At 72.2% G+C, this 57,073-nt stretch carries 50 protein-coding genes (2 of these 50 cut by a window edge); 30 read left to right on the top strand and 20 right to left on the bottom strand.

Going from position 1 to position 57,073, the window contains the following annotated elements; all coding sequences use genetic code 11:
- A protein-coding gene (locus tag ACLQ2N_RS21530; RefSeq protein ID WP_425815408.1) for an ArsR/SmtB family transcription factor crosses the window boundary here: on the top strand, window positions 1-262 show its final stretch. It extends 278 nt beyond the left edge of the window; 262 of the gene's 540 nt are visible here — the last part of the coding sequence; its start codon lies off the left edge, out of view; it ends in the stop codon at window positions 260-262.
- On the top strand, window positions 259-1,530 hold the full coding sequence (locus ACLQ2N_RS21525) for an MFS transporter (RefSeq protein ID WP_425815406.1): 1,272 nt from the start codon (window positions 259-261) through the stop codon (window positions 1,528-1,530). The genes ACLQ2N_RS21530 and ACLQ2N_RS21525 overlap by 4 nt, the downstream gene beginning before the upstream one ends.
- 53 nt (window positions 1,531-1,583) lie before the next feature.
- On the opposite strand, the gene ACLQ2N_RS21520 is transcribed toward ACLQ2N_RS21525, so the two are convergent.
- Entirely contained in the window at window positions 1,584-1,793 is a 210-nt protein-coding gene (locus ACLQ2N_RS21520) for a DUF4287 domain-containing protein (protein ID WP_425815404.1), read from the bottom strand.
- 44 nt (window positions 1,794-1,837) lie between these two features.
- Window positions 1,838-2,656 (bottom strand): alpha/beta fold hydrolase, encoded by an 819-nt coding sequence (locus ACLQ2N_RS21515; protein WP_425815402.1) that lies wholly within the window; start codon window positions 2,654-2,656, stop codon window positions 1,838-1,840.
- Window positions 2,657-2,741: 85 nt separating this feature from the next.
- On the opposite strand from ACLQ2N_RS21515, the gene ACLQ2N_RS21510 reads away from it, so the two are divergent.
- Window positions 2,742-3,416, top strand: a complete 675-nt coding sequence (locus tag ACLQ2N_RS21510) for a TetR/AcrR family transcriptional regulator (protein ID WP_425815400.1) — start codon at window positions 2,742-2,744, stop codon at window positions 3,414-3,416.
- Window positions 3,417-3,428: 12 nt separating this feature from the next.
- Here the strand turns inward: ACLQ2N_RS21510 and ACLQ2N_RS21505 are convergent, their stop codons facing one another.
- From ACLQ2N_RS21505 to ACLQ2N_RS21485, 5 genes are all read right to left on the bottom strand, one after another.
- On the bottom strand, window positions 3,429-4,223 hold the full coding sequence (locus ACLQ2N_RS21505; protein WP_425815398.1) for a DUF3152 domain-containing protein: 795 nt from the start codon (window positions 4,221-4,223) through the stop codon (window positions 3,429-3,431).
- The gene (locus ACLQ2N_RS21500) at window positions 4,220-4,906 is read right to left on the bottom strand and encodes a VanZ family protein (RefSeq protein ID WP_425815396.1); all 687 of its coding nucleotides are present in this window, start codon (window positions 4,904-4,906) and stop codon (window positions 4,220-4,222) included. Before ACLQ2N_RS21500 ends, ACLQ2N_RS21505 begins: the two co-directional genes overlap by 4 nt.
- 69 nt (window positions 4,907-4,975) lie before the next feature.
- On the bottom strand, window positions 4,976-6,052 hold the full coding sequence (locus tag ACLQ2N_RS21495; RefSeq protein WP_425815394.1) for a sensor histidine kinase: 1,077 nt from the start codon (window positions 6,050-6,052) through the stop codon (window positions 4,976-4,978).
- Window positions 6,045-6,740: a response regulator transcription factor gene (locus ACLQ2N_RS21490; RefSeq protein ID WP_425815392.1), complete on the bottom strand. Its 696-nt coding sequence runs from the start codon at window positions 6,738-6,740 to the stop codon at window positions 6,045-6,047. Before ACLQ2N_RS21490 ends, ACLQ2N_RS21495 begins: the two co-directional genes overlap by 8 nt.
- A 67-nt stretch (window positions 6,741-6,807) precedes the next feature.
- A complete protein-coding gene (locus tag ACLQ2N_RS21485) occupies window positions 6,808-7,032 on the bottom strand; it encodes a hypothetical protein (protein ID WP_425815390.1) in 225 nt (74 codons plus the stop codon).
- A gap of 150 nt (window positions 7,033-7,182) precedes the next feature.
- Here ACLQ2N_RS21485 and ACLQ2N_RS21480 point away from each other — a divergent pair, with 150 nt between their 5' ends.
- Both ACLQ2N_RS21480 and ACLQ2N_RS21475 read left to right on the top strand, forming a co-directional pair.
- A complete protein-coding gene (locus ACLQ2N_RS21480; protein ID WP_425815388.1) occupies window positions 7,183-7,881 on the top strand; it encodes a ThuA domain-containing protein in 699 nt (232 codons plus the stop codon).
- A gap of 69 nt (window positions 7,882-7,950) precedes the next feature.
- Window positions 7,951-8,361 carry a RidA family protein gene (locus tag ACLQ2N_RS21475; RefSeq protein ID WP_361026160.1) on the top strand — a complete coding sequence of 137 codons (411 nt, stop codon included), beginning with the start codon at window positions 7,951-7,953 and terminating at the stop codon, window positions 8,359-8,361.
- 18 nt (window positions 8,362-8,379) lie between these two features.
- Here ACLQ2N_RS21475 and ACLQ2N_RS21470 read toward each other — a convergent pair whose 3' ends face one another.
- Window positions 8,380-8,919: a GNAT family N-acetyltransferase gene (locus tag ACLQ2N_RS21470; RefSeq protein WP_425815386.1), complete on the bottom strand. Its 540-nt coding sequence runs from the start codon at window positions 8,917-8,919 to the stop codon at window positions 8,380-8,382.
- A gap of 119 nt (window positions 8,920-9,038) precedes the next feature.
- On the opposite strand from ACLQ2N_RS21470, the gene ACLQ2N_RS21465 reads away from it, so the two are divergent.
- The 11 genes from ACLQ2N_RS21465 (at window position 9,039) to ACLQ2N_RS21415 (ending at window position 32,231) form a co-directional block, all read left to right on the top strand.
- Window positions 9,039-9,638, top strand: coding sequence for an SUKH-4 family immunity protein (locus ACLQ2N_RS21465; protein ID WP_425815384.1), 600 nt, complete (start codon window positions 9,039-9,041; stop codon window positions 9,636-9,638).
- Window positions 9,639-9,757: 119 nt separating this feature from the next.
- Window positions 9,758-13,051 (top strand): S8 family peptidase, encoded by a 3,294-nt coding sequence (locus ACLQ2N_RS21460; protein WP_425815382.1) that lies wholly within the window; start codon window positions 9,758-9,760, stop codon window positions 13,049-13,051.
- Between the two features lie 211 nt (window positions 13,052-13,262).
- Window positions 13,263-14,120, top strand: a complete 858-nt coding sequence (locus tag ACLQ2N_RS21455) for a helix-turn-helix transcriptional regulator (RefSeq protein WP_425815380.1) — start codon at window positions 13,263-13,265, stop codon at window positions 14,118-14,120.
- A gap of 138 nt (window positions 14,121-14,258) precedes the next feature.
- On the top strand, window positions 14,259-17,999 hold the full coding sequence (locus tag ACLQ2N_RS21450; RefSeq protein ID WP_425815378.1) for a S8 family serine peptidase: 3,741 nt from the start codon (window positions 14,259-14,261) through the stop codon (window positions 17,997-17,999).
- Window positions 18,000-18,259: 260 nt separating this feature from the next.
- A complete protein-coding gene (locus ACLQ2N_RS21445) occupies window positions 18,260-19,636 on the top strand; it encodes a malectin domain-containing carbohydrate-binding protein (RefSeq protein WP_425815376.1) in 1,377 nt (458 codons plus the stop codon).
- Window positions 19,637-19,717: 81 nt separating this feature from the next.
- The gene (locus tag ACLQ2N_RS21440; protein ID WP_425815374.1) at window positions 19,718-23,308 is read left to right on the top strand and encodes a S8 family serine peptidase; all 3,591 of its coding nucleotides are present in this window, start codon (window positions 19,718-19,720) and stop codon (window positions 23,306-23,308) included.
- 19 nt (window positions 23,309-23,327) lie between these two features.
- Window positions 23,328-26,918, top strand: coding sequence for a S8 family serine peptidase (locus ACLQ2N_RS21435; RefSeq protein WP_425815372.1), 3,591 nt, complete (start codon window positions 23,328-23,330; stop codon window positions 26,916-26,918).
- A gap of 134 nt (window positions 26,919-27,052) precedes the next feature.
- Entirely contained in the window at window positions 27,053-27,502 is a 450-nt protein-coding gene (locus ACLQ2N_RS21430; protein WP_425815370.1) for a universal stress protein, read from the top strand.
- Window positions 27,499-28,506: an adenylate/guanylate cyclase domain-containing protein gene (locus tag ACLQ2N_RS21425; RefSeq protein ID WP_425815368.1), complete on the top strand. Its 1,008-nt coding sequence runs from the start codon at window positions 27,499-27,501 to the stop codon at window positions 28,504-28,506. Before ACLQ2N_RS21430 ends, ACLQ2N_RS21425 begins: the two co-directional genes overlap by 4 nt.
- 195 nt (window positions 28,507-28,701) lie before the next feature.
- Entirely contained in the window at window positions 28,702-31,302 is a 2,601-nt protein-coding gene (gene rph / locus ACLQ2N_RS21420; RefSeq protein WP_425815366.1) for a rifamycin-inactivating phosphotransferase, read from the top strand.
- A 41-nt stretch (window positions 31,303-31,343) separates the two neighbouring features.
- Complete coding sequence (locus tag ACLQ2N_RS21415) at window positions 31,344-32,231, top strand: NAD-dependent protein deacetylase (RefSeq protein ID WP_425815364.1); 888 nt, start codon at window positions 31,344-31,346, stop codon at window positions 32,229-32,231.
- Window positions 32,232-32,245: 14 nt separating this feature from the next.
- Here the strand turns inward: ACLQ2N_RS21415 and ACLQ2N_RS21410 are convergent, their stop codons facing one another.
- Genes ACLQ2N_RS21410 through ACLQ2N_RS21400 form a run of 3 tightly spaced genes read right to left on the bottom strand, consistent with a single transcriptional unit; the run spans window position 32,246 to window position 33,628 of the window.
- A complete protein-coding gene (locus tag ACLQ2N_RS21410) occupies window positions 32,246-32,677 on the bottom strand; it encodes a glutaredoxin domain-containing protein (RefSeq protein ID WP_425815362.1) in 432 nt (143 codons plus the stop codon).
- Between the two features lie 11 nt (window positions 32,678-32,688).
- On the bottom strand, window positions 32,689-33,045 hold the full coding sequence (locus tag ACLQ2N_RS21405) for a hypothetical protein (protein WP_425815360.1): 357 nt from the start codon (window positions 33,043-33,045) through the stop codon (window positions 32,689-32,691).
- A gap of 34 nt (window positions 33,046-33,079) precedes the next feature.
- Window positions 33,080-33,628: a hypothetical protein gene (locus ACLQ2N_RS21400; RefSeq protein ID WP_425815358.1), complete on the bottom strand. Its 549-nt coding sequence runs from the start codon at window positions 33,626-33,628 to the stop codon at window positions 33,080-33,082.
- A gap of 133 nt (window positions 33,629-33,761) precedes the next feature.
- Between ACLQ2N_RS21400 and ACLQ2N_RS21395 the strand changes: the two genes are divergently transcribed.
- The gene (locus ACLQ2N_RS21395) at window positions 33,762-34,664 is read left to right on the top strand and encodes a DUF3626 domain-containing protein (protein ID WP_425815356.1); all 903 of its coding nucleotides are present in this window, start codon (window positions 33,762-33,764) and stop codon (window positions 34,662-34,664) included.
- A gap of 237 nt (window positions 34,665-34,901) precedes the next feature.
- On the top strand, window positions 34,902-35,150 hold the full coding sequence (locus ACLQ2N_RS21390) for a DUF5133 domain-containing protein (protein ID WP_425815354.1): 249 nt from the start codon (window positions 34,902-34,904) through the stop codon (window positions 35,148-35,150).
- Window positions 35,151-35,242: 92 nt separating this feature from the next.
- On the opposite strand, the gene ACLQ2N_RS21385 is transcribed toward ACLQ2N_RS21390, so the two are convergent.
- Entirely contained in the window at window positions 35,243-35,617 is a 375-nt protein-coding gene (locus ACLQ2N_RS21385) for a VOC family protein (protein ID WP_425815352.1), read from the bottom strand.
- Window positions 35,618-35,757: 140 nt separating this feature from the next.
- Between ACLQ2N_RS21385 and ACLQ2N_RS21380 the strand changes: the two genes are divergently transcribed.
- On the top strand, window positions 35,758-37,008 hold the full coding sequence (locus tag ACLQ2N_RS21380) for a cation:proton antiporter (protein ID WP_425815350.1): 1,251 nt from the start codon (window positions 35,758-35,760) through the stop codon (window positions 37,006-37,008).
- A 323-nt stretch (window positions 37,009-37,331) separates the two neighbouring features.
- Here ACLQ2N_RS21380 and ACLQ2N_RS21375 read toward each other — a convergent pair whose 3' ends face one another.
- The 3 genes from ACLQ2N_RS21375 to ACLQ2N_RS21365 all read right to left on the bottom strand — a co-directional run bounded on the left by ACLQ2N_RS21375 (window position 37,332) and on the right by ACLQ2N_RS21365 (window position 40,304).
- Window positions 37,332-38,102, bottom strand: coding sequence for a restriction endonuclease (locus ACLQ2N_RS21375; protein ID WP_425815348.1), 771 nt, complete (start codon window positions 38,100-38,102; stop codon window positions 37,332-37,334).
- An 87-nt stretch (window positions 38,103-38,189) separates the two neighbouring features.
- A complete protein-coding gene (locus ACLQ2N_RS21370; protein ID WP_425815346.1) occupies window positions 38,190-39,056 on the bottom strand; it encodes a GNAT family N-acetyltransferase in 867 nt (288 codons plus the stop codon).
- Window positions 39,057-39,128: 72 nt separating this feature from the next.
- Entirely contained in the window at window positions 39,129-40,304 is a 1,176-nt protein-coding gene (locus tag ACLQ2N_RS21365; protein ID WP_425815344.1) for an FAD-dependent monooxygenase, read from the bottom strand.
- Between the two features lie 105 nt (window positions 40,305-40,409).
- Between ACLQ2N_RS21365 and ACLQ2N_RS21360 the strand changes: the two genes are divergently transcribed.
- On the top strand, window positions 40,410-41,042 hold the full coding sequence (locus ACLQ2N_RS21360; RefSeq protein WP_425815342.1) for a TetR/AcrR family transcriptional regulator: 633 nt from the start codon (window positions 40,410-40,412) through the stop codon (window positions 41,040-41,042).
- Between the two features lie 18 nt (window positions 41,043-41,060).
- Here ACLQ2N_RS21360 and ACLQ2N_RS21355 read toward each other — a convergent pair whose 3' ends face one another.
- Window positions 41,061-42,605 (bottom strand): MFS transporter, encoded by a 1,545-nt coding sequence (locus tag ACLQ2N_RS21355; protein WP_425815340.1) that lies wholly within the window; start codon window positions 42,603-42,605, stop codon window positions 41,061-41,063.
- A 203-nt stretch (window positions 42,606-42,808) separates the two neighbouring features.
- Here ACLQ2N_RS21355 and ACLQ2N_RS21350 point away from each other — a divergent pair, with 203 nt between their 5' ends.
- The 3 genes from ACLQ2N_RS21350 (at window position 42,809) to ACLQ2N_RS21340 (ending at window position 44,751) form a co-directional block, all read left to right on the top strand.
- Entirely contained in the window at window positions 42,809-43,699 is an 891-nt protein-coding gene (locus ACLQ2N_RS21350; protein WP_425815338.1) for an LLM class F420-dependent oxidoreductase, read from the top strand.
- Window positions 43,700-43,779: 80 nt separating this feature from the next.
- The gene (locus tag ACLQ2N_RS21345) at window positions 43,780-44,379 is read left to right on the top strand and encodes a TetR/AcrR family transcriptional regulator (protein ID WP_425815336.1); all 600 of its coding nucleotides are present in this window, start codon (window positions 43,780-43,782) and stop codon (window positions 44,377-44,379) included.
- A gap of 3 nt (window positions 44,380-44,382) precedes the next feature.
- Window positions 44,383-44,751 carry a DoxX family protein gene (locus ACLQ2N_RS21340; protein WP_425815334.1) on the top strand — a complete coding sequence of 123 codons (369 nt, stop codon included), beginning with the start codon at window positions 44,383-44,385 and terminating at the stop codon, window positions 44,749-44,751.
- Window positions 44,752-44,799: 48 nt separating this feature from the next.
- Here ACLQ2N_RS21340 and argJ read toward each other — a convergent pair whose 3' ends face one another.
- Complete coding sequence (gene argJ / locus ACLQ2N_RS21335) at window positions 44,800-45,993, bottom strand: bifunctional glutamate N-acetyltransferase/amino-acid acetyltransferase ArgJ (RefSeq protein WP_425815332.1); 1,194 nt, start codon at window positions 45,991-45,993, stop codon at window positions 44,800-44,802.
- Between the two features lie 431 nt (window positions 45,994-46,424).
- On the opposite strand from argJ, the gene ACLQ2N_RS21330 reads away from it, so the two are divergent.
- From ACLQ2N_RS21330 to ACLQ2N_RS21320, 3 genes are all read left to right on the top strand, one after another.
- Window positions 46,425-48,227: a cellulase family glycosylhydrolase gene (locus tag ACLQ2N_RS21330; protein ID WP_425815330.1), complete on the top strand. Its 1,803-nt coding sequence runs from the start codon at window positions 46,425-46,427 to the stop codon at window positions 48,225-48,227.
- A gap of 333 nt (window positions 48,228-48,560) precedes the next feature.
- A complete protein-coding gene (locus ACLQ2N_RS21325) occupies window positions 48,561-49,823 on the top strand; it encodes a DUF5933 domain-containing protein (protein ID WP_425815328.1) in 1,263 nt (420 codons plus the stop codon).
- Window positions 49,824-49,935: 112 nt separating this feature from the next.
- Window positions 49,936-50,424 carry a flavin reductase family protein gene (locus ACLQ2N_RS21320; RefSeq protein ID WP_425815326.1) on the top strand — a complete coding sequence of 163 codons (489 nt, stop codon included), beginning with the start codon at window positions 49,936-49,938 and terminating at the stop codon, window positions 50,422-50,424.
- Between the two features lie 11 nt (window positions 50,425-50,435).
- Here ACLQ2N_RS21320 and ACLQ2N_RS21315 read toward each other — a convergent pair whose 3' ends face one another.
- Both ACLQ2N_RS21315 and ACLQ2N_RS21310 read right to left on the bottom strand, forming a co-directional pair.
- Window positions 50,436-50,867: an SRPBCC family protein gene (locus tag ACLQ2N_RS21315; protein WP_425815325.1), complete on the bottom strand. Its 432-nt coding sequence runs from the start codon at window positions 50,865-50,867 to the stop codon at window positions 50,436-50,438.
- A gap of 48 nt (window positions 50,868-50,915) precedes the next feature.
- The gene (locus tag ACLQ2N_RS21310; RefSeq protein ID WP_425815323.1) at window positions 50,916-51,296 is read right to left on the bottom strand and encodes a VOC family protein; all 381 of its coding nucleotides are present in this window, start codon (window positions 51,294-51,296) and stop codon (window positions 50,916-50,918) included.
- A gap of 191 nt (window positions 51,297-51,487) precedes the next feature.
- On the opposite strand from ACLQ2N_RS21310, the gene ACLQ2N_RS21305 reads away from it, so the two are divergent.
- Genes ACLQ2N_RS21305 through ACLQ2N_RS21295 form a run of 3 tightly spaced genes read left to right on the top strand, consistent with a single transcriptional unit; the run spans window position 51,488 to window position 54,927 of the window.
- Window positions 51,488-53,203 carry a diacylglycerol kinase family protein gene (locus ACLQ2N_RS21305; RefSeq protein ID WP_425815321.1) on the top strand — a complete coding sequence of 572 codons (1,716 nt, stop codon included), beginning with the start codon at window positions 51,488-51,490 and terminating at the stop codon, window positions 53,201-53,203.
- A complete protein-coding gene (locus tag ACLQ2N_RS21300) occupies window positions 53,203-54,156 on the top strand; it encodes a YihY/virulence factor BrkB family protein (RefSeq protein WP_425815319.1) in 954 nt (317 codons plus the stop codon). Before ACLQ2N_RS21305 ends, ACLQ2N_RS21300 begins: the two co-directional genes overlap by 1 nt.
- On the top strand, window positions 54,157-54,927 hold the full coding sequence (locus ACLQ2N_RS21295) for a phosphatase PAP2 family protein (protein ID WP_425815317.1): 771 nt from the start codon (window positions 54,157-54,159) through the stop codon (window positions 54,925-54,927). It abuts the gene before it with no gap.
- A 10-nt stretch (window positions 54,928-54,937) separates the two neighbouring features.
- On the opposite strand, the gene ACLQ2N_RS21290 is transcribed toward ACLQ2N_RS21295, so the two are convergent.
- Window positions 54,938-55,888 (bottom strand): Lrp/AsnC family transcriptional regulator, encoded by a 951-nt coding sequence (locus ACLQ2N_RS21290; protein ID WP_425815315.1) that lies wholly within the window; start codon window positions 55,886-55,888, stop codon window positions 54,938-54,940.
- A gap of 504 nt (window positions 55,889-56,392) precedes the next feature.
- Between ACLQ2N_RS21290 and ACLQ2N_RS21285 the strand changes: the two genes are divergently transcribed.
- Window positions 56,393-57,073 carry the 5' portion of a GH25 family lysozyme gene (locus tag ACLQ2N_RS21285; RefSeq protein ID WP_425815313.1) on the top strand. The gene runs 213 nt beyond the window's last position, so only the first 681 of its 894 coding nucleotides appear in the window; it begins with the start codon at window positions 56,393-56,395; its stop codon lies beyond the right edge, outside the window.

Below are 57,073 nucleotides of genomic sequence, written 5' to 3'. Positions count from 1 at the left end.
GGATCCGGGCGAGGGAGGGCCGGATGTGCTGATGCGGCACGCGGTGGCGGATCTGGAGGCATCCCCGGCGGGCGGCGAACGGCAGGTGCGGATGGCGCATCTGCGGCTCACCGACGAGCAGTTCGCCGAGCTGGGGGCGCGGCTGCAGGCCCTGGCCGACGAGTACCGGGAGCTGTCCGATCCGTCACTGCCGGACACCTCACTCGTGTTCGCACTCTTTCATCCCGCACCGGTTCAGCGGAGCGAGGGGGACGCCGGATGAAGGCCGCAACAGCAAAGCTGCCCACCGGATTCGGTCGGCTCTGGACCGCCCAGACGGTCTCCTCGCTCGGTGACGGGGTCACGCACGCCGCACTGCCTCTGCTCGCGTTCACGCTGACGCGTGACCCGCTGGCACTCGCCGTCGTCACGGCCGCGAGCACCCTGCCGTGGCTGCTCTTCGGGATCCTCGGCGGTGCGCTGGTGGACCGCTGGGACCGCCGGAGCACCATGTGGGTGGCCGACACCGTACGTGCGGTGCTGCTCGCGATACCCGCGGTGGCGGCCGGGCTCGACCTGCTGAGCATTCCGCTGCTGGCGGCCGTCGCGTTCCTGCTCGGCCTGGGCGGGCTCTTCTTCGACACCGCCGCCACGGCCTATCTGCCGGACCTGCTCAGCCGCGACCCCGCACAGCTGGAGCGCGCCAACTCCCGCCTGCGCGGAGCCCAGACCGCGATGTCCGGCTTCGCCGGGCCGCCCGCGGGCAGCGCGCTGCTCGCCCTCGGACGGGCGGTTCCGCTGGTCGCCGACGCCGCGTCCTTCGCGCTCTCCGCGCTCCTCGTGCGTACGCTGCCCGCCATGCCCCGGCCCGTGCCGGAGGCCCGCGAGTCGCTGCTCAAGCAGGCCCGGGCCGGCGCGTCCTACGTCTTCCGCAACCAGTTGCTGCTGGGGCTGGCGCTGCGCCCCGCCGTCGGGAACATCGCCTTCCTCGCCGTGGAGACGGTCCTCGTCCTCTTCGCCCACGAGCGCCTCGGCATCGGCGCATACGGCTTCGGCCTCCTGCTGACCGCCGAGGCCGCGGGCGGCCTGCTCGGCGCGGCGGTCGCCTCCCAGCTGGGCCGGCGCCTCGGAACCGGAACCGCGCTGACCTGCACGGCCGCCATCGAGGGGCTGGCGATCCTGGGCCTGGCCTCCGCCTCGAACGCGTACGTGGCCGGGCTGGCGCTCGCCGTCTGCGGGGCGGCCATGGGTGCCACGATGGTGCTCGGGCCCTCCCTGCGGCAGGCGATCGTTCCGGGCCACCTCATGGGCCGGGTCGCCTCCACCTCCCGCATGCTCGCGATGTGCGCGGCACCCGTCGGGGCCTTCGTCGGCGGCTGGCTGGCGACCGCGTACGACATCCGCACCCCGCTCTACACCGCCGCGGCGCTGCTCCTGACGATGACGGCCGTCACCGCGTCCATGACGAACAACCGCCGCGTCGAAGCGGCGCTGCGTGTCGCCGCCCCGGCGGAGGAGACCGACCGGGACGGTGCGCCCACCCCGGCGTGAGCGCCCCTCCTGACGCCCGCCCGCCCCCGGCACGAGGAGCGGGCGGGCCGCGTTCACCTGCCCTGCTCGGCCAGCGTGTGGGCGACCAGGGCGTTGGCGTGCCCGTGGCCCAGGCCGTGTTCGACCTTGAGCCAGGCGACGAGTTCCATGTGCTTGGTCAGGTCGGACGCACGGATCATGCCCTTCCACTCTTCGACGGGGCGGCCGTACTTCTTCTCGATGGAAGGGAAGTAGCTGGCGGGTCCCTTGACCGGTGCGGTCATGCGGTGGCTCCTTCTGGTGTGCGGGTGAATGCCGGCCGTGCCGGCTACGGCGCCTGTTCGCCGCCGAAGAAGGCGCCGAGGACCGGCGCCAGGGCGTGCGCCGGGATGTTGTGCTCCTCCCCCGGAAAGACCCGAAGGGTGAAGTTGTCGCCGGTCGCCGCGAGTTCGCGGGCACCGGTCAGCATGTGCGGATCGCCCACGTCTCCGCTGCCGACCAGCACGGGCACGGTCACCGAAGCCCAGCGCTCGACCGGCAGCGGCCGGCCGGACATGGTGTCGCCCATGACCCGGCCGTCGTACGGGAGGGTGGGGGCGACGGCCGCCAGGTCCGCCCAGAACGGGGCCTGCCGCATGCCTTCGATCACCTCGCCGGGCACGCCGACCGCCGCTGCCATGAAGTAGGCGACGGCGTCCCCGTACGCCTCGCGGCCGATCAGCTCCGTCAGGTGCGCCACGTAATCGGCGGGCAGCGGCGGCCGGCTGTCGTCCGTGATGAACGGCGGCTCGTACAGTGCGAGACGCGGTACGGCGCTCCCCCGGGCCGTCGCCTCCAGGGCGAGCACGGCACCCGATGACATCCCGAAGAGCATCGCGGAGCCACCGCCCGGGCCCTCGATGAGCGCGTCGATGTCCTCGATCTCGCGCCGCACCTCGTACGCGGGGCCGTCCCCGCTGTCGCCCCGGCCCCGGCGGTCGTACGTGATCACCGTGAACTCACCGGCCAGCAGTGCGGCGAGGTCGGCGGAGGCACCCCTGGTCATCAAGGCGCCGCCGACGAGCACCACGGCCGGGCCCGCGCCCTGCTTCTCGTACGCGATCGCCGCCCCGTCGGCGGAGACGACCTTGTCCACGATCCCACTCATGCGAACAACCCCCAGCTATGCATGTCTGACACGGTTTCCAGGCCGCGACGAGCCGCGCTCTGGAACTGGACGGTACAGTACTCACATGAGTACTGATCAGTCCAGTACTCTTCCGGTGGAGGCAGACGCGGACGTGGAGAGGGAGTCGACGATGGACAGCCGGTCAGCGCGCAAGCACCAGGCGATCCTGGAGGCCGCGACCGATGTGTTCCTGAACAAGGGATACGCGGGCACGAGCATGGACGACATCGCGAAGCTGGCCGCGGTCTCGAAGCAGACCGTCTACAAGCACTTCGCGGACAAGGAGAAGCTGTTCGCCGAGATCGTGCTGGCCACCACGGACCGCATCGACGCCCTGGTCAACCTGGTGGCCGACATCCCCGCCGACGCGGAGGCCCTCGACGAGAACCTGACCCGGCTCGCCCGGCAGTTCCTCACGGCCCTGACCCGGCCCCAGGTGATCCAGCTGCGGCGCCTGATCATCGCCAACGCCGACGCCTTCCCGGAGCTCGGCGCGACCTGGTACGAGCAGGGGTTCGAGCGGGTCCTGGCCACACTGGCGGACACCTTCCGCCGCCTCACCGACAAGGGGATCCTCAAGACCCCCGACCCGCTCCTGGCCGCCCACCACTTCTCCGGACTGGTGCTGTGGATTCCGGTGAACCAGGCCATGTTCCACGGCATCGCCCAGCACACCGACGCCGATCTGGCCCGTTACGCGGACGGCGGCATCCGCGCCTTCCTGGCCGCCTATGCATGAGCTCCCGGTAGCTCAGGGCACCTTGGGGCCGTCGAGGAAGCTGCCGTCCGCCCCGTAGGGCCAGGCGTTCGAGACGCAGCCGTGCAGGCCCTTGATCTGCTGCATCATCACCGGGGCGGGCTGACCGGGGCCGGGGCATTCGCGGTGGTCGTAGCCCAGCCAGTGGCCGACCTCGTGGTTGACGATCAGCGCCCGGTACTCCTCGGGCGGCCCGGCGAACTCGGGTGAACCCAACTGCCAGCGCTTGAGGTTGACGGCCACCGTCCGGCCCACCCGGCAGTTGAGTTCGCCCTCGGTGTCCAGGCCGCCGGTGGCACAGATGGCGTCGGCCGTGTCCGGGGTGGCGATGCGGATGACCAGCGTGGCGCTGTCGTCGGCGACCTGCCGGAAGGTGACACCGGCCCCGTGCGCCCAGCCCCGTTCGTCGTCGAGGATCGCGGCGATCTGCTCGGCGGCCTCGTCCGGGGCGACGCCCATGTCGTCCTCGACCTCCACCCGGTACGGCCGGCCCGCGCCGGTGCGGTGCGCGTCGGCCCTCGCGACGGTGAAGGTGCCGGGTCCGGACTCCGGTACGGAGGTGGAGCCGTCGGCGCTCGCTCCGGAAGTGCGGCCCGCACGGTGGGGTTCCGGCTTCCCGGCGCCCGCGGCGGGCGTCGCCGCCTGGCCGGACGTGCCCGGGAGTCCGTGGCCGGCGAGCAGGCAGACCACGGCTGCGGCGAGGGCCGGCAGCACCACGGCGGCGACTGCCCGGGGGCGCCGCCGGGCCGGGGCCCGGTGGGTGCGTGCCGCGTTCGAGCGGCCGGTCACTTCGCGGCCCCCTCGCGGGGCAGCCACCACCGGGTGGACGCGAGGGCGGCAAGGGCGGCGCCGGCCGCGTTGACCAGGACGTCGTCCACCGAGGAGACCCGGTCGAGCCGGAGCACGTACTGCAGGGTTTCCAGCAGGACCGACAGGCCCGCCCCGAGCGCCAGAACGCGCGGCAGCGACGCCAGCGCGGCGTACCGCATCGGGGCGAAGAACCCGAGCGCGGCGAACACCAGCAGATTGCCGGCCAGCCCGAGCGGCCCCATCGTGACCAGGTCCACCAGCGGGACCAGGCTCACGCGGCCGGGGACCTCACCGGCGTGCGCGCCCGGCATCAGGATGAGCCACACCCACGGCACCGTTCCGTGCACCATGCCCACCTCGGCCAGCGAGGCGCGCCGCGCCCACACCGGCTCGACACCCGCCGCCCTGCGCCTGCGCGTCAGGAACCACACGATCAGCGCGGACAGCGGCAGCGCGGTCACCATGGTCAGCATCACGCCGTTGAACGTCCAGAACCAGGCGTACCAGCCCCCGTGCACGACCATGGGCACGGACACCACGAACATGCGCAGCACGAACGGGGCGAAGGCAGCCGCGGCGACGCCGAGGGCGGTGAGGACGGCGAGGCGGACGGCTCTTCGGGCGCGACGGGGTGAGGTGGGCAGTGCGGTGTTCTGATCCATGCCCCTACTCAATACGCGGGGCGGTTGCCGGAGCGTATGCGTATCTCGATACGCGGGCGATATGCGCGGTCAGGTTCGTGGCGTGGCGGTGGGCAGTTCGACCGTGACGCGGAGTCCGCCGGTGGGGCGCGCGGTGAGGGTGAGCGTGCCGTGGTGGGCCTGGGTGATGGACCGGGCGATGGCCAGTCCGAGCCCTGCGCCGGGATGGTCGGTGTGGACGCGTTCGGTGCCGCGCTGGAACGGTTCGGTGAGGCGGGGAACGAGCTCCGGCGGGACCGGGTCACCGGTGTTCTCGACGGTGAGCGCCACGGTGTACGGGCGGACCTCGGTGGTGACCCGCACGCTGCCGTGTTCGGGCCGGTTGTGGACGATCGCGTTGTGCACGAGGTTGGTGGTCAGCTGGAGGAGGAGGGCCGGTGAGCCGGTGGTGGGCGCGATGTCGCCGTCGGCCTCGAGGGCGACACCGTGCTTCTCGGCGAGCGGCAGGAGCGTCTCGGTCGCTTCCTCCGCCACGAGGGAGAGATCGACGTCCTCGCGTGTGAAGGTCTGCCGGTCGGCCCGGCTGAGCAGGAGCAGTGCCTCGGTGAGGTCGATGGCCCGGGTGTTGACGGTGTGGAGGCGGTCGACGAGCGGATCGGCGGCGCGGTCCGGGTCTGCGCGGGCCACGTCGAGCAGCGCCTTCGTCACGGCGAGCGGGGTGCGCAGTTCGTGGGAGGCGTTGGCGGCGAACCTCCGCTGTTCACCGACGTGCGCTTCGAGCTGGGCGAGCATCGTGTCGAAGGCGTCGGCGAGTTCGCGGAACTCGTCCTGCCGTCCGGGGAGCCGGATGCGGTGGGACAGCGAGCCTGCGGCCGCCGTGCGGGTGGCCCGCGTGATGCTGTTCAGCGGGGCGAGCATACGGCCGGCGAGGAACCATCCGCCGCCGAGCCCGAACACCAGCAGGAACGCCAGCGTCGTGGCCGCGAGCGGGGCGAAGTCGCGTGCGACGGCGAGTTGGTAGTCGGGCACGAAGACCAGCCCGATGTGCGGAACGCGGGTCAGGAACAGCCACCCGGTGACGAGCATCAGCACGCCGGCCAGCAGGACGAACCCGGTATAGCTGAGGGTGAGCTTGAGGCGGATGCTCGGGCCGGGCTGCCTAGCCACGGTCGGTCGCCTCGCCGTGCGGCCCGGGCGCGGTGTCGATGCGGTAGCCGACGCCCGGCACGGTGGCGATGATCCACGGTTCGCCGAGCCGCTTGCGCAGGGCGGAGACGGTGATGCGTACGGCATTCGTGAACGGGTCGGCGTTCTCGTCCCAGGCCCGTCGCAGAAGTTCCTCGGCGCTGACGACGCCGCCTTCCGCCGCCACGAGGACTTCCAGCACCGCGAACTGTTTGCGGGTCAGCGCGACGTAGCGGCCGTCGCGGTAGGTCTCACGGCGGAAGGGGTCCAGGCGCAGGCCCGCGACCTCCTGCACGGGTGGCCGGCTGTGCGCGCGTCTGCGGTCGAGCGCCCGGAGCCTGAGCACCAGCTCCCGCATGGCGAAGGGCTTGGTGAGGTAGTCGTCGGCACCGAGCCCGAAGCCGGACGCCTTGTCGTCCAGGCGGTCGGCGGCGGTGAGCATCAGGATCGGCATGCCGCTCCCCGAGGCGACGATGCCCTTGGCGATCTCGTCGCCGGAGGGCCCGGGGATGTCCCGGTCGAGGACGGCGATGTCGTAGCTGTTGACGCTGAGCAGTTCGAGCGCGGTGCCGCCGTCGCCCGCGATGTCCGCCGCGATGGCCTCCAGGCGCAGGCCATCCCGGATGGCTTCCGCCATAAACGGTTCGTCCTCGACGATCAGCACACGCATGCGGCCATGCTACGAGCCGCCGCATATCGCCGGCGTATCCGAAACGGCGGGCCTCCCGCCGGCCCCCTTACACGTGGCTGGTGGCGAACAGGTCGAGGTGTCCGCACTTGGGGCAGCGGAACGCCTCGATCTGCCGGCGCGGCCGGCCCATGCGCTTGGCGCCGCCGAAGACCCCGCGCTCCAGCGCGCCCTCGATCCAGCGGGCGTAGCCGCGCGAGTGTTCGCCCGCGTCCTCGATGAAGCCGTCCTCCAGGCCGACGGTTCCGCAGTGGGTGCACGTGAGGCTGTTCATGCCGCGAGTCTAGGGACGCGCCCCGGACGGAGGGCCCTGCGGCTTCGAACGGTTGCCCAACCGGTACGTACGCATGGGACGCCCCGCTTCCAAGGCACACTGTCGTCGACCGTCGCCACCGCGCACACCCCCGGAACCCGGAGTCGCAGCATGCCCCCTGCCGGCCGCCTGTCGGATGTTCTCGTCTTCACCCGCACCGCGGACTACCGCCATGACTCGATCCCCGCCGGGCGGGCGGCCCTGCGCGAGCTGGGCGAGGAGCACGGGTTCGAGGTGGAGTGCTCCGAGGACCCCTCGGTCTTCACGGACGCCTCCCTGGCGGGGCGCGACGCGGTGGTCTTCCTGTCCACCAGCGGGGAGGTGCTCACACCGGAGGGGCGGGACGCGCTCCGGCGCCGGCTCTCCGACGGCTGCGGTTTCATGGGCGTCCACTCCGCGGCATGCACCGAGTACGACTGGCCGTACTACGGGGAGCTGATCGGCGCGCGCTTCGCCGGGCATCCCGCCTTCCAGCCGGGCACCGTGCTGATCGAGGACCGGGACCACCCGGCGACACGCCACCTGCCGCCGCGCTGGGACCGGGCCGACGAGTGGTACGACTTCCGGAGCAACCCGCGCCACCTGCCCGGTGTGCGGGTCCTGGCGACGATCGCCGAGACGGGTTACGAGGGCGGTGGCATGGGGGCCGACCACCCCTTGATCTGGTGCCGCGAGTCCGACGCGGGCCGCTCGTTCTACACGTCCCTCGGACACGCGGAGGACGCCTACACCGATCCGGCTTTCCGCGCCCACCTGCTGGGCGGGCTGCGGTGGGCGGCGGCCGGCAGGGCGGGGCAGCGGCGGAAATGAAGGAGACGGGGCCGGGCTGCGTTGGCAGGATGACCTGGTTCGGCTCCCTACGCGATTGGACCCCGCGCCATGCCCCGTGCCGTCACCCTGATCCGCTCGGCCGCCCTCTCCGATGTCGCCGAGTACGCGTACGCGGCCACGGCGCCCGCCGAGTCGCGGCTGATCTTCCTGGCCGGGGCGTGCCCGCTGAACGACGACGGTTCGACGGCGGCGGTCGGGGACTACGCGGGCCAGGCGCTCAAGGCCGTCGAGAACATGGAGGTCGCTCTCCGTGCCGCCGGCGCGTCGGTCCAGGACGTCATCAGTACCCGGGTGCTCGTGGCGTCGAGCCGCCAGGAGGACTTGGTGACGGCCTGGCAGGTGGTCCGGGACGCCTTCGGGGAGCACGACGTGCCCAGCACGCTGATGGGCGTCACCGTGCTGGGGTACAAGGACCAGCTGGTCGAGATCGAGGCGGTCGCCGCCGTGCTCGACGCCTGACACCGGTGGTGTGAGGGGTTACGCGGCCGGGGGACGCACCCCCATCCACTGTTCGGCGTCCCACGCCTCGAACCGGTGGATCTCGGTGAAGCCGAGCTTCTCGGCGAGGCGCACGGAGGGGGCGTTGGCGGTCTGGGTGAAGACGACCACGGGTTCGCCGGGGCATGTCGCGGCGAACCGGTCGAGGACCGCCGTGCACGCCTCGGCGGCGTACCCCCTGCCCCATGCCGCCGGCAGCAGCAGGTAGCCCAGTTCGGCCTTCCCGGCCTCCGGGCGGACCGCGTCCGGACGTTCCAGGTCGCGGCGTTTGAGCTCGACGGTGCCGATCATCGCCCCGTCGAGCTCGATCACGAAGTGCCCCGGGCGTCTCCCCGGTGTCCCGGGCACTTCGTGGACGAGCTGGTCGCGCGGGCGGGGGCCGCCCAGATAGGCGTTCACCTCCGGTGAGGCGAACAGCTCGATGAACGCCGGGCGGTCCCGGCTCTCGGATTCCCGCAGCACGAGCCGTTCGGTGTGTATCGGCGCGGGGGGCCAGGGCAGGAAGCTCGGATCAACCATGACCGGAGAACCTACCCGACCGGCCGTCGCGAGCCCGGGGGGCCACCGTGCCTCCCGTCGTGGGCGATGCTGTCCCCCTTGCCCTTCGTCCGCCCGCCGCTGATTCCGGAGTCCCACCCGTGCTGTTCGCCGTCACCCGGACCGAGCTCGTCGCCCTCTTCGGCGAGGGCCGGATCGCCACCCTGCCCGCCGCCGGCTTCCCGCCCCGTGCGGCCCGTACCGAGGGCGCCCGACTTCTGCAGGCCGTGGGCGTGCCCACCGGGACGCTCTCCCTCCGGGGTCCCGATCCGGAGTCGGGCCTCCTCCCCCTCGTACGGGAGGTGGCCGACGCCGACGAGCGCGCGGGCGGGTGGCCGGTGATCGGCTGGCTGCTGAACGCCCACCTCGCGCTCGATCCGGGCTCCGGGACGGTGTACGCCTTCGACCCGGACGAGCAGAGCGTGCGGGCGCTGCACACGGATGTCTCCTCCCTCATCCACGTCACCCTGCGGTTTCAGCGGCTGCTGGAGGAGTTCGCCTTCAGCGGCGAAGACGCCGACGAGGAGGCCGGCTTCGAGCGCCTGGAGCGCGAGGTGGAGCACATCCGGCGGACGACGAGCGCGGTGGACCCGCTGCCCTTCGGCGACGAGGAATCCGTGTGGTCGGTGGTCGCCGACGAGATCGCCGCGGGTCAGCGCTTCGCGGCCGGCAGCCCGGGGGCCGCGTCGCTCTACGGCTGAGCGGGCCGTGGCGGATCTGCGACGCGTCGTCAAGTCGCCAGTCGAGGGCGGCCACTGGACGGGATGGCGCTGCCAGGATCAGGGCGTTCTCGCTTCTGTGATCCTTGGGGGTTCTCTCCGTGCAGGTCAGATCCATCGTGGCCGCCGCCGGTCTGGTGGCGGCGCTCATACCCGTAAGTGCCGCGGCACACGCGGCGGGGCCGCCCGCCCCGACCACGGCGGCCCCCGCGCCCGCCTCCGTCACCACGCTCAGCGTGCCGTTGCCCACCGGTGACTCGGTGACCGTCGAGCGCGCCGGCAACGCTCTCCGTTCGGCGACGGTCACCCCGGCCGCCGGCCGTGAGGGTGTCTCCTTCACCACCAGCTCGGTGGGCGACGGCGACCTCAGCGTCGTACCGGAGGACGCCGAGCCGCTGCTCGCCGCCGGACGCGTCGACCCCCGCCTCTTCGACGTCGGCGCCCTGCTGGACGCGGGCTACGGCGCTCAGGGGACGACCGCCCGGGGCGCCCTGGGCGTGATCGTCCAGCACGGCAAGGGCAAGGGCGCCGCGAGCAGGGCGCGGGACGCCGTCGGCGGTGCGGCGCGGCCGGAGCGGGCCATCGAGCGGCTCGGCCTGACCGCGCTCGACCCGGACGACGGCGCGGACGCGGCCACCACGTGGAAGCGTCTGACCAAGGGCGCCGGGCACTCGCTGGCGGGCGGCGCGACCAAGCTCTGGCTCGACGGCCGGATGCGCGTCGCCCTCGACAAGAGCGTGCCGCAGATCAACGCCCCGCAGGCGTGGGCCGACGGCTACACCGGCAAGGGCGTCACGGTCGCCGTCCTCGACAGCGGCTACGACTCCGACCATCCGGATCTGGCGGGACGGGTGACCGTCTCGGCGAACTTCCTCGGCGGTGACAGCGCGGAGGACGACAACGGCCACGGCACGCATGTGGCTTCCACGATCGCGGGGGTCGACGGCACGTACCGGGGTGTCGCCCCGGACGCCTCGCTCGCCGTGGGCAAGGTCTGTGACAGCACCGGTACCTGCCCGACCTCCGCGCTGCTGGCCGGCATCGACTGGGCGGTCAACACCGTGCACGCCAAGGTGGTCAACCTCAGCCTGGGCGGGCCCGCCGACGAGACGGACCCGGCGATCGCGGTCATCAACGACCTGTCGGCGAGCACCGGCACGCTCTTCGTCGTCGCCGCGGGCAACGACGGCGAGTTCGGGACCGGTACCGTCGGCGCACCCGCCATCGCGAACGCCGCGCTGGCCGTGGGCGCCGTCGACTCCGAGGACGAGCTCGCCCCGTTCTCCAGCCGGGGCCCACGCCCGAGCGACAACGCGGTGAAGCCCGACCTCACCGCGCCCGGGGTCGCCATCGTGGCGGCGAAGATGGGCGGCGGCCACACCGCCAAGAGCGGTACGTCGATGGCGACGCCGCACGTGGCGGGCTCCGCCGCGCTGGTCGCCCAGGCGCACCCCGACTGGAGCGGTGAGCAGATCAAGACCGCGCTCATGAACAGCGCGGTGCCGAACGCGAAGCGTTCCCCGTACCAGCAGGGCACCGGCCGGGTGGACGTGGCCCGCGCCGAGCGGCAGACGGTCCTCGCCTCCCCGGCGAACCTGACGACCACCGCGGGCTGGTCGGACGGAGCGGGCAAGGACACCGAGCACACGGTCACCTTCACCAACTCCGGTGACAGCGCGGCCACGCTCGACCTGTCCGTCGAGAAGCCGCTGTCGCCGACCGCCCAGCCGGGCAACGCGGGGCAGTTCTCGGTGGACCGCGACAAGGTCACCGTCCCGGCGCACGGCAGCGCCACGGCCATCGTGACCACCCGTGCCGCCCTGCTCCCGCACGGTCCGTGGTCCGCGGTACTCACCGCTTCGAAGGCCGGGCAGCCCGTCACCCGTACGATCCTCGCGGTCGACAGCGACCTGCCCAGCCACAAGGTGACGCTGCACGCGGAGCAGCGGGACGGTACCCCGGCGACTGGTTCGGCCCTGATGGTCAACCGCTGGACCGGCGACCGCTACCCGGTCCGCCTCACCTCCGGCACCGGTACGGTGACGGTGCCCGAGGCTCAGTACTGGATCGGCATGACGATCACGAGCGGCACGGGGGACAGCCGTACCACCACCATGGCCGCGGCGACGGTCACCCCGCTCGCGGACACGGCGGTCGACCTGGACGCTCGCACCGCCGTTCCGGTCGGCGCCGATGTCCACGACCGGAACGCCCGGGCGACGGCTGTGCAGGCCGCGTTCGCCGTGCCCGCCGGCACGGGTACGTACACGCTGAGCGTGGTCAGCAACGGTGAGCACGCCGGCGAGTCCCTGTTCGCGATCCCCTTCGCCGAGGCGGACGCGAAGTACCGCACGTTCGCCACTTTCGCGGCCAAGGGCGCGTCCTCGCAGGCTCCCAGCCCGTTCTTCTACCACGTGGCACGTACCTGGAACGGCGGCGTTCCGGCCACGCCCACGTTCTCGGTGAGGCGCGGTGACCTGACGGAGGTGCGTGCGCACTTCAACGCCCAGGGCGCTCCGGCGGCGGGCACGACGGGGGCCACTCCGGACGACGACGTGCTGATGCCGCTCTTCGTCGACCAGTCGGTCCGCTTCCCGTCGGTCGTACCCGACTACCGGACGCCCGGCCAGTGGCTCGACCGGGCCACGATCGCCGGGCGTCAGTCCATCGCCACCTCGACGGAGAAGTTCGACGGGCACTCCGTGCACCGGCTGGACTTCGCGGCCGCGGTGGTCGGGCCCGGAATTCCGGCAGCGCCCGCCTACCGGCTGAACAACTCCGTGGTCTGGGCCGGAACGCCGTGGTTCGTCGACGGTGACGGCACCCGCGGCGGCTCCGACTGGGGCGCGGCCGGCAGCCTCACGCTGGCCAAGGACGGGCAGCAGGTGAGCACCTGGAACGCCGTCGGCAGTGGGAAGAGCGTCCCGGTACCGGCCGGGCCCGGCCGGTACACCCTGAGCGCGGACGTCAGCCGCGACCAGGCGTACGCCGCGCTGTCCACCCGGGTGCAGACGGAGTGGACGTTCGATTCGGACACGGACGACGGCGCCGGGACGCTCCTGCCGCTGATGGGTGTCCGCTTCACCCCGCACGGCCTCGACGACTCGGGGAGGGCCCTGAGCCTCCTTCCGACGCGGGTGGACCTGAAGGTGCAGCGGGCGCCGGGCGCCGCCGAGGCCACGGCGGGCCCGGTCAAGCTGGAGGTCAGCTGGGACGACGGTGCCACCTGGCGCACGGTGAAGGTCACCGACGCCCGGAACGGAACGCCCGCGCACGCCCTGCTGACCGCGCCGCTTCGTGCTTCGTACGCCACGCTGCGCGCCACGGTCACGGCGAGTGACGGCAGCGCGGTCAGGCAGACGGTGACTCGCGCGTTCGGCGTCAACAAGCCCTGAGTTCGGGGTTGTTGACGATCCGCCGGCCCGGTCTCCCCGCAGGGGGCCGGGCCGGCCGACGGTGGCGAGGTCACGACATGACGCAGTTTCGCCACGGTCTGCCGGACGGCCGCGAGAAGCCCCGAAGGCCAGTAATGGCGCGGTGAACGGGCCCCGGAGCGGAGTTCCGGGCTTCGCGACAGGGCGGGTGGCGTCGACAACACTGACGTCCATGCCCGATCTTGGACGACCGAAGAGGACCCCCGGGGCCGCGAAACGGGCGACGCCCCAGGGCGTCCACACGTCTGTGCGCTCCGCCGCGGCCGACGACTCGCCGGAGGAGCTCCGCTCCGTCTTCCGCCGGCTGGAGGAGGAGGTGCGGCGCGCCGAGGCGGCAGTGGCCGGCCTGGTCCGCGCGCACCCGCCGGACGAGGGGCCCGTGCGGGTGGAGACCGTGGACGGCGCGGCCGCCCAGGCACGGCGGATCCTGGAGCTGGAGACCGGTGCACGGCACACGTTCCAGGCGTTCCTGACGGGCCTCAACCGGATCACACCGGTACAGCAGACCCTCGCCGCGGCGCCGGACTCGCCTTCCGGCGACGAGGAGGGCGTGGCGCGGCCCAGTGCTCCGCCCGAGGTCACCTATCAGTTGCTCGTCGACCGGGACTTCCTTGCCGAACCGGCCGCCGTGGCGGCCCTGGAGGAGCGGGTGCGGCGCGGCGAGCAGGTCCGGGTGGTGGACAGCCCGCTGCTGAAACTGGCCGTCGCGGACGGCGAGACGGCGATGGTGCAGTTCAGCCCGGAGCGGTCGGTGCTGATGCGGCAACCGCTCTCGACGCTCGTCACGGAGCTGTTCGCGACCGCGTGGCGCCATTCACGCCCGTATCTCCGCGAGGTCGCCGAACTCTCGCCCGTGGACCGGCAGATCCTGCAGCTGATGCTCTCCGGCCTGACGGACGCGGCGACGGCCAAGCAACTGGGGACCTCGCCCCGTACGGTGCAGCGCAGGCTGCGGGCGCTGATGGATCTGGCGTCGGTGACGTCCCGGCTCCAGCTCGGCTGGTACGCGATGCGCAACAACTGGATCTGACCGGTCGGGGTGGCGAGTGTGCGCCAGCGGCACGCGCTGACGCACACTCGCCAGCAGCACACCTTGTCGCGGTGCGCGGGGTTCCGCCACGATCCGTGGGGTCTCCCCGCACTTCCCCGTGTCGACAAGGAGTCCCGCATGCCCGGAAACAGACGGTATCCCCTCCTGGCGGCGGCCGCCGCCCTCGCGCTCGGCCTCAGCGGCCTCGGTCAGGTGCCCGGTGCAGCAGCCCCGTTGCCCCCAGCGAGCCCCGGCAAGCAGCAGCAGCCGACCGAACATCAGGTCACGCTCGTCACCGGGGACGTGGTGCGGCTGACGCTGTGGCCGGACGGGCACCGCTCGGCGATGCTTGTCCCCGAGGAAGGAGCGGTCCGCCACAACGCGTACATCAGCGAGTCGTCCGACGGCCTGTTCGTCATCCCCGAGCAGGCGCGTGACCTGGTCGATTCCGGGAAGGTCGACGCGCGGCTGTTCAATGTCAGCGCACTGGTCGAGCAGGGGTACGACGACGCGCGCGCCGCCGACCTCCCGCTGATCGTCTCGTACGGCTCCGCGGCCCGCGCGGCCCGGGCCGCGGTGCCCGACGGCACCGCCCGCACCCGCACGCTGAAGAGCCTGGGCGCCTCCGCGCTGCGTACGCGCAAGAAGCAGGCCCGCACGTTCTGGGCCGAGGCGGTGCGCCCCGGGAGCAGGGCGCGGCGCGCCTCGCTCGACGGGGGCATGACCCGGATCTGGCTCGACGCCAGGGTAACGGCCTCACTCGACCGGAGCGTTCCGCAGATCGGCGCGCCGGTCGCGTGGAAGGCCGGGTACGACGGCAGCGGGGTGAAGGTCGCCGTGCTCGACAGCGGCATCGACGCGACCCACCCGGATCTGAGCGGCAAGGTCGTGGAGTCCCGGAACTTCACCACCGAGGGCGACGCCGCCTCGGTGGTCGACAACAACGGCCACGGCACCCATGTCGCCGACACCGTCGTGGGCAGCGGTGCCGCGTCCGGCGGGAAGTACAAGGGGGTGGCGCCCGGGGCCGAGCTGGTCATCGGCAAGGTGCTCGACAAGAACGGGCAGGGCACCACGTCCGCCGTCATCGGCGCGATGGAGTGGGCCGCTCGCTCCGGCGCCGACGTCATCAGCATGAGCCTGGGCAGCGGCCCGGGCAACGGTGACGACCCGTCCAGCCTCGCCGTCGAGAAGCTGACCGAGGAGACCGGCGCCCTCTTCGTCATCGCCGCCGGCAACGACGGCCCCACACCGGGCAGCGTCGCCAACCCGGCCGCCGCGCCCTCCGCGCTCGCGGTCGCGGCCGTGGACCACGACGACGTGACGGCGTCCTTCTCCAGCCGGGGGCCGCTCACCAACGGCACCCCGAAACCGGACATCGCCGCGCCGGGCGTCGGAATCGTCGCGGCCCGCGCGGCCGGGACCGCCCGGGGGGAGGTCGTCGACGCGCACTACACGGCGCTCAGCGGCACGTCCATGGCGACACCGCACGTCTCGGGCGCGGCGGCCATCCTCGTACAGGAGCACCCCGACTGGTCACCCCGACAGCTCAAGGACGCCCTGATGTCCACCTCGGAGTCGGTCGACGGAGCAACGGGTTACGAGCAGGGCGCGGGGCGGGTGGACATCGGGCGGACGACCGCGCGTTCGCTCTTCGCGACCGGGTCCGTCGGCTTCGGCTTCTTCACGTACGGCCCCGAGCACGAGCCGGTGACCCGCACCGTGGTGTACCGCAACGACGGGGACGCCTCGCGGACACTGGACCTGTCCGTGCGCGGCGACAACGGACTCGGCTCACCGCTGCCCGACGGCATGGTGACGGCGTCGGCCGAGTCGGTGACGATTCCCGCTCACGGCACCGCCGAGGTGGGCCTGACCGCAGACCCCGGGGCAGGTCCCAGCGGGCGGATCAGCGGGACGCTCACCGCCGTGCCGCGTGACGGCTCGGGTGGCGTGCACACGGAGTTCGGGCTGGTCAAGGAGGACCAGGTGGTCTCCGTCACGGTGCACGCCGTCAACCACGCGGGGCAGCCCGCCTACCGCAACAGCGACGCGAGCCTCTACAACCTGGACACCGGCGCGCTGTCCACCGTCCCGTTCAACGCCAAGGGCGACGCGAGATTCCGCGTGAAGCCGGGCACGTACAGCCTGATGGGCTTCCTCGCGGGGTTCGACGATGCCGGCGAACAGGTCGTCGACTTCACGATGGCGGGCGACCCGCAGATGGCCGTGGACCGTGACCGCACCATCGAACTGGACGGTACCGCCGCCAGGGAGATCAAAGTCAAGACGCCGACCGCAGCGGAACACCGGGGGCTGCTGATCGGGTACGAACGCTCCAGCGGATCGCGTGCGGCGACCCAGATCGCGCAGCTCGACCAGTACGTGGACCACGTCTACGCGTTGCCGACCGAGAAGACCACGCGTGAGCGCTTCACCCTCTTCACGCAGTGGGTGATGTACACGCCCGAGATCCGGATCGACGCGCTCGGCCGCGGCCGGGTCACCGACCCGGAGTACGTCGTCGGCTCGCCCAGGCTCGACGGGGTCTCAGTGCGGAGGGTCGTCCCGGTCGGCATCGCCTCGCCGGCTGACCTCGCCGGGGCGACGCTGTCCGGCCGGGTCGCGCTGATCCGCGCCGACGCGGACACGCCCCTCACGGACCAGGTGGCAGCGGTGGCCCGGGCGGGTGCGAAGGCGGCGCTCGTGTACACCACCGCGCCCGGCCGCTTCCTCGTGTCGGCGGGCACCGACACGCTGCCGATTCCCGCCCTGACCCTCGACGCCGGACCGGGGCAGAAGCTCGCCCAGGAAGCCGCCTCCGGGCATCAGTACCTGCTGGTATCGGCCGAGGCGCGCAGCCGGTACGCGTACGACCTGCTGTTCCCCTGGGACGGCCGGGTGCCCGAGGACACCACGCTCACGGTGGACGACACCAACACCGCCCGTGTGGAGGCCGACTACCACTCCCAGACGGAACACCCCTACGCACAGGACCTGCGCTGGGCCTACCGCCCGGGTGCGCCGACCGCCACGTCCTGGAGCACGCCGCGCCCCCTGCCCGCCCCGATCCACCGCACCGAGTGGGTGTCCGCGAGCGGCGTCACCTGGCGCCACCTCGTGTACCTGGACAAGGAGTGGGGCAGCCACTACAGCGGGCCGATGACCGACTACACACCCGGTCAGGTCGTCAAGGAGGACTGGCTGAAGCAGGTGGCCCGCCCTGCCGTTCCGGAGAACGATCCGGAGTACATCCCGGTCCGTGGTCCGGCCACGATGAACCCGGCGATCACCCCCTGGACCGACTCCGGGGCCGGCCACGACGGGGTGTACTCGTACGCCACCGACGCGTTCTCCACGACGCTGTCCGCACACGGTGAGGTGCTGGCGAAGCGCATCACGGCCGTCGGCTCGTTCCCCGCACCGTACGCCGAGCCCACCGAGTACACCCTCACCATGGACAGCGCCCGCGACGCGGACTACTGGAAGATGTCCACGCGCACCCATTCCGAGTGGCGCTTCACCTCGGCGCGTCCGGAGTCGGGAACGGCCCCGCTCCGGCTGCTCCAGCTCTACTACGACCTGCCGCTCGACCTGCTCAACCGGGCTCCCGCAGGGCGCAAGTTCAGCTTCTCGGTGCGCACGGAGGAACCCGGGACGGCAGGCCCGGTGCGGGCGCGGACGCTGACCGCGGAGGTTTCGTACGACGACGGCGCCACCTGGGGCAGGGCGGCGGTGTCCGGCGGCGCCGACGGGCGGTTCACCGTCTCCGCCCACCACCCGAAGAAGGCTGGATACGTGTCGCTGCGCGTCGTCGCGAAGGACGCGGACGGGAACTCCGTGCAGCAGACCATCACTCGGGCGTACGCCATCAAGTGAGGTGACGGGCGAGCGCTCCCGGACGCGGTCTCGTCCGGGAGCCTCGGCCTTCGGGGACATCCCGCCCACCGTCCGGACGGTCGGTTGGCGAGTGGACGCCATGTCGCCAACTCGTCAGCCCACGCCCCCCGGTGACTCGGTGTACCGCTCCCATACTGCTGTGGTCACCACCTCGTGATCGTTCGTGTGAAGGAGAGTGCGCGTTGAGGCAAGTCCCCGCACGACGGCGCACCGTCGTCGCAGGCCTGCTCTCGGGTGTCATGAGCCTGCCACTAGCCGGTGTGCTGCCCGCCTCGGCGGCCGTTCCTCCCGAGCCGAGCCTGTACGCGCAGAAGACGGCGGGCGCGGTCCGCGAGCAGCTCGACGCGAAGGACCGGGTCACCTTCTGGGTGCAGCTCGGCGAGCAGGCCGATACCTCCGCGGCGCGCAAGAAGACGAGGAAGGCGGACCGGGGCCGCGCCGTCATCGCGGCCAGGAAGGCCCAAGCGGGCCGGAGCCAGGCCGACGTCGTGTCACTGCTCAAGGAGGCCGGCGCGCGCTACACCTCGTACTGGATCGCCAACACGCTCAAGGTGACCGGCGACCGGGACCTGGCCCGCAAGATCGCCGAACGGCCCGAGGTCGCCTCGATCGACGAGGACAAGGCTCTCGCCCTGCCGCACGCCACCACCGGCGGCCGGGTGAACACGGTGGACGGGGTCGAGTGGAACGTCGACCGGATCAACGCCCCGAAGGTCTGGAACAGCCTCGGCAAGGTCGGCGCCTCCCACTACGAGACCGCGACGCGCTCGGCGGTCCTCGGCGGCGGTGATGTGTCGCGCGCCGACAGCGCCCTGCGCACCGGCCTGGTCACGGCCTCCCCCGCCGACGGGTGGCAGCTCGTCGTGCCCGCCGGGGAACGCCGCACCCGTACCTTCACCCTCGCCAACTCCGGGCTCGGCGCCGACTACACCCTTGCCGAGAAGGACGGCGCCGGCTGGCTGACGGCCGCACCGGCCACCGGGAAGCTGGCCACCGGCGGGACGCAGAAGGTGACCGTCACCTTCGACGCGTCCAGCGCCACACCCGGCACCGTCCTGCGCGGCACCCTGCGGGTGGCGTCCGAAAGCGGCCGCACCCCCGCCGTCGACCTTCCCGTCGTCGTCGCCGTACCCGCGTACCGCACCGCGATCGACGCCGGCTCCGCCACCGCGGTGACCGACTCCGCCGGTGAGCTGTGGGCCCCCGACCGGGCCTATACCGAGGGCTCGCACGGCTACCTCGGCCGCAGCAGGACCGTCACCACCCGGAAGACCATCGCGGGCACCGACGAGCAGAAGCTGTTCTCCAGCGCCACCGAGGGCGCCTACGAGTACCGCTTCGACGGGCTGCCCGAGGGCGTGTACGAGGTGGAGCTCGGGTTCGCCGAACTGAGCAGCACCCAGCCCGGGAAGCGGCTGTTCGACGTACTCGCCGAAGGCACCCAGGAGCTGCCGGACGTCGACATCGCACTGGAGGCGGGCGGCACCTACCACGCCCTGAACAAGAGGTTCACCGTGCGGGTCGGGGACGGGCAGCTCAACCTGCGGTTCGCGAGCCCGGCCGATCAGCCGCTCGTGAACACCGTCCGCGTCACCCACCGGCCCGACCTGGGCTGACCCGCCCCTCAGACACGGTGCGCACCGGCAACCCGGCCGGTCCGCGCCGGCTCCATCACCCTTCGGAAAGAGAGTCCGTACGTGAGACAGCAACTCAGGAGACGCCACGGCCTGCTGGCCGCCGCGCTCACCGTGGCCATGGGGGTGCCGCTCCTCGCGGCAGTACCCGCGGCGGCCGCTCCCCCGCCACCGCCGGTGAACGACCTGCGGAGCAAGGCCGCCGCAGACGTCGTGCGGCAGCTCGACAAGAAGGACACCGCGACGTTCTGGGTACGGCTGGACTCCCAGGCGGACACCTCGAGCGCCAGGAAGCAGAAGACGAGGACGGGCCGCGACAAGGCCCTGATCGCGGCCAAGAAGAAGCACGCGGCGAGCACCCAGGCCGGCGTCGAGGCGCTGGTGAAGAAGGCGGGCGCGCACGCCACCTCGTACTGGATCAGCAACACCGTCAAGGTCACCGGCGACAAGGCCCTGGCGCAGAAGATCGCGGCCCGCCCCGAGGTCGCCGCCATCGAGCCGGACCGGCTGTTCCAGCTGCCCGAGGAGTTCCCCGCCGAGCAGGAGCCGAAGGTCAACGGCGTCGAGTGGAACCTCGACAGCATCAACGCACCCAAGGTGTGGGACGAGCTGGGCATCCGGGGTGACGGCGTGGTCATCGCCAACATCGACACGGGCGTCGACTACCAGCACTCGACCCTCATGGGCTCCTACCGCGGCCTGAAGACGGACGGCACCTACGCACACGACTACAACTGGTTCGACGCCACGGCGAGTTGTCCGGGGGACGCTCCGTGCGACGACCACGGGCACGGCACCCACACCATGGGCACCATGGTCGGCAACGACCGGGACGGCAACACGATCGGCGTCGCCCCCGGCGCCAAGTGGATCGCCGCGAAGGCGTGCACCCCACTCGGCTGTTCCCAGGACGCCCTGATGGCCTCCGGTCAGTGGATCCTTGCGCCCACCGACCGCTTCGGCAACGACCCCCGTCCGGACCTCGCCCCCGATGTCGTCAACAACTCGTGGGGTGCCGACATCATCGACACCTGGTACAAGGACATGGTCCAGGCGTGGCGCGACGCCGGTATCTTCCCCGCCTTCTCCAACGGGAACGCGGGCCCCGACTGCGCCACGGCGGGCTCCCCGGGCGCGTACACCAACTCGTACGCCACCGGCGCCTACGACAACGCGGGGGACATCGCGTACTTCTCCTCCCGGGGCTCCGGTGAGGAGGGCGCGGTCAAGCCGGACATCTCCGCCCCCGGTGTCGACATCCGCTCGGCAGCGCCCGGCGGCGGCTTCGCCGTCATGTCGGGTACGTCGATGGCCTCACCCCACACCGCCGCCACCGTGGCGCTGATGTGGGCGGCCTCCCCGGCGATCCGCGGCGACGTGGCGGCCACCGAGCGCCTGCTCGACCGCACCGCCCACGACGCGGACGACACCACGTGCGGCGGCACCCCGGAGAACAACAACGTCTACGGCGAAGGGCGGCTCGACGCCTACGAGGCCGTGGCATCCGTGCCGCGCGGTCCGCTCGGCGGTCTGACCGGCACCGTCACCTCCGCCGACGCGCCCCTCGCCGGCGCCACCGTGGAGCTTGACGGGCCGATGAACGCCCTGGCGGAGACCCGCGCCGACGGCACGTACAGCCTGCCGAAGCTGATGGTCGGCGACTACCGGGTGGAGGTCACCAAGTACGGCTACACCACTGCCGAGTCCACCGCCACGGTCACCGAGGGCACCATCGCCACACGTGACCTGAGCCTCGCCGTCGCACCCACGGGCACGCTCTCCGGAGTCGTGAGCACCCTGTCCGGCCCCGAGTCCGGCGCGAAGATCGAGGTGGCGGGCGCACCCGCGAGCACGACCACGAAGACGGGGGCCGACGGCAGCTACCGGCTGGAACTGCCCACCGGCACCTACCAGCTGACGATCACCCCCGTCGCCCAGTGCGCCACGGCCGGGACGTTCAGCATGCAGGTGACCCCGGACGGGATACACAAGGACATCGTGCTGCCCAGCCGCAGCGACCGCTTCGGCACCGTCTGCCGCACCACCCACGACACCGCGTTCCCGACCGGCACGACCCGGCTGAGCACCAGCAGCGACTACGACGGTTCGGCCGCGATCAACCTCCCGTTCCCGGTGGCGCTGTACGGCAAGACGTACACGAAGGCCAGCGCGAACATCGAGGGCTACCTCAGCTTCGAGCAGTCCGTCGGCGTCAACGCCAACCGGACCCTGCCCTTCTCGGGCCTTCCCAACGGCTCGCTCTACCCGTTCTGGGACAACCTCCAGCTGGCCACCGCCGACGGCGACATGTTCTGGTCGACCCGGGGCACCGCCCCGCACCGCGAAGTGGTCGTCGAGTGGCGGAACATGGTGCTCAGCACCGACCGCACCCAACGGCTCGACTTCTCCGCGGTGATCAGCGAGGACGGCACGTACTCGTTCCACTACGCGGACATCACCGGCACCGGCTACGGCCACGGCTCGGGTGCCACGATCGGCGCCGAGTCCGCCGACGGCACCGACGCCCTGATGTACTCGTACAACGAGGAGTCCGTGCAGAACGGCCTGGCCGTGGAGTTCCTGCCGACCCGAACCGCAGCGCTGTCCGGAGCGGTCACCGACGGCAACGACGGGAAGGCACTCACCGGCGCCACCGTCACCGTCGCCCGTGACGGCAAGACCGTCGCCACCGGGACGACCCTGCCGGACGGCACCTACCTGGTGCAGACGCCGGTGACCAAGGACAAGGCCGACTACGCGGTCACGATCGACGCCCCGCACTACACGGCGGTCCACCGCACCGTCCCCCTGGCGACCGGCTCCGCGGAGCAGCTGTCGACGGCTCTGGCCACCGGCAAGGTCTCGGCCACCCCTGCCACCGCGACGACCGTCGTGGTCCCCGCCGACGAGAGCCGGCAGCGCACCCTGACCCTCACCAACTCCGGTGCGGACACCGCGTACACGGTCACCGAGGCGGGTGGCGCCGCCTGGTTCGGAGCCGCTCCCGCCGAGGGCCGGCTCACGAAGGACGGGAAGCAGGAGGTCGTCCTGACCTTCGACACGCACGGCGTGGCGCCCGGCACCGCCCTCAAGGGCACCCTCGTCATCGCGTCCGACAGCGGCCGCTCCCCCGAGATCAGGATCCCGCTGACCGTGTCCGTGCCCGGCTACCGGACGGCGATCGACAGCGGTGCGGCCAAGGTGTCCACCGACACCGCCGGGGAGGTCTGGTCGCCGGACCTCAAGTACACCGCGGGCTCGTACGGGTTCATCGGCAAGTCCACGAAGGTGAGCACCACCAACGCCATCGAGGACACCGCCGACGACAAGCTCTTCCGCACCGCTCGTGAAGGCGCCGCCGAGTACCGCTTCGACAACGTCCCGGACGGCGTCTACCAGATCGAGCTCGACTTCGCGGAGCTGGGCAAGGTGGCCGCCGGGAAGCGCCTCACCGATGTGCTGGCGGAAGGCACCGTGCAGCTGCCCGACCTGGACATCGCCGGCACGACCGGCGGCAGTTACCGGGCCCTGACCAAGTCCTTCACGGTCAGAGTCACCGACGGTCAGCTGAATCTCCGGCTGGTCGCCACCGGCGCGGAGAAGACCCTCGTCAACGCCGTCCGCGTCACCCAGCGCCCCGACCTGAGCAGCTGACCACATGAGGAGTTCGCAAGTGAACAGACACAGAGCCCGGTGGCGGGGGCTGCTCGCCACCGCCCTGGCCACGACGCTGGGGGCCCCCTTCCTGGGCGCGCTCCCGGCCGTCGCCGCCGACCCGGAGCCGTCCGCGCCGACCGCGTTGCTGAGCAAGGCGGACGGTGCCCTGATCAAGGACTTCACGCAGCACGCCAAGGTCTCGTTCTGGGTGCAGCTCGACTCGCAGGCCGACACCTCGGCCGCGAGCAGGGCGGCCACCAAGGCGGGCCGGGGCCGCGCGGTCCTGAAGGCGAAGACCGCGCACGCCAAGAGCTCCCAGCGGGGCCTCCAGGCACTGCTGAAGCAGGCCGGCGCCTCGTACGAGTCGTACTGGATCAGCAACACCGTCAAGGTGACCGGTGGCAAGGACCTGGCCGCGAAGATCGCGGCCCGCTCCGACGTGGCGTCGATCCAGGCCGACGACCCGGTACCGCTGCCGCCGACGACGGTGGGCACCAACGAGGCCGGGACCAACGGCATCGAGTGGAACATCGACCGCATCAACGCCCCCAAGGTCTGGAACGAGTACGGGGTGCGCGGCGACGGCGTCGTCATCGGCAGCATCGACACCGGCGTCGACTACCAGCACCCGGCTCTCGCCGCGGCGTACCGGGGTCTGAAGGCCGACGGCACGTACGACCACGCCTACGACTGGTTCGATGCGACCGGCACCTGTGGCACGGCCGCCCCGTGCGACGACCAGGGGCACGGCACCCACACGGTGGGCACCATGGTCGGGGAGGACGGTCCGAGCAACGCGATCGGTGTGGCGCCCGGCGCCCGCTGGATCGCCGCGAAGGCGTGCACCACCCAGGACTGCCCCCGGGAGGCGCTGCTCGCCGCTGGGCAGTGGATGCTCGCGCCGACCGACGCCGACGGGGAGAACCCGCGGCCCGACCTCGCCCCCGACGTCATCAACAACTCCTGGGGCGCCTTCTCTCTGGACACCTGGTACCAGGCGATGGTCCAGTCCTGGCGGGACGCCGGCATCTTCCCGGCCATGTCGAACGGCAACGACGGACCGACCTGCGACACGGCCGGTACGCCCGGCGCCTACCCCAACGCCTACGCCTCGGGCGCCTTCGACAGCAACAACAAGATCGCGTCCTTCTCGTCCCGCGGCCCCGGCGTCGACGGCACGATGAAGCCGAACATCTCCGCGCCCGGCGTGAACATCCGTTCGGCAGCCCCCGGCGGTGGCTACGCCGCCAAGTCGGGTACGTCCATGGCCTCGCCGCACACCGCCGCCGCGGTCGCCCTTCTCTGGTCGGCCGCCCCGGCACTGCGCGGTGACGTCACCGCGACCGAGGCGGTACTGAACAAGTCCGCGATCGATGTCGACGACACCACCTGCGGCGGCACCGCCGCCTTCAACAACGTCTACGGCGAGGGCCGGCTCGACGTGTACAAGGCCGTCGAGGCGGCACCGCACGATCACATCGGCGCCCTGACCGGCACGGTGACGGCCGCCGGTGACCCGGTCACCGACGCCGAGGTCTCACTGACCGGCCCCACCCGGGCGATGCTGACCACGAAGAAGGACGGCACCTACGCCTTTCCCCGGCTGGTGTCGGGCGACTACACGGTGACCGTGACCAAGTTCGGCTACGCCACCGAGTCGGCCCCGTTCACCGTCGCGGACGGCGTGTCGGGCGTGCACGACGCGGCACTCACCGACGCCCCCACCGGCACCCTGACCGGCACCGTGCGCAGCGACTCCGGCACCGAGGCGGATGTCGCGTTCAAGGTGCAGGGCACCCCGGTGCGGGCCAGGACCGCCGCCGACGGCACGTACAAACTGACGCTGCCCGTGGGCCATTACCAGATCCGGCTGACACCGCTCAACCACTGCGCCGCCGCCATCGGCGTCGTCGCCGACGTGCAGACGGGCTCGACCACCAAGGACATCGCGCTCGCCACGCGCAGCGATGCCTTCGGCACCACCTGCCGACAGGTGACCGAGGAATTCCCGACCGGTGAGAGCAAGCTCGCCATCGGGCCGTCGGAGAAGTCCTACTCGGCCGTCACCATGCCCTTCCCGGTGGCCCTGTACGGGCACACCTACGACAAGGGCTGGGTCACCCGTGACGGTCAGCTGGTCTTCGGCTACCTCTCGATGTTCGACAACGGTCCGTTGCCGACCAAGGCGCCTGCCAACGGTGCGCTGTCACCGTTCTGGGACTACCTCGCCATGGACGGCTCCTCGGGCATCTACACCTCGGTCCGCGGCACCGCCCCGCATCGGGAGTACGTCGTCGAGTGGCGGGACATGATGATCGCCCGGGACACCTCGCAGCGCATCGGCTTCGCCGCCGTGCTGAGTGAGGACGGCACGTACACCTTCCACTACAAGGGCATCGACCCCACCGAGAAGGGTTTCGAGCAGGCCACCAACGCGACCATCGGCGCCGAGAACCACGACGGCACCGACGCGTTGCAGTACTCGTACAACGAGCTGTCGCTGCGCGACGGGATGGCGATCCGGTTCCGGCCGGAGGGCCACGCGGTCGTCTCCGGCACGGTGACCGACGCGAACGACGGCAAGCCGGTCGCCGGCGCGACCGTCACCGTCACCCGGGGCACCACGACCGTCGGGACGGCCACCACCCGGGCGGACGGCGCCTATCTGACGCAGATCCCGGTGGCGGCCACCGCCGATCACCAGGTCACGGTCGCGTCGCCGGACTACGGCACCGCGAGCCGTACCGCCGAGCTGGGGAGCCTGTCCGCGCTGCGCACCGAGACCGCGCTGACCACCGGCGCGGTGCGGGCCGACGACAAGGACGGCTGGCAGCTCACCGTTCCCGCCGGTGAGACTCGGGCGCGCACGCTGACGCTCACCAACGACGGTGCGGCCGCCCCGTACACGGTCGCCGAGAAGTCCGGCGCCTCCTGGCTGAAGATCGCTCCATCGTCCGGCACGCTCGCCGCAGGCGCACAGCGTGAGGTGACGCTGACGTTCGACACGTCGGCGGCCACACCGGGGACGGTGTACAACGGCACGCTGGTCATCACCTCCCGGAGCGCCCGCGCGCCGTCGCTCTCGCTGCCGTTGAAGCTGGTGGTCCCGGCCTATCAGCAGGGCGTCGACGTCGGCGCGGACTCCGCGTCGCTGGACGCACTCGGCGACTCGTGGAGCGCGGACGGTGCCTACACGAAGGGCACGTTCGGGTTCACCGGGCAGAACACCGCGCCGACGTACACCCGCAAGGACATCGCCGGCGCCGGCGACTCCCCGGCGCAGCAGCTGCTGCGTTCGGGGCGTGAGGGTGTCGCCGAGTACCGATTCGACGATGTCCCGTCCGGCGTCTACCAGGTGGAGCTGGGCTTCGCCGAGGCGGCCGGGACGAAGCCGGGCGAGCGCGTGTTCGACGTGCTCGGTGAAGGCGTGGAGAAGGTACCGGACGTGGATGTGCGCCTGGAGTCGGGCGGCGCCCGCACCGCGCTGTTCAAGACGTTCACGGTCAAGGTGACGGATGGCCAGTTGAACGTCGCCTTCAAGGCTGTCACCGGCAAGACGCTGGTCAACTCGATCCGGGTGACCCAGCGTCCCGACCTGAAGGGCTGAACCGCAGGAAGTGGCCACATGAGCGGGCCCGTTCCGGAGACACCTCCGGGGCGGGCCCGCCGCACTCTTGCCCGGGTCCACCGGCACCCTTACCTTACTCTGAAGTAAGTTTACTTCCGAGTAAGGAGTTTGCCTTGACCGCCTATCGGACCCTGCTGGTCGGCACGGACGGATCGGAATCGTCGTACAAGGCCGTCGAGGCCGCCGCACGCCTCGCCGCCGTGTGCGGCGCCGAGCTCGTCGTCACCTGCGCGTACGCACCCATGCGCGGCCCTGAACTCGCTTCCGCCCAGGATCAGCTGGGGGCGGAGGCGTACCAGGTGGTGGGCTCGGCGCCGGCCGAGGAGACCCTGAGAACGGCGAGAGACCGCGCCCGTCTGCAGGGCGCGGCCGAGGTGCGGACGGTCGCCGTGGAGGGTGAGCCGGTCCCCTCGCTCGTGCGGACGGCCCGGAAGTGCTCGGCGGACCTCCTGGTGGTCGGCAACCGGGGGCTGCGGTCGCTGGCGGGCCGGCTTCTCGGCTCCGTGCCGGCGGACGTCGCCAGGAAGGCCGGTCTGGACGTCCTGATCGTGCACACCACGTGAGCGGGAAGCCGGACCGCCCGGGCCCGGGATCCGTCGAGGAGGTACTGCTCGGCGGCGGCCGGGTCTGGACGCGGCGGGAGGTGGCCGCGCGCGCCGGGGTGGAGTTCGAGCGTGCCGTACGGGTGTGGCGCGCGCTCGGGTTCCCCGCGGTGGACGACGAGGCCGAGGTGTTCACCGACGCCGACGTCGAGGCCCTGCGCGCGGGGGAACGCCTCATCGCGGCCGGGCTGATCACCGAGCACAGCGAGACCCTGATGGCCCGGGCTCTGGGCCATCATCTCTCCCGGCTCGCCGACTGGCAGGTGGACACCCTGCGGGACTGGATGGGGCGCGACGGAGAGCCCTCGCCCGGCCGGGAAGCGCTCCTGGTGCACATGGCAGCGCTGCTGCCGGAGATCGAACGCGTCCAGCGGTACGTCTGGCGCCGCCATCTCGTCGCACAGGCCGGGCACGTGCCGGCCGACGAGCGGGAGGCCGGCCCCGTGGCCGGTGACGGCGCGCACGTCAGGGAACGCGCGGTCGGGTTCACCGACATGGTGGGCTACACCAGGATGACCCGTGGCCTGGACGGCGCCGAACTGGTGGGCGTGCTCGACCGGTTCGAGACCATGACCGGCGACGTGGTGGCCGAGGGCCGGGGCCAGGTGGTGAAGACCATCGGAGACGAGGTGCTCTTCGTCTGCGGGTCGGCGGCCGACGCCGCAGGGATCGGCCTGGAGCTGACGGCGCGGGCCCAGGCCGACCCGAAGCTGCCGCAGGTGCGGACCGGACTGGCCCACGGGCCCGTGATCGGCCGCTTCGGTGACGTCTACGGGGAGGCGGTCAACATGGCGGCCCGGCTCACCGCGGTGGCCCGCCCCGCGTCCGTCCTGGTCAACACCGCACTCGCCGGGGAGCTCGCGGGGGCGGCGGCGTACACGCTGCGGCCGCTGCGTCCGGTGTCGGTGCGCGGCTACAACCGACTGCGGCCGGTACTCCTGCGCAGGGGCAGGCCCGGTTCGTGAGCGGGTGAGACGGCCGGGGGCGCGTGCCGGTGGCGGGCGGACGGCCCGGCACGGCGTACAAAAGCAAGAAGACAGGGAGAACCCTCTCCCTGCCGTACCCAACTTATAGCGCACCGGGGGGCTTGCGGCAAGGGCCGGGTGGTGCCGCAGAATCATCGGCCTGACCAACCCGACCTGCGGAAATGAGGACGCTGCGTGCGCGAGCGCTACGTGTGGGAGCTGAACGAGGCCGCCGGGGCGCCGGTCGCGGCCGTCGGCGGCAAGGGCGCGCACCTGGCCACGCTGTCGCGGATCGAGGGCGTCCGGGTGCCGGACGGGTTCTGCGTCACGACGGACGCCTTCCGGCGCGTCGTGTCCTCGGAACCGGCGGTCGCCGGACAGCTCGGCCGGCTCGCGGGCGTGGACCCGGACGACCGCGAGGCCGTGCGCACCCTGAGCGCGGAGATCCGGCGGACCATCGAGGGCCTCGCCCTGCCGGAGGACCTGGTGGCGGCGGTCCGGGGCGCACTCGCCCGGCACGGCGAACACGCCGCGTTCGCCGTGCGGTCCAGCGCGACGGCGGAGGACCTGCCGACGGCCTCGTTCGCGGGCCAGCAGGACTCGTATCTGAACGTCGTGGGTCCGGAGGCGGTGCTCCGTCACCTCAGCCGGTGCTGGGCGTCCCTGTTCACCGAGCGGGCCGTGACCTACCGCCGGCGGGGCGGCATCGACCACCGGGCCGTGCACATGGCCGTCGTCGTGCAGCGGATGGTGTTCCCGCGGGCGTCGGGCGTCCTCTTCACGGCCGACCCGGTGACGGGGAACCGCAGGGACGCCACGGTGGACGCCGGCTTCGGGCTGGGCGAGGCCCTGGTCTCCGGCCTGGTCAACCCGGACGTCTTCACCGTGCGCGACGGCTGCGTCACCGACAGGTCGATCGCCGTCAAGGAGCGCGCCGTCGAAGCCGTGGAGGGCGGGGGCACGCGGGAGGTGCCGGTCGACGCGCGGCGGCGGGAGGAGCCGGCGCTGACGGACGGGCAGGTGCTCGGGCTCGTCCGGCTCGGGCGGCGGATCGAGGCGCACTTCGGCCGCCCCCAGGACATCGAGTGGTGTCTGTCCGACGACGGTTTCCGGATCGTCCAGAGCCGGCCGATCACGACGCTGTTCCCCGTACCTGAGGCGGCGGACGACGGGAACCACGTCTACGTCTCCGTCGGACACCAGCAGATGATGACCGACGCGATGAAGCCCCTGGGCCTCTCGATGTGGCGGCTGACGGCCATGGCTCCGATGCTGGAGGCCGGCGGGCGGCTGTTCGTGGACGTCACCGGGCGCCTCGCCTCTCCCTCGGTCCGGGCCGGGCTCCTGGACGTGATGGGCAAGGGCGACCCGCTGGTCAGGGACGCCCTGGAGACCGTCCTGGACCGCCCCGGCTTCGTCCCGACGCTCCCGGACCCGGTGCCCGCCGCACCGCCTGCCGGTGGCGCGCCCGCGCCGATCGCGACCGACCCGGCCGTCGTGGCCGAGCTGATCGCGCGCAGCGAGGCGTCCGTCGCCGCCCTCGCGCGTGACATCCGGACGCACTCCGGGCCGGCCCTGTTCGACTTCCTGCCGACGGCCTTCGCGGAGCACAAGCGAATGCTCGGCGACCCCGTGAGCATGCAGGCGATCATGGCGGGCATGGAGTCCACCTGGTGGCTCAACGAGAAGCTGCTGGAATGGCTCGGCGAGAAGAACGCGGCCGACACTCTGACCCTGTCCGCCCCCGGCAACGTGACCTCGGAGATGGGGCTCGCCCTCCTCGACGTCGCCGACGCGATCCGCCCGCATCCGGAGGCGGTGGCGTATCTGCGGAGCGCCGTGGACGACGACGGTTTCCTGGAGGGCCTGGAGAAGGTCCCGGGCGGGGCCGGGGCCCGGGAGGCCATCGAGGCGTACCTCGACCGGTACGGCATGCGGTGCGTCGGCGAGATCGACATCACCCGGCCGCGCTGGAGCGAGCGCCCCACCGCGCTCGTGCCGGTGATTCTCGACAACGTGCGGCTCTTCGGGCCGGGTACGGCCGCGCGGCGCTTCGAGGAGGGGCGGCACAAGGCCCTGGCGAAGGAGCGGGACGTGCTCGCACGGCTGCGGGCCCTTCCGGACGGCGACCGGAAGGCCGAGGAGACCAAGCGGATGATCGACCGGGTCCGCACCTTCATCGGGTACCGCGAGTACCCGAAGTACGGGATCGTCTGCCGCTACTCCCTCTACCGGCAGGCCCTCCTGCGGGAGGCCGGCCGCCTGGCCGACGCGGGGGTGCTGGCCGACCGGGAGGACGCCTTTTACCTCACGCTGGAGGAGTTCGGTGACGCCGTGCGCTCCGGCGCGGTGGACCAGGGCCTCATCCGGCGGCGCAGGGAGGAGTTCCGGGCGTACAGCGCGCTCACCCCACCCCGGGTGCTCACGTCGGACGGCGAGGCGCTGAACGGGGCGTTCCGGCGCGACGACGTGCCGGAGGGCGCACTGAACGGCCTGCCGGTCTCCGCCGGGACCGTCGAGGGAAGGGCGCGCGTGATCCTGGACGTGGCCGAGGCCGATCTCGAAGCCGGCGACATCCTGGTCACCACCTTCACGGACCCCAGCTGGTCCCCGCTGTTCGTCGGGATCGCGGGCCTGGTGACCGAGGTGGGCGGGCTGATGACCCATGGCGCGGTGATCGCCCGGGAGTACGGGCTGCCGGCCGTCGTGGGCGTCGAGCACGCCACGCGGCGCATCCGGGACGGGCAGCGCATCCGCGTCCACGGCACCGACGGGTACATCGAGCTGCTGTCCTGACGGCGCGGGGCGGAAGGTGGCCGGTTCCGTACCCTGGGGGCATGCGCATGCGCCCCACTCTCAGCTGGACCCCCACCGCGGGGCTGCCCCCGGCCACCACCGACCTGGACCCCGTCGTCGAAGCGCTCGGCCGGGGCGGTGTGCTGGTGCTGAGCGGGGCCGGTATCTCGACGGAGTCCGGCATCCCCGACTACCGGGGCGAGGGCGGCAGCCTGAGCCGGCACACCCCGATGACGTACCAGGACTTCACGTCCGGTGCCCAGGCCCGGCGGCGGTACTGGGCGCGCAGCCACCTCGGCTGGAAAACGTTCCGGCGCGCCCTCCCGAACGCCGGTCACCGGGCGGTCGCCGCGTTCGGGCGCGGCGGCGCGCTCGCCGGGGTGATCACTCAGAACGTCGACGGCCTGCACCAGGCCGCGGGCAGCGAGGACGTGGTGGAGCTCCACGGGGGCCTGGACCGGGTCGTCTGCCTGGACTGCGGCACGCTCGTCGCGCGGCGCGAGGTCGCCCGGCGCCTGGAGGAGGCGAACCCCGGGTTCCAGCCGGTGGCGGCCGGGGTCAATCCGGACGGTGACGCCGACCTCACCGACGAGCAGGTCGGGGACTTCCGTGTGGTGCCGTGCGAGGTGTGCGGCGGCGTCCTCAAGCCGGACGTGGTGTTCTTCGGCGAGTCGGTGCCCCCGGCGCGGGTCGAGCACTGCCGCGAGCTGGTCCGCACGGCGACCTCGCTGCTCGTTCTGGGGTCTTCGCTGACGGTGATGTCGGGGCTGCGGTTCGTCCGGCAGGCGGCACAGGACGGGAAGCCCGTACTCATCGTGAACCGCGAGCCGACCCGGGGCGATGTCCAGGCCGTCACGCGGATCGGACTCCCGCTGGGGGCGGCCCTGGGAACGGTGGCGGACCGGCTGGGGCTACGGGTCGAGGAGTAGAGCGTGGCGTCCCGTCAACGGGCCAACTGCTCCCGTACCCACGCCGGGTCCGGATTGGTGTGGGGCCGCCCCGCCACGAAGACGGTGGGCACGGTCTCGTTGCCGTCGTTGACCGCCCGCACCGCGGCGGCGGCCTCGGGATCGCGCCAGATGTCGACCCAGTGCAGCCGGCGGGCGTGCCGGCGCAGCCGGAACCGCAGCCGCAGACAGTAGGCGCAGCCGGGCCGCCAGAAGACGATGGGACGGCCGTCGGCCGCGCTGCGGCGCCGGGCCTCCGCCGCGCTGAGCGACCGCGGGAAGACCAAGGGCGAGTTCAGGCCCGAGAGCAGCGCGAAGCCCACCAGCAGGGAGACACCTTCGCCGGCGCTTCCGCCGGCGATCAGCGCGGCGGCGATGGCCGCTCCGGAGGCGAGGAACAGGATCGGCAGGAGCCAGGCACGCGTCATGGCGCCCCAGGCTACCGGCGCGCAGGCAGGGTCCGGACGCCGGGCCTCCGCGGCCACCACCGCCTGCGCGGACGCCCGTCCGGGGCCTCCTGCCCGGGGTCCGGCAACGGCGGGTCCGCATAAGTCCGGGCGGTGAGCTCTGCCGCCAGGCCGACGCGGCCGGGGTGCACGCAGACCGGGGTCCGGGTGTCCACGGTGTACCGGAAGCCGTCCGCCGCGTCGAACGGCCAGTCCCGGCTGGGCCGGTCGGCGACGAGGAAGCCGGTGCGCGGCAGCCGCAGGGCCGGGCAGAACCAGCAGCACGGATAGTCCGACTCCGGGTCGATGAAGGGTGCCTCGGTGGAGGGTGCCTCGGCGTCGTCGTCCATATCCCCGGGAAGGTAGCGCAGGGCCTGGCCCCGCTCAGCCGGCGGAGGGCCGCCAGGCGTCCGGCCAGGGCACGGCGCGAGCGGCGGGCCCCGGCACGCCGAGGCTGGTCCGTGCGAGGTCGACGTAACGGTCGCGGGCCTGCCGGAACTGCAGGTACGCCTGGTCCCAGTCCTGCTCGACCGCGGTCCCGACGCCCCGGGCCAGGGATTCCAGCCGCCACAGGCAGTGGTCCACGGACTTGGAGGCGGTGTTCGCCTCCGTGTCGCCGAGCAGGCCGAGCGTCTCGGAGAGCGCGGAGCGCCGCGACTCCAACTGGCCCACCTCGGCCAGGACCTCGGGCGTCTCCTCCACGGGGATGGGGCCGGTCGTGAGGCCCCGGCCGGCGGCGAGCATCTGGTAGCGCGCGGCCAGTTCCTTGACCGCGTGGGCGTAGTCGGCGTAGGCGGTGAGGCGGCGTTCGTCCCACCGGACGGACTGCTGCCTGCGCCATCGCGTGCGCTCGTTGGCGCTGGTCACCAGGAACGAGGTGACGGCGCCCACGGCGACGCCCGCGAGCGGCAGTATCTGTGCGGTCAGACTCACGAAGGCCCCCCGGTCGGTCCTGTGCACGGCGGAAGAACCATAACGTTTTCGCCGCACGGACCCGCGCGGCACGGGTCGCCGTGCGGCGGATAACTCCTCGCGCCCTCCGGCCGCTTGCGGGAACACTGTGCCGATGAACGCACCTTCCCTCACCACTCCCCAGCGGCGTGCCCTCGCCCATGTCGCGGGGCTCGCGTCGGGTCCGGCGGTGGACCCCGGCCTGCGCGTGACCCTCAACTTCCACCCCGACCGGCTGCTGGACGGCACGCCCCTGCTGGAGGCGATGGCCGGGAGAGGCGTCTACGCCTCGCAGTTCGTGACCGGCACGAGCAACGGCGGCCTGACGGCCTGGCCGGGCGGTGACCGGTGGCGCTGGGAAAGCAGGATCTTCGACGGTGCGTACGACAGCGTGCCGGGCGCGGAGCGGCCCGTCTACGGGGCGTTGGACTTCCGCCGGTACGCGGTCGGCGGAGCGCCGAGGTTCGGCTCCGCGCACTTCCGGCTGGGCGTCGGGGCGCTGGAGCGTACGACCTTCTGCTATCCGGACAGCTTCCTCGAGCCCACCGACTTCGGGGTCGCCGCGCGCATGGGCCTGATCGCCCTCGCGCTGGCCGATGAGCAGGACGTGCTCGACGACTACATCGAGGCGCAGGTGCACGGGCCGGTCCGCCCGGACTCCCACGTGGAGGCGCTGGTCCTGGACCCCTGCTACCGGGGCACCGACGTGGAGGCGGCCGCCGGGCGCCTGGGCTGTGCGGTGGAGTGGCATCCCGGGTTCCGCCTCACGGTGGACGAGTTGCGCCGGCACCCCGACTACCGGGGGCAGGAGTACGTCGATCTGGGCGAGGCCATCGCCGTGGACCGCGTCCTCGACCCCCGTATCGTCGGGGCCGCGGCGCGCGCGGGGCGCTTCGATCCTCAGGCGCTCAAGAAGGTGTGGCACTGCCTCGCACGCTTCGGCTTCCCGTACGAGGACCGGAGCGCGGCGGTCACCGGTCCTTCGGCCGAGCCCGTGCCGGCCGGGAAGAACGGATGACCGGGGGGCCTGCCGTGCGGGGCTGGGTGTCCACATCCGCAGGGCGGCCGCCCCGGCCATGGAGCACGTGTGCCCCGTGGCGTCGCCGCAAACGGTGGCAGGCGCATTCTTCTTCGGCCGAAAACCGTTGGAATGCTCTGCGTGTGACGGGGAATCCGATGATCGTCGTGAGCGATGTCCCTGCCCCGGCCGTCCCATCGGCTCGGGAGGGTCAGTTCAGTTGAGGAGGAGTTGGCTGTGCTGCTTCCCACGCCCGCAGACCTGCGTGCCGCCCTGTCCCGTTATGCCGACGCGGTGATCGAGGACGAGCGCCGTTCCACGCCGGAGACCATCCGGCAACGGGAGGACACCGCGTACACCCTGTGTGTCATGACGGGTGTCAGTGATGTGCGCGAGGCCCTGAGCACCGCCGACGCCCTGCTCGGCCGCCGCGCCCCGGACACGGAGGCCGACCGGCGCGACCACGCGGGGGCCGTCCCCGTCTGAGGTACGCGCAGCGGGTGGCACCGGCCGTCGGCACCCCGGATCTCCGGGGCTGCCGGCGGCCGGTGTGTGACGGCCCCGGGCCGCCGGGCTGGTCAGGCCCCCGGCAGGAACAGGCAGAACGGGTGGCCATGGGGGTCGCGCAGCACCCGTACGTCCTTCTGCGGCTGGAGCTCCTCCAGCTTCGCGCCCAGGGCACAGGCCCGCTGGGTCTCGGCCTCCAGGTCGTCCACCTCCACGTCCAGGTGCGCCTGCATCTGCTGGGTGCCCGGGAGCTGCGGCCACACAGGAGGGGTGTGGTCCGATTCCAGCTGGAAGCTGAGGCCGGGACGCTCCTGTCCGGGAGCCCGCAGCCTTACCCATGCGGGGTCCCGTTCAACCTCCTCCCAGCCCAGCAGGGCACGGTAGAAATCGGCCAGGGCGGCGGGGTCGGGCGTACCGAGCACAAAGGCACCGAGCTTCGTCGTCATGTCCCTCACGTTGCCCCGGCGCCCGTGCCCATGCATCCGGAGGTGTGGGTGCCGGGCCGCCGGGTACTCGGGATTCCTCCCGCCGCACACGGGGCCGGCGTGCCCGGCCGCGGCCGACCCGATGGAGGACGTGGAACCGGATGACGTGGGTGCACGGCGCATACGCGGCTGCGGGGATCGGTATCCTGATGGCCGCCGTCCTTCCCCCGCTCGTCCGCCGGCGTCCCTTCTCGATGCCCATGGTGTTCCTCGCGGCGGGTGCGGCGACCGTCCTGCTGCCGCTCGGCGTGCCCGTCGTGGACCCCGTACGGGACCGGGTGTGGGTCGAGCATGTGACGGAAGTCTGCGTGATCGTCTCGCTCATGGGGGCCGGGCTCGCGATCGACCGGCCCTTCGGATGGCGTACCTGGGCGGGGGCCTGGCGCTTCCTGGGGCTCGCCCTGCCGCTGACCATCGGGGGCGTGGCGTTGCTCGGGGTGTGTCTCATGGGCTGGCCGCCGGCGGTGGCCCTGCTGCTGGCCGGTGCGCTGGCGCCGACCGATCCGGTGCTGGCGGCGGAGGTGCGGGTCGGGGAGCCGGCGAGCGGGGACGACGAGGAGGACGAGGAGGAGGTGCGGTTCACGCTGACCTCGGAGGCCGGTCTCAACGACGGGCTGGCGATGCCCTTCGTGCTGGCCGCCGTGGCGCTGGCGGCGGCGGGCGACGGCTGGTCGGCGGGGTGGATCGGGCACTGGCTGCTGGCCGACGTGCTGGTGCGGGCGGCGGTCGGGCTGGTCGCGGGGGTGGCCGTGGGGCGGCTGCTCGGCCGGCTGTTCTTCCGCTCCCGGCACGTCCGCCTCTCGCAGCAGATGGAGGGCTTCACCGCGCTCGGGGCCACGTTCACCGCGTACGGGCTGACCGAGCTGCTCCACGGGTACGGATTCCTCGCGGTGTTCGTCACGGCGTGCACCATCCGGGGCGCCGAACGCGGCCACGGCTACCACCAGGTGCTGCACGGCTTCAGCGAACAGATCGAGCGTCTGCTGACCGTCGTGCTGCTGTTCCTGCTGGGCGGCTACCTGGTCGCCGACGGGCTGGCGGACCTCCGCTGGCAGGGGGCGCTCCTCGGCCTCGCGCTCGTCCTGGTGATCCGCCCGGCCGCCGGCGCCGCCGCGCAGCTGGGCTTTCCGGCCGGGCCGCGCGAGCGGGCGGTCACGGCCCTGTTCGGCATCCGGGGCATCGGCTCGCTCTTCTATCTGGCGTACGCGCTCGGCGAAGGGCCCTTCACGCGGTACGCGGACGAGCTGTGGGCGGTCACGGCGTTCACGGTCCTGGTCTCCGTACTCCTGCACGGGGCGACGGCGACCCCGGTGATCCGCCACCTGGACCGGCGGCGGGAGCGGGTTTCCTAAGGGCTGTCCCCGGATCCGGCCTCGGTAGTCGTCCTTCCACGCACCGGACACCGCCGCACCTCCGGAGCCTCCCGCACGTGCCCGTCCCCTGTCTGCTCGGTCCGCGAAGACACCGCCGTACGGGTCCCGGCGGCCCAGCCCGCGGGCCGCAGGGCGCCCGGGGCGGCGATGGACGCGGCCGCCGAGGGACGGGCCGCGAGGACGGAGTCGGGGGACGGGGGGACGACGAGACCGGACCGGAGGCACAAACCGTGGTGCCGTAGCCCGCCTCCTCCGCTCAACAGGTGTTCAGGCGACCGGCGTCCGGGGGGCGGCGGGGCGTCTCAGGCCGTGTCCAGCATCGCCGGGCCCCAGGGGGCCGCGCCCGAGCCCTCCGCCCAGGCGGCGAGTGCGGTGCCGTCCACGCAGCGGATGCCGCACGTCTCCGCGTACTCCAGGGCGGGGGCGGTGAACTCGCTGGTCGTCACCACGGCGGCGAGTTGCGCGCCGTGGACCGTCCAGCAGGTGCCGCCGAAGCGCTGGAGGTCCTGGGAGCCCACCTTGTGCTCGGGGCCGTACTGCTTGCACTGTACGACGACGCGGCGGCCGTCCGGGGCCGTGGCGAGGACGTCGGCGCCCAAGTCGCCTGCGCCGCCCACCACTTCGACGTCCTGGCAGCCGTCCCGCTCGCACAGTGCGGCCACCGCCGCCTCGAAGCCGTCCGGATCGAGGGCGGTGAAGTCGGGGGCGGGGGGCGGTAGGACGGCGGTGAGCCCGTCGTGGGCAGCGGCGGGGGCGGACGGGGCCTGAGGTGTGGGTGCCGGTTCCCGGGCGGGCTCTTCCCCGGCCGGCGGGATCATGCCCGCGCGGGCGGCCCGGCGCAGCTCACGGGCGCGGGGCATGGCGCGGAACAGGACGTAGAGCACGGGCAGGGCGAGCAGGGCCAGCAGCACGGCGGTGACCGGGTGGGTGCCGGCCCAGTGCGCGAAGCGGACGAACAGCAGGACCGCGGCGCCGATCACGGCACCGGCGAGGGCGAGGGTGAGCAGGGGGCTGCGCAGTGCGCCCGTGGCGCGGGGGCGGGGTGTGACGCCTCTCGTTCTGCGTATCGGCACCGGCGTCTCCTTCGGCGGGTCGCGTATGTCGTCGCCCGCCATGTGCCCCGAACCGCGCCTTCCATGATCAGCGAGTGGTGTCCGCTCTCAGGGGGCCCGGTACCGGTCGTGGATCTCGGGGCGTCGCTCGAAGCCCGCCGACACGTACGCGGCGACGCCGCCGGTGTTGGATGACGGGGTGCAGACGAGCGCGCTCGACGCGCCGAGGTCCCGGAGCGCGGCAGCCGCGGCCAGGGTGATCGCCCGGCCGTGGCCCCGGTGGCGGTGGTCCCGGTGCACGCCCATCGGTTCGAGGAGTCCGGGCCGCCCCGGCCCGGCGGACCACACCGTCACGGTCGCCACCGCGCGGCCCCGCTCATCGCGCCGGAGCAGGCAGCGGGCGTCGGCGAACAGCGGCCCCGCGGCCATCACCCGCCACGACGCCTCCGTGAACCGCGAGCCCGGGAACGCCGAGCGATGGACGGCCGCCACCTCGCCGGCCCGGTCGCAACCGACGGCCTCGACCGCCGGATCCGGTGCGGGCACCGGCCCGGCCAGGTCGCGGCGCAGCGGTGTCCACGGCTCGTCGATGCCCCAGCCCCGCTCTCCCAGCACCTCCCGGACCAGCGCGTCCTGCGGTGCCTCGACGGCCGCCCTGCCCGTGGGAAGCACCCCGCGCGCGGGGCGGGACAGGTCGTCGGCCAGCCGTCGCGCGAGCTCTTCGTCCCCACGGACGTCCGGCGCGGTCGTCAGCCGGACCAGGCCCGGTCCGTCGAGCAGCCCGACCGCGAGGATCCGTCCGACCCGGCTCCAGCTCCTGACCGCTGAGGCGGAGGCCCGGGGGCCGTTGCGCCCGTACCAGCCGAGGTCGCCCGGGTGCAGCTGCATCGGGGCGCCCTCGGCCTGCCAGCTCCGCAGCGCGTCCGCCACCGCGGCCAGTTCCCCGGTGTCCGGTGTGCCGAGTGCGATCGTCATGTCCCGATCCCACACCACCGCGCGGCAGGAGCGCAGCCGAAATTCTCCGGGTCCCGGGCCGGGCCGCCCGCGTCAGTCCCGGAGCACGCCCTCCCGCGTGGCCGGGAGTTCGCCGCAGTCGTACGTGTAGAGCCAGGCCATGGCCCTCTCGTGGAAGAGGCGGATGCCGACCGGCATCATCAGATCCCGTGCCCAACGGCCGAGCGGGCCCGCCGTCCTGGACTCGCGGTTGCCCGCCGCGGCCCTCGCCATCCGGGCGAGACGGTCCGAGCGCTCCGCGTCGTACGCCGTGAGGGCGGCCGGTACGGAGGTCTCCGTGCCGAGCAGGCGCGCGAGCACGAGGGCGTCCTCCAGTGCCATCGACGCGCCCTGACCGGCGCCCACCGGGTGATCGGCGTCGCCGAGCAGCACGATGCGGTCGTCGTGCCGGACCGCCACCGGGTCCAGGGTGTGCGTCAGGGTGGGGCGGTGCAGCGCGGTGGTGGCGGCGAGGACGGCGGACGGCACCCGTTCGTGCCGGTGGAGACCGGCGAGGTGGCTGAGCCACGCGTCGTCGGTGCGGTCGAGATCCGGTTGCCCGGGGCTCGCGACCTGGGCCGACCACCAGACCCCGCCGTCCGGGGCCGCGAGGTGGAGGAAGGCACCGTGGCGGGCGAACGTCATGTGGAAGACGCCGGGTTCGACGTGCACGCCCTCGGAGACGCCGGAGATGCTGTACAGGCCGGCGTACGCGGGCGCGGGCGCGTGCGGGTCGAGCAGTGTGCGGGTCACCGAGTGGATGCCGTCCGCGCCGATGAGCAGGGACGCCTCGGCCGTGCGGCCACTCGCGAAGACCGCACGTACCCCGGTGTCCATCGCGACGGCGTCCGCCAGGCGTTCACCGGTGACGATGCGCGCCCCGGCGGCCAGTGCCTCGGCGCGGAGCGTCTCGACCAGTGCGCCGCGCATCAGCGTCACGCTGTGCAGGTCGTCGCCGCCGAGCCGTCCCCGCGGCACGTCCCCGAGCAGCTTGCCCGACCCGGCCCACATGCGCTGACGCGGTACCTCGACACCCGCGCGCCGCACCTGCTCCAGGACGCCGAGAGCGCGCAGCACCCGGAGCCCGTTGGACGCGAGGCTGAGGAACGAGCCGACCCGGCCCGCCGGTTCGGCGTACGCCTCGTAGACGGCGACCTCCACACCGAGCCGCCGCAACGCGATGGCACTCGCCACTCCGGCCACTCCCCCGCCGACGACGATGACGTTCACATCAGCCCCCTGAATCCATATTCAGTGAATCACAATTCATCGAACTCGGGTTCACTATGATGGGGCACCCGACCGCACGTCAAGCGCGACAAGGAGCCCCGTCCGATGGGCGTTCGCAAGGAGAAGGCAGCCGAGACCGAGGCGGCCCTGAAGGAGGCGGCGCGCCGGCTGTTCGCCGAGCGCGGCTACCTCGATACGAAGATCACCGACATCACACGCGAGGCCGGGCGCGCCACCGGCTCCTTCTACGCACACTTCGCGGACAAGGAAGCCCTGCTCAAGGCGTTGACGGGAGATCTGAACGCGCAGCTCCACGCGGAGATGGGCACTCAGGAGCACCCGGCCGACCACGACCTGACCGACCCGGCGCAGCTGCGTGCGCATCTGGCGGTCACCTGGGGGGTCATCCGCGACCACCTCCCGGTGATCGTGGCGATGATGCAGACCACCTTCGCCGGGCCGCCGAGCGAGGGCCGCGCATGGGCGAGTCTGGCCGGGGACACGGGTGTCTTCCGGGAGCACCTGGCCTGGCTGCACGACCGGGGGCACCGGCTCCCGGGCGACCCGGCCGTGGTGGCCGCCGCCATGGGCGCGATGGTCTCGCAGCTGGCCTTCGCGGTGACGACGGCGGGGCCCGGCCGGCCCGGGTTCTCCGACGACGAGATCATCGACACGCTGACCGGGCTGCTGCTGCACGGGCTGGCCGGACCCGCTTCCGCGACGCCGGGTCCGGCCTGAGGGTTGCGCCCGGGGGCGCTACGAGGTCTGGGACAGCGGCTTGGCGATGTCCTCCAGGGAGCGCTGCTCCGCGTCGACCGCGAGGAAGGCGGCGACCAGGCCGGCCGCGCACATGAGGGCCGCGCCGATGGAGAACGCGAGGGCGGTGTCGCCGGGAACGCCCGACTCGGTGAGGTCGGCGAAGATCAGGGGGCCGCTGATCCCGCCGGCCGCCGTGCCGATCGCGTAGAAGAAGGCGATGGCCATCGCCCTGGTCTCCATGGGGAAGACCTCGGAGACCGTGAGGTACGCGCTGCTCGCGCCGGCCGAGGCGAAGAACAGCACCACGCACCAGCACGCGGTGAGGGTGTTGGCGGTCAGCGAGCCCCGGTCGAACAGCCAGGCCGTGACGAAGAGCAGGATGCCCGGCAGGATGTACGTGGTGGCGATCATGACGCGCCGGCCGATGGTGTCGAACAGCTTGCCCAGCACGAGCGGGCCGACGAAGTTGCCCGCCGCGATCACCGCGAAGTAGTAGCCGGTGTGCCCGCTCTCCACGTCGTAGAACGTCGTGAGGATCGCACCGAAGCCGAAGGTGATCGCGTTGTAGAGGAACGCCTGCCCGATGAAGAGGGAGAGGCCGAGCACCGCGCGCTTCGGGTAACTGCGGAAGACGGTCTTGGCGATGAGTCCGAATCCGATGCTCTTGCGCTGATGGATCGTGATCTCGCCGGCCGGGGGCGGCAGTTTCTCGTGCTTCTCCTCCTCGACCTCCCGCTCGACGGAATCGACCAGTTCGTCGGCCTGCTCGCCGCGCCCGTGGATGAACTGCCACCGCGGACTCTCCGGGACGTGCCGGCGTACGAGGAGGATCACCAGGCCCAGGACGACGCCGAGGGCGAAGGTGAGGCGCCAGCCGAGGTCCTTGGGGAAGATGTCCGTGTCCAGCATGACGATCGACAGCAGCGCGCCGCCGACCGCGCCCAGCCAGTAGCTGCCGTTGATGATGAGGTCGACCCGGCCCCGGTACTTCGAGGGGATGAGCTCGTCGATCGCCGAGTTGATCGCCGCGTACTCACCGCCGATGCCGAAACCGGTGAGGAAGCGGAAGAGGAAGAACCACCAGGCGCTGAAGGACAGACCGGTCATGGCGGTCGCGGCGAGGTAGACCGCGAGGGTCACCATGAACAGCTTCTTGCGGCCGTAGCGGTCGGTGAGCCAGCCGAAGAACAGCGCCCCCGTACAGGCACCCGCCACGTAGAGTGCCGCGGCGAGCCCGGTGACCTGGGCGGACGTGATGTCCAGGCCGGACCCGTCCTCCGAGAGGCGGCTCGCGATGTTGCCGACCGTCGTGACCTCGAGGCCGTCGAGGATCCACACCGTGCCCAGTCCGATGACGATCATCCAGTGCCAGCGCGACCACGGCAGGCGGTCGAGTCTGGCCGGGACGGCGGTGGTGACGGTGCCGAGCCCGGAGTCGCCGGGCGCCGCGGCCTCGTCGCGCTGATCGCGCCCCCGGTCCCCTTCCCCACGTGGGCGATGTCGCCTGTCTCCAGGTCCCTCCGATGCGGCGGGGGTCGTCACGGCAGCTACCTCCTCGTCCGGGCGGGTGTGTCCTGCGGAGCCGCAGAGCATCCAATATCCGCCAGTTGCCCCGGCGTCGCCGTCGCACACGCGGCGACTGAGCCACATGGGTCCCGCCCCCCGTCCGCCGGTGGCGTGCCGGGGCGGCCACCCGTTCGGAGCAGGCCCGGGAATAGCGCGGGCCGGACGCTGTTGTCCCCGGCATGACTTCTGAAAAGCATGAGACGTTCGGCCGGATCGGCATCTGGAGCGGCGCCCTGCACACGTCCCGGGTGGACGCCGACGGGAAGAAGGCGATCGCGGAGGCGGTGGCCGAGATCGAGGCGCTGGGTTACGGCACGCTGTGGCTCGGCGGCAGCCCCTCACCGGAGGACGCCGCCGCGATCGTCGACGCCACCCGGACCGTCACCGTCGCGACCGGCATCCTGAGCATCTGGAGCCACACCGCCGAGGAGGTGGCCGCCCGGATCGCCGCGATCGACGCGAGCGCCCGGGGACGCCTCGTCCTCGGCCTGGGCGTCAGCCACGACGCGCTGGTCCCCCAGTACGCCAAGCCCTACACCGCGATGGTGGACTACCTCGACGCCCTGGACGCCGCCGACCCCGCCGTGGGTCCCCGGCACCGGGTGCTGGCGGCGCTCGGCCCGAAGATGCTGAAGCTGGCGTCCGACCGGGCCCTGGGCGCGCACCCGTACCTCGTCTCCGCCGCACACACGGCCGAGGCACGGCAGGCCCTCGGACCCGACGCGCTGCTGGCGCCCGAGCTGTCCGTCGTGCTCGACTCCGATCTCGACCGGGCCCGCGACGCGGCGCGCGAGATGCTGGCGATGTACCTCCAGCTGCCGAACTACACCTCGAACCTGCTGCGCCTCGGCTTCACGGAGGGCGACTTCGACGGCGGCGGCAGCGCGCGCCTGCTGGACGCCCTCTTCGCGCTGGGCGACGCCGAGCGGGTGAAGGCGCGGACGCGCGAGTACGTGGACGCGGGCGCGGACCACGTGGCGCTCCAGGTGGTCACCGTGGACGAAGGCAGGACGGGGCTGCCGCTCGCCGAGTACCGCGAGCTGGCCGAGGCGTTCGGCGACGAGCTGTAGAACCTTTTCGGAGCCCCGGTCCGCGGCTGTGCGGGCCGGGGCTCTTGCATGGGCCGATCCGCCCTCGTATTCTAGTGAACATGTTCGGTGAACACGTTCACTCAACTCGTGCGGAGCAGAAGCGGCGGACCTCCGCCCGCGTCGTCCGGGCCGCCGCCCGGCTCTTCCACGAGCGGGGCTTCCAGAGCACGACGGTGCGTCAGATCGCGACGGAGGCCGAGGTCTCGGTGGGTGCGGTCATGGCGGTCGGGGACAAGGAGTCCCTGCTGAGCCTGGTGTACGACCAGGCCATCGCGGACCGGATCCCGGCCCCGCCCGAGCCGGCACAGGACGGAGGCGCGCCGCCCGCCGTCGACTACCTGGCGCACTACTTCGACCCGTTCCTGGCCCTGTTCACCGAGAACGACGACCTCGCCCGCGCCTACTTCCGGACCCTGGCCCGGGGCCGGCCGGAGAACGCCGCGCTGGGCGCACTCCGCACGCTCTCCGAGGCCAACCTGACGGCCGCGATGGTGAACGACGGGATGGACGAGGCGCGCGCCCGGCTCGGTGCGCAGGTGATGTTCGCCGGCTATCTGGGGGAACTGATGCTGCTCGCCGCCAAAACGACCGAGCCCTCGCAGACGGCGGCGAGGCTCGGGACCATCGCCGCGTTCGTCACCGCGCAGGAAGGGTCCTGACCCATGTCGCTCCTCGAACTCCCCTCGCCCGTATGGCCGGTGGTGGTCCTGCTCGTCATCCAGGCCGGTGACGCGGCGATGATGCTGCGCCCGCCGAAGTTCATCGTGGCCTGCCTGGAAGGCGTACTGCTGCCGCGCGAGTGGTGGTGGGTGCTGACCACCGCCAAGACCGCCTCGGTCGTGGGCCTCGCCGTCGGCTTCCGGGTGCCCGGCGTGGCCATGACGACGACCGCGGCGATCGTGGTCTACTTCCTCGCCGCGGCCGCCGCGCACATCCGCGCACGGGCGCTGAACATGACCTTCTGGGTGAACTGCCTGGGCATGCTGGCGGTCTCACTGGCGGTGCTGGTGGGGTGCTTCGTACGGGTGTGAGCCGGCCGGCCGCGGTACGCGCGTGCGCCGCGGCGGCGGACCCCTCGGTCAGGTGGTGTAGTCGGCGTTGACGCGGATGTAGTCGGCCGACAAGTCGCAGCCGTACACGGTCGCTTCACCCTCACCGATCCCGAGCGTGACGGTGATGTCCACCGCGTCCCGCCGCATGAGGTCCACGAGCTTGAGCAGCGTGTCCGCCTCGGGCTCGTCGGGGTACACCTCGACCTCGCCGAACTTGACGCCGACGCGCTCCGGAACGATGTCGGTCTCGTCGGTGTTCTTGCCGATGGCCATGAGCACGCGCCCCCAGTTGGGGTCCGCACCGTGGACGGCGGTCTTGACCAGGGGCGAGTTCACGACGCTCTTGGCGACGCGCTTGGCCTGCGCCTGGTCGCGGGCGCCCTCCACGGTGACGCGCAGGAGCTTGGTGGCCCCTTCACCGTCGCTCGCCAGTTGCAGGGTGAGATCCAGGCAGAGATCGGCCAGCGCGTCGGCGAACAGCACGGTGTCGACGGGCCCGGCGGCCCCGTTGGCGATGACGGCCACGGTGTCGGAGGTGGAGGTGTCGGTGTCGACGCTCAGACAGTTGAACGTACGGTCGACGGCCCGGCGCAGCGCGGCGTCGAGGTCGGGCGCTGACACGTCGGCGTCCGTGAACACATAGGCCAGCATCGTGGCCATGTTGGGCTCCAGCATGCCGACGCCCTTCGCCACGGCCACGAGGCGCGCCTGCCCGACGGTGCGTGAGGCGGTCTTGGGGCGGGTGTCGGTGGTCATCATCGCGCGGGCCACGTCCTGGGGAGCGGCCGTGAACGCGGCGAGGCCCCTCTCGGCGGTCCTGTCGAAGTGCGGGAGAATGGTGGTCATCGGCAGGGGCCGGCCGATGACGCCGGTGGAGCCGATGAGCACGTCGCCTTCGGGGACGCCGAGGATGCCGGCCACGCGCCGCACGACCTCGGCCGCGTTCTCCTCGCCCCGGCGGCCGGTCGCGACATTGGCGTTCTGCGCCAGGGTGGTCACGGCCCGGAGGGTGCGCCCGGTGGCGTGCCTGCGGCTGAGCAGCACGGCCGGACCGGCGAAGAGGCTCTGCGTGAACACGGCGGCGCTGGTCGCCGGCCGGTCCGAGGCCACGATCGAGATGTCGTCCCCGTGATCGCGCAGCCCGCCGTGTCCGGTGTAACCGCGGAAGCCGGTGGGCCAGGTCAGGTTGTCACTCGTGAGTACTGCATTTTCATGCGTCATAACGCATATATTTGCAGCAGGAGCCCTGCGCGTCCACCCTTTTCCGCAGCGAGGGAACCCTCACCCCTCCCCGCGAGCCCTTCCGCGCGAGCGGGTCAACTCGCCGGACTGGCGGCGCTCGTGGACATACACGGCGCCGCGAGAAGCACCGGCGGGCACCTGCGGGAGCTCATCGTCGAGATTGTCCACTGCCGGCACTCCACCCCTGTTCAACACTTGAACACCGCACGTCCATTGACATGCTCATTGCTTTATCGCTTTTATTGCGCCGGGTCGCGACCCGCCCGGCTTCGGGCGAGCGAGCGGGAGCGGCGACCCCCGCACCCCCGTCCCCCATGTCACAGGCGGGCCGGCGCACGGCGCGAGGTGGGAGCGCTCCCACTCATCATCCTCGCGCCGCGCACCGCGCCCCCGAGAGAGGAACCAGCACCGTGCGTCACCCTCTCCGTACCTTCCGAAGAGCCGCCAGAACCGTCGCCGTCACCGCGGCGGCCCTGCTCCTGCCCCTCGCCGGCGCCCACGCGGCATCGGCCGGCGAGGCCACCGCGGCCGCCGCCGGCTCCGGCTACTGGCACACCAGCGGGCGGCAGATCCTGGACGCGGGCAACCAGCCGGTCCGCATCGCCGGCATCAACTGGTTCGGCTTCGAGACCGCCAACTACGCCCCCCACGGCCTCTGGTCCCGCGACTACAAGAGCATGATCGACCAGATGAAGTCGCTGGGGTACAACACCATCCGGCTGCCCTACAGCGACGACATCTTCGCCGGCACCGAACCGGCGAGCATCAACTTCTCCTCCGGGATGAACACCGACCTGGCGGGCCTCGACTCGCTCCAGGTGATGGACCGCATCGTGGATCACGCGGGCAGCGTGGGCATGAAGGTCATCCTGGACCGGCACCGCCCCGACTCGGCGGGCCAGTCGGCGCTCTGGTACACCTCGGCCGTCCCCGAGTCCACATGGCTCGCCCACCTGAAGTCGCTGGCCGCACGGTACGCGGGCAACGACGCGGTGGTCGGCATCGACCTGCACAACGAGCCCCACGACCCCGCCTGCTGGGGCTGCGGCGACACCACGAAGGACTGGCGGCTCGCGGCGGAGCGGGGCGGCGACGCCGTGCTCTCCGCCAACCCGGACCTGCTGATCTTCGTGGAGGGCGTGCAGACCTTCGACGGGGTGTCCGGCTGGTGGGGCGGCAACCTCATGGGCGTCGGGCAGTACCCGGTGGAGCTGAGCGTCCCGCACAAGGTGGTGTACTCGGCGCACGACTACGCCACCAGCGTCGCCCAGCAGCCGTGGTTCACCGACTCCTCGTTCCCGGACAACATGCCCGGCGTCTGGGACAAGTACTGGGGCTACATCTTCAAACAGAACATCGCCCCGGTGTGGGTCGGCGAGTTCGGCACGACGCTCCAGTCCACCACCGACCAGAAGTGGCTGAAGGCCCTGGCCGACTACCTGCGGCCCACCAGTCAGTACGGGGCCGACAGCTTCTCCTGGACCTTCTGGTCCTGGAACCCGAACTCCGGCGACACCGGCGGCATCCTCAAGGACGACTGGGCCTCGGTCGACACCGTGAAGGACGGCTACCTCGCGAGCATCAAGGCGCCCGATTTCGGCAGCGGCGGCGGCAGCGGCGGCGATGACGACACCCAGGCGCCCACGGCACCGACGGGCCTCGCCGTCACCGGCGCCACTGGTACCTCCGTCTCCCTGTCGTGGAAGGCCGCGTCCGACGACACCGGGGTCACCGGCTACGACGTCTACCGAGGCTCCACCAAGGCCGGCACCGCCACCGGCACCACGTTCACCGACACCGGTGTGACGTCCGGCACCTCGTACACGTACACCGTCCGCGCCCGCGACGCGGCGGGCAACACCTCCACACCCTCCGCGTCCGTCACGGCCACCACCACGGGCTCCGGCGGCAACACCGGCTGCAAGGCGGCCTATACGGTGAACGGGGACTGGGGCAGCGGCTTCGGGGTGGACGTCACCGTGACCAACACCGGTACGGCACCGGCCACCTCGTGGAAGCTGACCTGGACCTACGGCGGCGGCCAGAAGATCACCAACATGTGGAACGCCGCCTACACCCAGACCGGCGCCGCCGTCACCGTCACCAGTAGCGGCTACAACGGCGCGCTCGCGTCCGGAGCGCACACGAGCTTCGGTTTCCAGGGCACACCGGCCGCCGGAGCCGTGCCGACCGTGAGCTGCACCCTCTCCTGACCGTCCCGTCCGACACGATCCGCTCCGAAAGGGTGCGGTGCAGCCCGCCCCTCGTGGCGGGCTGCACCGCATTCGGGACACCGTTTTCGAACGCGGACACGACCACCGAATAACCGTCGAAACCCCTCGGCTAGCATGATCCCACCCCGGCGACCATCCTCATCGCCCGCACACCATGCCATACGGCATGAAAAGCGACCTATTTGACCAGAACCCAGGACATCGGCCAGAGAATTGATATCTATAGCATCGCGGGTGTTTTCGCGAATAAGCCGCCGAATACCCTTCGCCGCGTGGCGCCAGCCGCGAGCGATCCTATGGACTGCGGCGGCGGTGGTGACGCTCGCCTTCCTCGTGGCGCTGGAGATCGCCGCGCGCCACTACGGTCTGCCGGGGCCGGTCACCACTCAGGTGCAAGAAGTGGTGGTCGCCCCCAAATCCGGCTTCCTGCTGTACGCCAGCATGGGGCTGATGATGGTGGTCCTCACCTGGCGTCAACGGTTCATCGCGGTCGGTGTGGCGGCGGGCATCGACATCGTCATCGCCTTGATCAGGTGGGTGGCCGACGCCCCGGTCAAGGACGGGCACCCTTTCGGAAACGGTGCGCTGTGGGTGATCGTGGGGGTCACGGTCATCGCCCTCACCCGCCGCACGGGCCAGGAGCGCATGCTGCTCCTCAAGGGTGTCGGTCTGGGTCTGCTGCTGGTGGCCGGGCGGAAGACCGGTGACACCTGGCTGGTCATCACGTCCAAGACCCGCCCCGAGGTGCTCGACCAGTACATGGCCAACGCCGACCACGCGCTCGGCAACCCGTCCTGGGCGGTGGGGCGGCTCATCGAGGCGACCGGTTCGGCCGGCGCCCACTTCCTCGACACCGTCTACACCCAGCTCGCGGTCGCCGCGGTGTGCGTCGCGCTGTACCAGCTGCGCAACGTGGCGACGGACCGCCGCTTCCCCGGCCACCACCTGGTGCGCACCTTCCTGGTGATCGGCCTGCTCGGCCCGGCCATCTACATGATCTTCCCGGTGGTCGGCCCGGTCTTCGCGTTCGGCCCCGACGGCGGCCACTGGGCCGTGGGCGACATGTGGCCCGACACCACCGTGCCGATCGGCACCCCGCACCACATGCCGTTCGACGAGATCACCCCGCGCAACTGCATGCCCAGCCTGCACACCGCGTGGGCCACCGCGATCTTCATCCACTCCCGCAAGGGTCCGAGGTTCCTCCGGTACGCGGGCGCCTTCTGGCTCGTCGCCACGCTCGCCGCGACCTTGGGCTTCGGCTACCACTACGGCGCGGACCTCGTCGCCGGTGTGGTGTTCACGCTGACGATCGAGACGGGCATGCGCGCCATGGAGCACGGCTGGGACCGGCCGGTCGTCGGCCTGGTCGCCTACGGCACCGCGGTCTTCGCCGCACTCCTGGTGTCGTACCGCTACCTGTCGTTGGAGATGGCCCACCACCCGTGGCTGTTCGGACCGCTTCTCATCCTGGCCATGGGCTCGGTGATCTACGGGTACGTATGGGTCGTCCGGCGCTGGGAACCGAAGGCGGCGGCCGTGGTGAAACTGGAGCCGCAGCCCGAGATGGCCTGAGCCGCCGTCCACGTTCCTGGGTAATCTGCGGCCCCCGCATCGCCCCGCCGGTTCGCGAACCGGCGGGGCGATGCCGTCAGAGACCGTGGAGCCCGGGAAGGAGCGACCCGCCGTGAACGAGTTCGACCGGTTCACCCAAGCGCTGGACTATCCGATGTATGTCGTGACCGCCGAGGCGGACGGTGAGCGGGCCGGCTGCCTCGTCGGCTTCGCGTCGCAGTGCTCGATGCGGCCGCCCCGGTTCATGGTGTGGCTCTCCGAGCTGAACCGGACCTGCCGGGTCGCCGCCCGCGCCGACCGGCTCGCCGTCCATCTGCTCCGCCGCGACCAGGACCGGCTGGCCCGGCTCTTCGGCGGCGGGACCGGCGACCGCACGGACAAGTTCGCGCAGGTCGCCTGGCACCCCGGGCCCGGCGGGGTGCCGGTGCTGGACGAGGCGCCCGCGTGGTTCGCCGGCCGCGTCGTGCGGCGCGTCGACGGCGGGGACCACGTGGGGCATCTGCTCGCCCCGGAAGAGGTGCACCACCCGTCGGACGTGGGCTTCCCGTTCCTGTCGGTCACCGATGCCATCGGCATTCCGCCGGGCCACCCCGTGGACTGAACGCGGGACCGTCAGAAGTCGCCCCGCGCCGTCCGCTCGGCCAGCTTCTGGAACTCGCCGAGATCGTAGTTGGCCAGCACCGCGTCCAGGTTGGTGAGGGCACCCAGATACTCCACGAAACCCTGCGGCTCGTACTCGATCTGGAGGGCCACCCGGCTCGACTCGTCGTCCAGCCGGTGGAAGGTGACGACCCCGGCGTGGTGGACGCCTTCGATGGTCTTCCAGGCGATCCGGTTCTCCGGAATCACCTCGGTGAGTTCGGCGACGAACTCCTTGTCGGCGCCGGGGAGGGAGAGCTGCCAGGCGAACCGGCGCGCGTCCAGGGGGTCGACGCGACGGACATGGCTCAGGAAGGCGGGCCAGCGGGCGACATCGCTCCACAGGGCCCAGCTCACGGCGACCGGGGCCTTGATGTCAACGGTTTCGACGATCGAGGAAGACATGGGAACTCCTAGTCGTAGGTAGGGGTGAACAGCGCCGCCGGACAGGCCCTAAGGGCGTGCGGCCAGCGTGAAGGGGTGTCCGGCGGGGTCGGAGTAGAGGCGGGCGTCGCGTACGCCGCCGTTGTCCTTCGTGTCCAGGGGGCGTGCACCGAGGCCGACGGCTTCCCGTTCCGCCTCGTCCATGTCCTCCCGGGCGACCAGGATGCGCAGATGGGCCTGTTGCGAGTCGTCGGGGCGCGGCCAGCTCGGCGGCGCGTAGCCGTGGTCCATGCGTACGGCGAGGTGGATACCGGCCGCGCCCACCACCTCGACGACGTCGAGTTCGTCACCGGGACGGACCTCGGCGCCCAGCAAGGCGGCGTAGAAGTCCGCCAGCTCCTGTGGTTCGGCGCAGTCCAGCACCAGCAGACCCGTCTTCGGCACCGCCATGACCGTCCTCCTGTTCGCGGCTCCTCGTTCCTCCGGACCCAGCTCCGCGTACCCGCGCCGTCGCCGGTCACACCCGGTCACCGGCGGTTCCATGGCTGACGCGGACTGCATGCCTGCCGGGCGGATTACGGGGCAGACGGCGGTGCACCGGGAGGGCCTCCACCTTCCCCACCGCCGAACAGGGGGAACCCATGTCCGCCACCCAGCCGGAGAGACCCGTCCAGCCGGGAGGGTCCCGTGCGACCGCCGGTCCGGGCCGCTCCCCCGCCCTGACGACCGGCCTCCGCACGGCGGCCCTGCGCCTCGCCGCTCTCACCGTGGGGCAGGCGGCCCTGATGGTGGGGCTCGGGCTGCTGATCACCGGGCCCGCGCAAGCGATGTGGCCGCTGAGCGTCGAGGACGAGGTCAACGAGGGGTTCGAGCGCCTGCGGACGGGGCCCCTGACCGATCTGTCGTTCGTCACGTCGGAGGCCGGCAACACCCTCACGATCATCGCGATCACCGTGCTGGTCTGCCTGGGCCTGGTGGTGCTCCCCCGCCTCCCGAGGTGGCGGCAGGCCGTCTTTCTCGCCGTCGGCGTCTCGCTCCAGTCCCTGGTGTTCCTGGTCATCACCATCTGCGTGGACCGCGACCGGCCCGATGTGGACCGGCTCGACGCGTCACCGCCGACGGCGAGCTACACCTCCGGGCACACCGGGGCCGCGACGGCCCTCTACGCGGGGCTGGCCGTGCTGGCCCTCCTTTCCGGCGGGCGCGGCCGGCGCCGCAAGGTGCTCGCCGGGCTGCTGCTGCTCGTCCCGCTGCTCGTGGGTCTTGCCAGGCTCTACCGGGGAATGCACCACCCCACCGACGTGCTCGGCGGCATGCTGAACGGAGCCCTGTCCCTCCTGGTGGCGGGCCGGGCGCTGCTGGCCGAGGGCACGAGCCCGGCCCCGGTCCCGAAGAACGCGATGGAGATCGCCCAGGAGACGGCGGCCGAGCACGCCGGACAGGTCGCGGGCCGCACGGTGGTCGTGGTCAACCCCACGGTGACCGACGACAAGCAGCGCGAGACGTTGCGGCTCGTCCTGGAGCAGCACGGGCGTCACGCGGCGGAGTTCGTCGACACGACGGCCGACGACCCGGGCGGCGGGCAGACGGCGGCCGCGGTGCGCTCGGGGGCGTCGCTCGTCGTGGTGTGCGGGGGCGACGGGACGATCCGGGCGGCGGCCGACCGGCTGGCCGGGACGGGGGTTCCGCTGGCCCTGGTCCCGTGCGGCACGGGCAACCTGCTCGCCCGGAATCTGGGTCTGCCGGTGGCGCCCGCCGATGCGCTGGCCGCAGCACTGTCGGGCACCGGGCGCCGGATCGATCTCGGCCGGATCGAGGGCGACGGCCTGCCCGCCACCCACTTCACCGCGATGTCCGGGGCGGGCCTGGACGCCGCCATGCTGGAGAACACCGGCAGTGCGGCGAAGGCCGCGATCGGCTGGCCCGCGTACGTGGTCGCCGGGTGGCGTGGTCTCCGGGCGCCGCGCATGTCGGTGTCCATCCGGCTGGACGGCGGGCCGGAGGTGCGTCGTACGGCGAGGATGGTGCTGCTCGCCAACATCGGGGACGTACAGGGCGGGGCCACGCTCGTCCCGTCCGCCGAGCCCGACGACGGGCTCCTGGACCTGGCGGTGTTCGACCCGCACGGCCCGGGCGGCTGGCTGCGCGCCGTCGCGGCGGTGCTGCGCGGGCGTCCGGAGCCGGGCGGTTTTGCCGGTGCGCCCGTGGAGTACTTCACCTTCCGCCGCGCCGAACTCCGGTTCGCCGCACCGCAGTCGAGGGAGCTGGACGGCGACCCGGTGGGCAAGGGCCATCGGCTGGTGGCCGAGGTGCGTCCGGGGGCGCTCACCGTCCTGCTGCCGTCGGGGGGTGAGTGATGGGTACCGCGACCCGGGTCCCGCAGACCCGTGACATGGCGGGCGACGAGCTGACCGCCGACGAGGCGCTCGCCTCGCTGCGCCGTTACGGGCGGTGGCCGCTGGTGCGTGACTCGTTCGTGCGTTTCCGTTACGCGGACGGGTTCAGCCACTCGCGTGCGCTGGCGCTCCAGACGGTGCTCGCGGTCATCCCGCTGGTGATCGCGTTCGTCGGGCTCTCGGCCTCTCTGCACACCGAGAACGTGGGGAAGCTGGCGGAGTTGACGATCCATCGGATCGCGGCGGGGCCGAGCGCCGATGTGGTGGACGACGCGCTCGCCCGCAGCCGCCGGCGGGCCGGTGAGGGGTCGCAGCTCACCCTCTGGTTCGGGCTGCTGTTCTCCCTGGTCAACGTGACGACCGCGATGTGCCAGATAGAGCGCGGGGCCAACCGCATCTACGGGGTCGAGCGCGACCGGCCCTTCCACCGGAAGTACTTCCGGGGCCTGGTGATGTCGCTGACGGCGGGCATCCCGCTGGGGCTCGGGTTCATCCTGATGGTCGTCGGCGGCGACCTCGTCGCGGCCGCCGCGACGGTCTACCACCTCGGTGACACGGCACGGACCGCCTGGGACCTGCTGCGCTGGCCGTGCGGACTGCTTCTCGCGCTGCTGTCGGCGAGCGCGATCTTCCGTCGCTCCCCGCGCCGCAACCAGCCCGGCTACACCTGGCTGGCGTTCGGCGCGGCCCTGTACCTGGTGCTGTGGACGGCGCTCACCTATCTGCTGAGCCAGTACCTGTCCCTCAGCGGCTCCTTCGACACGGTCTACGGGCCGTTGAGCGCCTTCATGTCGCTGCTGCTGTGGGCCTATCTGACGTCCATAGCCCTGTTCCTCGGGCTGTCCTTCGCGGCGCAGCTGGAGGCTGTCCGCGCCCGCCGGCCCGGTCCGATACACGCCGATCCGGGAGCATGAATGGTTGTACGAGCCACCACACGTCTGCTGCGGGAGCACCGGCGCCGGGCCGCGGACCGCGCGTTCGGCGTGCGTCTACTGGGGGCCGCCGCTGTGGCCGCGGGGTCCGCGGTTCCGTTCGCACTGGTGCTGGTCCTCGTGGAGGGGCGCTGGCGGCCGTTGCGGGCGGTGGACTCGGGCGCGGCCGGCCGGCTGCACCGCACGGCGCTCGACCACCCGGCCTGGACGAGTGTGCTGCGCTTCCTGTCGGACTGGGTATGGGACCCGCTGACGCTGCGCTGCGCGGTCGCGTTGCTGACCGGCTGGCTGCTGTACCGGCGGGCCTGGCGGCTGGCGGCATGGTCCGCCGTCACGGCGGTGGCCGGTGGTCTCACGGGCCTCCTGGTCAAGGTGGTGGTCGAGCGGGCCAGGCCGTCGCTGGAGGATCCGGTGGCGCGGGCGCCCGGCTTCTCGTTCCCGTCGGGACACGCGATGACCGCCACGACGACGTTCGCGGTGCTGCTGCTGGTCCTGCTGCCGCTGGTGCCCCGGCGCGGCCGGGTGGTGTGCTGGGCGGCGGCGGTGCTGTCGGTGCTCGGTGTCGGCTTCACCCGAGTCGCTCTGGGCGTCCACTGGTTCAGCGATGTGGTCGGCGGCTGGCTGCTCGGGCTCGCCGTGGTGGCGTGGACCGCCTGGGCCTTCGAGGCGTGGCGCGCCGAATCCGGTCTGGGGCGCAGCGAGATGACGGAGGGCCTGGAACCCGAGCTGACGCGCGCGGCCCCGGAACGCTGAGGGGCGGGTCTCAGCCCTTTGGGGCGGCGCGCTTGAAGTAGGCGGTGACCAGAGCGGATTCCACCCGGTCGACGCCGCCGAGGGTGCCGACGCGCTCGGTGAGGTAGGTGTCGAGTGCCGCGGCGTCCCGGCAGACGGCGACGGCGACCAGGTTGTGGGAGCCCGTCATGGTGCCGACGAACGCCGCTTCGGCGTCTTCCGCCAGGGCCCGGGCCGCCCGGGCGAGGCCACCGGGCGCGACGGAGAGCCGCAGCATGCACTGGACGGAGAAGCCGAGGAGGCGCAAGTCGATCTCGACGTCGAGCTGGAGCACCCCCATGCGGCGCAGTTCGTGCAGCCGTCGGCGCACGGCCGATTCGGACCAGCCGATCCGCCGGGCCAGGTCCGGGTAGGCCGCGCGGCCGTCGGCGGCCAGGGCGGGCAGGAGCCGGCGGTCGAGATCGGTCAGCTCCACGGGCCGGGAGTCCCCGGCCGGCTCGGGCGTGAGCGCCGCGATCTGGTCGCCGGTCAGCGCGAGGTTCCGGCCGGCCCATCGCCGTTCCATGACCGGGCGCAGCACCCGGTGCGCCTCGATGTGGCTGACGTACGGCAGGCGGCCCAGCGCGGCCAGCGGTGCCGGGCCCTCTCCGGCGACGCGGAAGACGCAGCCGATCTCGGTGCCGCTCGACAGCACGGCCACCCAGGCGGTGTCGGTGCGGTGGGCCAGGGCGCGGGCGAGGGCGGCGCTCCGGGCGGGCGGCAGGCGCAGGCGGACGAGCCATTCGGCGTGGCCGAGACGGTGGCTGTTGGTCACTCCGGCGATGCGGGCGACTCCGGCGGACCGGAGTCTGCCGAAGCGCCGGGCGACGGTGCGGTCGGAGACGTCGAGCACTCCGGCGATCCTGCTGAAGGAGGCCCGGCCGTCGAGTTGGAGGGCGTGCAGGAGCCGCAGGTCGAGTGCGTCCAGCGTGACCGATTCCATCCGGGCAGTGTAGGCCGAGGCCGAATGCCGTCTCCGTGCGGCCGGTTCGCGACCTGGCGAAGCGCCGTCGTCCACGGGCTTGCGGTGCTGTTCGTGGCGAGCGGGGCGGCGCACTTCGTCCCGGTCGGCGGTGGTGTGATGCCCTGCCACGACGACCTGACGGCGATGGTGGCGCGGTCGCGCTGCTCGCGGCGGGGCGTCCTGGTGTCCGCCTCCCGGAGCGCCGGGCGCGCGCCGGGGTTTCAGCGAAGTGAAACTTCTCACCCGGTTGGCGGTGTCGCCCCAGCTCGGCGGATTCTTCACTGGACTGAACCACAGAGACCGATCCAAAGCCCTTTACGACGCAGTGGTGTTCATGCGTCACTCGTGGCATGCCCTCGTCGGCGAAAGGGCTCCCCCGCCCTTCGTGACAGGCCATCCCCCGCGCCCGCCGCTACGCTCGGAACCGCTCCACATGCTACGCGAGTAGACCCCCCTTCGCGCCGCTCACCCCAGGAGGCTCCCGTGTTATCGATCCGCAGCCGCAGACCCGCACTCCGCAAGCTGGTGGCCCTCGGAGCCGTCGGTCTCGGCATGGTGGCGGTGCCTTCCGTCACCGCCGTGCCGGCATCGGCGTCGCCGCAGCCGCCCACCGCGTCGTCCGGTGCCGCCATCCCGCTCGGCGACGGGTACATGGGCGCCGGCTACCTCGCCGACGGCGACACCTTCGCCCCGGACGAGCGGCGCGTCGACCTCACTCCGGAAAGCAGCACCTCCATCCAGGCGACGACGCTCCCCGGCATCGACGTCTCGCACTACCAGGGCTCGATCAACTGGTCGTCGGTGAAGTCGGCGGGCATCAAGTTCGCCTACATCAAGGCCACCGAGTCCACCACGTACAAGGACCCCAACTTCAACGCCAACTACCTCAACGCCTACAACGCGAAGGTGATCCGGGGCGCGTACCACTTCGCGCGTCCCAATCTGTCCAGCGGAGCGGCCCAGGCCACTTACTTCGCCGGCCACGGTGGCGCGTGGTCGCGGGACAACCTGACGCTCCCGGGGATGCTCGACCTGGAGGGCGGCTGCTACGGCAAGTCGGCTTCCGCCATGCAGTCGTGGATCCTCGACTTCTACAACACGTACAAGGCCAAGACGGGACGCGACGTCGTCATCTACACCAGCGCGAGCTGGTGGAACTCGTGC

Source organism: Streptomyces sp. DT224 (assembly GCF_049844595.1).
GTDB lineage: Bacteria > Actinomycetota > Actinomycetes > Streptomycetales > Streptomycetaceae > Streptomyces.
This window is presented reverse-complemented; position numbering and strand designations above follow the sequence as displayed.

Excerpts from the sequence above, each read along its gene's own strand:
- ACLQ2N_RS21490 (WP_425815392.1), bottom strand. The coding sequence starts at position 6,740 with ATGCGTGTGCTGATCGTCGAGGACGAACCGTTTATGGCGGAAGCCATC.
- ACLQ2N_RS21445 (WP_425815376.1), top strand. The coding sequence starts at position 18,260 with ATGAGCCTGCCACTAGCCGGTGTGCTGCCCGCCTCGGCGGCCGTTCCT.
- ACLQ2N_RS21345 (WP_425815336.1), top strand. The coding sequence starts at position 43,780 with ATGTTCGGTGAACACGTTCACTCAACTCGTGCGGAGCAGAAGCGGCGG.
- ACLQ2N_RS21515 (WP_425815402.1), bottom strand. The coding sequence starts at position 2,656 with ATGAGTGGGATCGTGGACAAGGTCGTCTCCGCCGACGGGGCGGCGATC.
- ACLQ2N_RS21470 (WP_425815386.1), bottom strand. The coding sequence starts at position 8,919 with ATGGTTGATCCGAGCTTCCTGCCCTGGCCCCCCGCGCCGATACACACC.
- ACLQ2N_RS21395 (WP_425815356.1), top strand. The coding sequence starts at position 33,762 with ATGAACGCACCTTCCCTCACCACTCCCCAGCGGCGTGCCCTCGCCCAT.
- ACLQ2N_RS21370 (WP_425815346.1), bottom strand. The coding sequence starts at position 39,056 with ATGACGATCGCACTCGGCACACCGGACACCGGGGAACTGGCCGCGGTG.
- ACLQ2N_RS21475 (WP_361026160.1), top strand. The coding sequence starts at position 7,951 with ATGCCCCGTGCCGTCACCCTGATCCGCTCGGCCGCCCTCTCCGATGTC.
- ACLQ2N_RS21385 (WP_425815352.1), bottom strand. The coding sequence starts at position 35,617 with ATGACGACGAAGCTCGGTGCCTTTGTGCTCGGTACGCCCGACCCCGCC.
- ACLQ2N_RS21295 (WP_425815317.1), top strand. The coding sequence starts at position 54,157 with ATGGTTGTACGAGCCACCACACGTCTGCTGCGGGAGCACCGGCGCCGG.
- ACLQ2N_RS21415 (WP_425815364.1), top strand. The coding sequence starts at position 31,344 with ATGCGCATGCGCCCCACTCTCAGCTGGACCCCCACCGCGGGGCTGCCC.
- ACLQ2N_RS21510 (WP_425815400.1), top strand. The coding sequence starts at position 2,742 with ATGAGTACTGATCAGTCCAGTACTCTTCCGGTGGAGGCAGACGCGGAC.
- ACLQ2N_RS21480 (WP_425815388.1), top strand. The coding sequence starts at position 7,183 with ATGCCCCCTGCCGGCCGCCTGTCGGATGTTCTCGTCTTCACCCGCACC.
- ACLQ2N_RS21360 (WP_425815342.1), top strand. The coding sequence starts at position 40,410 with ATGGGCGTTCGCAAGGAGAAGGCAGCCGAGACCGAGGCGGCCCTGAAG.
- ACLQ2N_RS21340 (WP_425815334.1), top strand. The coding sequence starts at position 44,383 with ATGTCGCTCCTCGAACTCCCCTCGCCCGTATGGCCGGTGGTGGTCCTG.
- ACLQ2N_RS21520 (WP_425815404.1), bottom strand. The coding sequence starts at position 1,793 with ATGACCGCACCGGTCAAGGGACCCGCCAGCTACTTCCCTTCCATCGAG.
- ACLQ2N_RS21500 (WP_425815396.1), bottom strand. The coding sequence starts at position 4,906 with ATGGATCAGAACACCGCACTGCCCACCTCACCCCGTCGCGCCCGAAGA.
- ACLQ2N_RS21410 (WP_425815362.1), bottom strand. The coding sequence starts at position 32,677 with ATGACGCGTGCCTGGCTCCTGCCGATCCTGTTCCTCGCCTCCGGAGCG.
- ACLQ2N_RS21290 (WP_425815315.1), bottom strand. The coding sequence starts at position 55,888 with ATGGAATCGGTCACGCTGGACGCACTCGACCTGCGGCTCCTGCACGCC.
- ACLQ2N_RS21380 (WP_425815350.1), top strand. The coding sequence starts at position 35,758 with ATGACGTGGGTGCACGGCGCATACGCGGCTGCGGGGATCGGTATCCTG.
- argJ (WP_425815332.1), bottom strand. The coding sequence starts at position 45,993 with ATGACGCATGAAAATGCAGTACTCACGAGTGACAACCTGACCTGGCCC.
- ACLQ2N_RS21300 (WP_425815319.1), top strand. The coding sequence starts at position 53,203 with ATGGGTACCGCGACCCGGGTCCCGCAGACCCGTGACATGGCGGGCGAC.
- ACLQ2N_RS21525 (WP_425815406.1), top strand. The coding sequence starts at position 259 with ATGAAGGCCGCAACAGCAAAGCTGCCCACCGGATTCGGTCGGCTCTGG.
- ACLQ2N_RS21485 (WP_425815390.1), bottom strand. The coding sequence starts at position 7,032 with ATGAACAGCCTCACGTGCACCCACTGCGGAACCGTCGGCCTGGAGGAC.
- ACLQ2N_RS21315 (WP_425815325.1), bottom strand. The coding sequence starts at position 50,867 with ATGTCTTCCTCGATCGTCGAAACCGTTGACATCAAGGCCCCGGTCGCC.
- ACLQ2N_RS21350 (WP_425815338.1), top strand. The coding sequence starts at position 42,809 with ATGACTTCTGAAAAGCATGAGACGTTCGGCCGGATCGGCATCTGGAGC.
- ACLQ2N_RS21405 (WP_425815360.1), bottom strand. The coding sequence starts at position 33,045 with ATGGACGACGACGCCGAGGCACCCTCCACCGAGGCACCCTTCATCGAC.
- ACLQ2N_RS21450 (WP_425815378.1), top strand. The coding sequence starts at position 14,259 with ATGCCCGGAAACAGACGGTATCCCCTCCTGGCGGCGGCCGCCGCCCTC.
- ACLQ2N_RS21310 (WP_425815323.1), bottom strand. The coding sequence starts at position 51,296 with ATGGCGGTGCCGAAGACGGGTCTGCTGGTGCTGGACTGCGCCGAACCA.
- ACLQ2N_RS21455 (WP_425815380.1), top strand. The coding sequence starts at position 13,263 with ATGCCCGATCTTGGACGACCGAAGAGGACCCCCGGGGCCGCGAAACGG.
- ACLQ2N_RS21305 (WP_425815321.1), top strand. The coding sequence starts at position 51,488 with ATGTCCGCCACCCAGCCGGAGAGACCCGTCCAGCCGGGAGGGTCCCGT.